The organism is Paraconexibacter sp. (assembly GCF_059438195.1).
In genome coordinates this window covers 1-48,358 of the sequence record NZ_JBLKKY010000034.1, presented here as the reverse complement: position 1 = coordinate 48,358, position 48,358 = coordinate 1, and the positions used below count along the sequence as shown (strand labels likewise).

50 protein-coding genes and 1 pseudogene are annotated in these 48,358 nt (G+C 73.7%); 32 read left to right on the top strand and 19 right to left on the bottom strand.

All coding sequences use genetic code 11. The features are described 5' to 3' along the window. Both ACME2J_RS12870 and ACME2J_RS12865 read right to left on the bottom strand, forming a co-directional pair. Positions 1-472: pseudogene (locus ACME2J_RS12870) on the bottom strand (hypothetical protein); the annotation flags it as partial. After that, positions 469-1,200 (bottom strand): zinc ribbon domain-containing protein, encoded by a 732-nt coding sequence (locus tag ACME2J_RS12865; protein ID WP_495545319.1) that lies wholly within the window; start codon positions 1,198-1,200, stop codon positions 469-471. The pseudogene ACME2J_RS12870 and the gene ACME2J_RS12865, both read right to left, overlap by 4 nt. Positions 1,201-1,412: 212 nt before the next feature. Between ACME2J_RS12865 and ACME2J_RS12860 the strand changes: the two genes are divergently transcribed. From ACME2J_RS12860 to ACME2J_RS12850, 3 genes are all read left to right on the top strand, one after another. Continuing rightward, positions 1,413-1,640 (top strand): hypothetical protein, encoded by a 228-nt coding sequence (locus tag ACME2J_RS12860; protein WP_495545318.1) that lies wholly within the window; start codon positions 1,413-1,415, stop codon positions 1,638-1,640. Between the two features lie 77 nt (positions 1,641-1,717). Then, positions 1,718-2,587 (top strand): glutamate racemase, encoded by an 870-nt coding sequence (murI, locus tag ACME2J_RS12855; protein WP_495545317.1) that lies wholly within the window; start codon positions 1,718-1,720, stop codon positions 2,585-2,587. Continuing rightward, positions 2,584-3,213, top strand: a complete 630-nt coding sequence (locus ACME2J_RS12850) for a non-canonical purine NTP pyrophosphatase (RefSeq protein ID WP_495545316.1) — start codon at positions 2,584-2,586, stop codon at positions 3,211-3,213. Before murI ends, ACME2J_RS12850 begins: the two co-directional genes overlap by 4 nt. Here ACME2J_RS12850 and ACME2J_RS12845 read toward each other — a convergent pair. Next, positions 3,200-3,340 (bottom strand): hypothetical protein, encoded by a 141-nt coding sequence (locus ACME2J_RS12845; RefSeq protein ID WP_495545315.1) that lies wholly within the window; start codon positions 3,338-3,340, stop codon positions 3,200-3,202. The two genes, ACME2J_RS12850 and ACME2J_RS12845, sit on opposite strands and share 14 nt — an antisense overlap. A gap of 53 nt (positions 3,341-3,393) precedes the next feature. Here ACME2J_RS12845 and pyrF point away from each other — a divergent pair, with 53 nt between their 5' ends. From pyrF to ACME2J_RS12745, 20 genes are all read left to right on the top strand, one after another. Then, complete coding sequence (pyrF, locus tag ACME2J_RS12840) at positions 3,394-4,479, top strand: orotidine-5'-phosphate decarboxylase (protein ID WP_495545324.1); 1,086 nt, start codon at positions 3,394-3,396, stop codon at positions 4,477-4,479. 57 nt (positions 4,480-4,536) lie between these two features. After that, positions 4,537-4,866, top strand: coding sequence for a LysM peptidoglycan-binding domain-containing protein (locus ACME2J_RS12835; RefSeq protein ID WP_495545314.1), 330 nt, complete (start codon positions 4,537-4,539; stop codon positions 4,864-4,866). Then, entirely contained in the window at positions 4,863-6,128 is a 1,266-nt protein-coding gene (locus ACME2J_RS12830) for a D-alanyl-D-alanine carboxypeptidase family protein (RefSeq protein ID WP_495545313.1), read from the top strand. The genes ACME2J_RS12835 and ACME2J_RS12830 overlap by 4 nt, the downstream gene beginning before the upstream one ends. Next, entirely contained in the window at positions 6,125-7,087 is a 963-nt protein-coding gene (locus ACME2J_RS12825; protein ID WP_495545312.1) for a 1-phosphofructokinase family hexose kinase, read from the top strand. The genes ACME2J_RS12830 and ACME2J_RS12825 overlap by 4 nt, the downstream gene beginning before the upstream one ends. Positions 7,088-7,260: 173 nt before the next feature. Continuing rightward, positions 7,261-8,511, top strand: coding sequence for a GuaB3 family IMP dehydrogenase-related protein (locus ACME2J_RS12820; RefSeq protein WP_495545311.1), 1,251 nt, complete (start codon positions 7,261-7,263; stop codon positions 8,509-8,511). 85 nt (positions 8,512-8,596) lie between these two features. Next, entirely contained in the window at positions 8,597-10,189 is a 1,593-nt protein-coding gene (gene guaA / locus ACME2J_RS12815; protein WP_495545323.1) for a glutamine-hydrolyzing GMP synthase, read from the top strand. Positions 10,190-10,269: 80 nt separating this feature from the next. Next, entirely contained in the window at positions 10,270-11,109 is an 840-nt protein-coding gene (locus tag ACME2J_RS12810; protein WP_495545310.1) for a hypothetical protein, read from the top strand. 135 nt (positions 11,110-11,244) lie between these two features. Beyond that, complete coding sequence (gene rplM, locus ACME2J_RS12805) at positions 11,245-11,682, top strand: 50S ribosomal protein L13 (RefSeq protein ID WP_495545309.1); 438 nt, start codon at positions 11,245-11,247, stop codon at positions 11,680-11,682. Between the two features lie 266 nt (positions 11,683-11,948). After that, entirely contained in the window at positions 11,949-12,476 is a 528-nt protein-coding gene (gene rpsI, locus ACME2J_RS12800) for a 30S ribosomal protein S9 (protein WP_495545322.1), read from the top strand. Between the two features lie 17 nt (positions 12,477-12,493). Continuing rightward, positions 12,494-13,807, top strand: coding sequence for a phosphoglucosamine mutase (gene glmM / locus ACME2J_RS12795; protein WP_495545308.1), 1,314 nt, complete (start codon positions 12,494-12,496; stop codon positions 13,805-13,807). A 92-nt stretch (positions 13,808-13,899) separates the two neighbouring features. Next, positions 13,900-15,798, top strand: coding sequence for a glutamine--fructose-6-phosphate transaminase (isomerizing) (glmS, locus tag ACME2J_RS12790; protein ID WP_495545307.1), 1,899 nt, complete (start codon positions 13,900-13,902; stop codon positions 15,796-15,798). A 13-nt stretch (positions 15,799-15,811) separates the two neighbouring features. Beyond that, positions 15,812-16,177 carry a holo-ACP synthase gene (locus tag ACME2J_RS12785; protein ID WP_495545306.1) on the top strand — a complete coding sequence of 122 codons (366 nt, stop codon included), beginning with the start codon at positions 15,812-15,814 and terminating at the stop codon, positions 16,175-16,177. Continuing rightward, positions 16,174-17,715, top strand: a complete 1,542-nt coding sequence (locus ACME2J_RS12780) for an NAD(P)H-hydrate dehydratase (protein WP_495545305.1) — start codon at positions 16,174-16,176, stop codon at positions 17,713-17,715. The genes ACME2J_RS12785 and ACME2J_RS12780 overlap by 4 nt, the downstream gene beginning before the upstream one ends. 10 nt (positions 17,716-17,725) lie before the next feature. Further along, positions 17,726-18,193 carry a CBS domain-containing protein gene (locus ACME2J_RS12775; RefSeq protein WP_495545304.1) on the top strand — a complete coding sequence of 156 codons (468 nt, stop codon included), beginning with the start codon at positions 17,726-17,728 and terminating at the stop codon, positions 18,191-18,193. 7 nt (positions 18,194-18,200) lie between these two features. Continuing rightward, positions 18,201-19,322 carry an alanine racemase gene (alr, locus tag ACME2J_RS12770; protein ID WP_495545303.1) on the top strand — a complete coding sequence of 374 codons (1,122 nt, stop codon included), beginning with the start codon at positions 18,201-18,203 and terminating at the stop codon, positions 19,320-19,322. Then, the gene (locus ACME2J_RS12765; protein WP_495545302.1) at positions 19,319-20,725 is read left to right on the top strand and encodes a tRNA nucleotidyltransferase/poly(A) polymerase-related protein; all 1,407 of its coding nucleotides are present in this window, start codon (positions 19,319-19,321) and stop codon (positions 20,723-20,725) included. The genes alr and ACME2J_RS12765 overlap by 4 nt, the downstream gene beginning before the upstream one ends. Before the next feature lie 10 nt (positions 20,726-20,735). Then, entirely contained in the window at positions 20,736-21,158 is a 423-nt protein-coding gene (locus ACME2J_RS12760) for an HIT family protein (protein WP_495545301.1), read from the top strand. Continuing rightward, positions 21,155-21,937: an enoyl-CoA hydratase/isomerase family protein gene (locus tag ACME2J_RS12755; protein ID WP_495545300.1), complete on the top strand. Its 783-nt coding sequence runs from the start codon at positions 21,155-21,157 to the stop codon at positions 21,935-21,937. The genes ACME2J_RS12760 and ACME2J_RS12755 overlap by 4 nt, the downstream gene beginning before the upstream one ends. A 12-nt stretch (positions 21,938-21,949) precedes the next feature. Then, on the top strand, positions 21,950-22,786 hold the full coding sequence (locus ACME2J_RS12750) for an alpha/beta fold hydrolase (RefSeq protein WP_495545299.1): 837 nt from the start codon (positions 21,950-21,952) through the stop codon (positions 22,784-22,786). Beyond that, positions 22,687-23,382: a hypothetical protein gene (locus tag ACME2J_RS12745; protein WP_495545298.1), complete on the top strand. Its 696-nt coding sequence runs from the start codon at positions 22,687-22,689 to the stop codon at positions 23,380-23,382. Before ACME2J_RS12750 ends, ACME2J_RS12745 begins: the two co-directional genes overlap by 100 nt. On the opposite strand, the gene ACME2J_RS12740 is transcribed toward ACME2J_RS12745, so the two are convergent. Genes ACME2J_RS12740 through ACME2J_RS12730 form a run of 3 tightly spaced genes read right to left on the bottom strand, consistent with a single transcriptional unit; the run spans position 23,379 to position 25,923 of the window. Beyond that, positions 23,379-24,143, bottom strand: a complete 765-nt coding sequence (locus ACME2J_RS12740; protein ID WP_495545297.1) for an ABC transporter permease — start codon at positions 24,141-24,143, stop codon at positions 23,379-23,381. The two genes, ACME2J_RS12745 and ACME2J_RS12740, sit on opposite strands and share 4 nt — an antisense overlap. Beyond that, positions 24,140-24,907, bottom strand: coding sequence for an ABC transporter permease (locus ACME2J_RS12735; RefSeq protein ID WP_495545296.1), 768 nt, complete (start codon positions 24,905-24,907; stop codon positions 24,140-24,142). The genes ACME2J_RS12740 and ACME2J_RS12735 overlap by 4 nt, the downstream gene beginning before the upstream one ends. Then, on the bottom strand, positions 24,904-25,923 hold the full coding sequence (locus ACME2J_RS12730) for an ATP-binding cassette domain-containing protein (RefSeq protein ID WP_495545295.1): 1,020 nt from the start codon (positions 25,921-25,923) through the stop codon (positions 24,904-24,906). The genes ACME2J_RS12735 and ACME2J_RS12730 overlap by 4 nt, the downstream gene beginning before the upstream one ends. Before the next feature lie 84 nt (positions 25,924-26,007). Here ACME2J_RS12730 and ACME2J_RS12725 point away from each other — a divergent pair, with 84 nt between their 5' ends. Beyond that, positions 26,008-26,685 carry a hypothetical protein gene (locus ACME2J_RS12725; RefSeq protein ID WP_495545294.1) on the top strand — a complete coding sequence of 226 codons (678 nt, stop codon included), beginning with the start codon at positions 26,008-26,010 and terminating at the stop codon, positions 26,683-26,685. 203 nt (positions 26,686-26,888) lie between these two features. Here the strand turns inward: ACME2J_RS12725 and ACME2J_RS12720 are convergent, their stop codons facing one another. Beyond that, a complete protein-coding gene (locus tag ACME2J_RS12720) occupies positions 26,889-27,611 on the bottom strand; it encodes a plastocyanin/azurin family copper-binding protein (protein WP_495545293.1) in 723 nt (240 codons plus the stop codon). Positions 27,612-27,715: 104 nt separating this feature from the next. Between ACME2J_RS12720 and ACME2J_RS12715 the strand changes: the two genes are divergently transcribed. Together ACME2J_RS12715 and ACME2J_RS12710 are read left to right on the top strand one after the other, a co-directional pair. Then, positions 27,716-27,982 carry a hypothetical protein gene (locus ACME2J_RS12715; RefSeq protein ID WP_495545292.1) on the top strand — a complete coding sequence of 89 codons (267 nt, stop codon included), beginning with the start codon at positions 27,716-27,718 and terminating at the stop codon, positions 27,980-27,982. Positions 27,983-27,993: 11 nt separating this feature from the next. Then, positions 27,994-28,428: a hypothetical protein gene (locus ACME2J_RS12710; RefSeq protein ID WP_495545291.1), complete on the top strand. Its 435-nt coding sequence runs from the start codon at positions 27,994-27,996 to the stop codon at positions 28,426-28,428. A gap of 251 nt (positions 28,429-28,679) precedes the next feature. Here ACME2J_RS12710 and ACME2J_RS12705 read toward each other — a convergent pair whose 3' ends face one another. The 5 genes from ACME2J_RS12705 to ACME2J_RS12685 all read right to left on the bottom strand — a co-directional run bounded on the left by ACME2J_RS12705 (position 28,680) and on the right by ACME2J_RS12685 (position 33,695). Then, entirely contained in the window at positions 28,680-29,300 is a 621-nt protein-coding gene (locus ACME2J_RS12705; RefSeq protein WP_495545290.1) for a cytochrome c oxidase subunit 3, read from the bottom strand. A 46-nt stretch (positions 29,301-29,346) separates the two neighbouring features. After that, positions 29,347-30,177: a hypothetical protein gene (locus tag ACME2J_RS12700; protein ID WP_495545289.1), complete on the bottom strand. Its 831-nt coding sequence runs from the start codon at positions 30,175-30,177 to the stop codon at positions 29,347-29,349. 3 nt (positions 30,178-30,180) lie between these two features. Continuing rightward, complete coding sequence (ctaD, locus tag ACME2J_RS12695) at positions 30,181-32,085, bottom strand: cytochrome c oxidase subunit I (RefSeq protein ID WP_495545288.1); 1,905 nt, start codon at positions 32,083-32,085, stop codon at positions 30,181-30,183. Between the two features lie 13 nt (positions 32,086-32,098). Beyond that, a complete protein-coding gene (gene coxB / locus ACME2J_RS12690; RefSeq protein WP_495545287.1) occupies positions 32,099-33,181 on the bottom strand; it encodes a cytochrome c oxidase subunit II in 1,083 nt (360 codons plus the stop codon). Positions 33,182-33,317: 136 nt separating this feature from the next. Beyond that, positions 33,318-33,695, bottom strand: a complete 378-nt coding sequence (locus ACME2J_RS12685) for a helix-turn-helix transcriptional regulator (RefSeq protein ID WP_495545286.1) — start codon at positions 33,693-33,695, stop codon at positions 33,318-33,320. 170 nt (positions 33,696-33,865) lie between these two features. Between ACME2J_RS12685 and ACME2J_RS12680 the strand changes: the two genes are divergently transcribed. Further along, entirely contained in the window at positions 33,866-34,279 is a 414-nt protein-coding gene (locus tag ACME2J_RS12680) for a CBS domain-containing protein (RefSeq protein ID WP_495545285.1), read from the top strand. 305 nt (positions 34,280-34,584) lie between these two features. Here the strand turns inward: ACME2J_RS12680 and ACME2J_RS12675 are convergent, their stop codons facing one another. From ACME2J_RS12675 to ACME2J_RS12655, 5 genes are all read right to left on the bottom strand, one after another. After that, positions 34,585-34,812, bottom strand: a complete 228-nt coding sequence (locus ACME2J_RS12675; protein ID WP_495545284.1) for a hypothetical protein — start codon at positions 34,810-34,812, stop codon at positions 34,585-34,587. A 152-nt stretch (positions 34,813-34,964) separates the two neighbouring features. Continuing rightward, positions 34,965-35,876 carry a heme o synthase gene (locus ACME2J_RS12670; protein WP_495545283.1) on the bottom strand — a complete coding sequence of 304 codons (912 nt, stop codon included), beginning with the start codon at positions 35,874-35,876 and terminating at the stop codon, positions 34,965-34,967. Positions 35,877-35,954: 78 nt separating this feature from the next. Further along, complete coding sequence (gene ctaD, locus ACME2J_RS12665; RefSeq protein WP_495545282.1) at positions 35,955-37,679, bottom strand: cytochrome c oxidase subunit I; 1,725 nt, start codon at positions 37,677-37,679, stop codon at positions 35,955-35,957. A gap of 23 nt (positions 37,680-37,702) precedes the next feature. Then, positions 37,703-38,698 carry a cytochrome c oxidase subunit II gene (gene coxB / locus ACME2J_RS12660; protein ID WP_495545321.1) on the bottom strand — a complete coding sequence of 332 codons (996 nt, stop codon included), beginning with the start codon at positions 38,696-38,698 and terminating at the stop codon, positions 37,703-37,705. 61 nt (positions 38,699-38,759) lie between these two features. Continuing rightward, entirely contained in the window at positions 38,760-39,590 is an 831-nt protein-coding gene (locus tag ACME2J_RS12655; RefSeq protein WP_495545281.1) for an enoyl-CoA hydratase/isomerase family protein, read from the bottom strand. A 34-nt stretch (positions 39,591-39,624) separates the two neighbouring features. On the opposite strand from ACME2J_RS12655, the gene ACME2J_RS12650 reads away from it, so the two are divergent. Further along, positions 39,625-40,356, top strand: coding sequence for a gamma-glutamyl-gamma-aminobutyrate hydrolase family protein (locus ACME2J_RS12650; protein ID WP_495545280.1), 732 nt, complete (start codon positions 39,625-39,627; stop codon positions 40,354-40,356). 15 nt (positions 40,357-40,371) lie between these two features. On the opposite strand, the gene ACME2J_RS12645 is transcribed toward ACME2J_RS12650, so the two are convergent. Then, on the bottom strand, positions 40,372-42,321 hold the full coding sequence (locus tag ACME2J_RS12645; protein WP_495545320.1) for a protein kinase domain-containing protein: 1,950 nt from the start codon (positions 42,319-42,321) through the stop codon (positions 40,372-40,374). 92 nt (positions 42,322-42,413) lie between these two features. On the opposite strand from ACME2J_RS12645, the gene ACME2J_RS12640 reads away from it, so the two are divergent. Genes ACME2J_RS12640 through ACME2J_RS12625 form a run of 4 tightly spaced genes read left to right on the top strand, consistent with a single transcriptional unit; the run spans position 42,414 to position 46,806 of the window. Next, positions 42,414-43,334, top strand: a complete 921-nt coding sequence (locus ACME2J_RS12640; protein WP_495545279.1) for a phosphatase PAP2 family protein — start codon at positions 42,414-42,416, stop codon at positions 43,332-43,334. Further along, the gene (locus tag ACME2J_RS12635) at positions 43,331-44,671 is read left to right on the top strand and encodes a lysylphosphatidylglycerol synthase transmembrane domain-containing protein (RefSeq protein WP_495545278.1); all 1,341 of its coding nucleotides are present in this window, start codon (positions 43,331-43,333) and stop codon (positions 44,669-44,671) included. The genes ACME2J_RS12640 and ACME2J_RS12635 overlap by 4 nt, the downstream gene beginning before the upstream one ends. Before the next feature lie 28 nt (positions 44,672-44,699). Then, positions 44,700-45,725 (top strand): thioredoxin-disulfide reductase, encoded by a 1,026-nt coding sequence (gene trxB, locus ACME2J_RS12630; protein ID WP_495545277.1) that lies wholly within the window; start codon positions 44,700-44,702, stop codon positions 45,723-45,725. Between the two features lie 43 nt (positions 45,726-45,768). Further along, positions 45,769-46,806, top strand: coding sequence for an MBL fold metallo-hydrolase (locus ACME2J_RS12625; protein ID WP_495545276.1), 1,038 nt, complete (start codon positions 45,769-45,771; stop codon positions 46,804-46,806). 9 nt (positions 46,807-46,815) lie between these two features. Here the strand turns inward: ACME2J_RS12625 and ACME2J_RS12620 are convergent, their stop codons facing one another. Then, entirely contained in the window at positions 46,816-48,252 is a 1,437-nt protein-coding gene (locus tag ACME2J_RS12620) for an AMP-binding protein (protein WP_495545275.1), read from the bottom strand. Between the last annotated feature and the right edge of the window lie 106 nt (positions 48,253-48,358).

The following is a 48,358-nucleotide window of genomic DNA, read 5'->3' as shown; positions in this document are numbered from 1 at the left end:
CGGTCGTCGCGGGCGCCGGTGGAGCCGCGGGTGCGGTCGCGGTCGGCGCGGGCGTCGTCGGCGCCGGCGTCCCCGGGGCCGGTGCCGCGGGCGCTCCTGGCGTGGTCGCGCCGGGGGCGGGAGCCGCCGGCGCGGCGGGGATCGAGACCGGGGGCGCCGCCGGCGAGCCCGGCGGCGCGGGGGTCGAGGCGGCGGTCGGCGCCGGCTCGGTGCCGGGCACGTCCTCGTCGGAGTCGGTGAGGGCGGCGAACGCGACGGCGAGCGCGATGCCCGCCACGAGCGCGACGACCGTGACGACCGCGACGGGCGCGCGCCAGTTCGGCGTGCGGGCCAGGCGCGTCCGCGCCGGGGCCCCGCACTCGAGGCACCAGTCCTGGTAGGGGCCGATCGTGGCCGAGCAGCGGGGGCACCGGATCGGGCCGGGCGAGCGGGTGCCCTCGGGGTCGACGGCGGGGGGGAGCGGCGTGCTCACGACGTCGAGCCGGGCGGGAGGTCCTCCGCGGCGTCGCCGCCGGCCGCCGGAGCCGTCGTCGTCCCATCCTGGGAGGAGGAGCCCGGCTCGACGACCGGGATCGCCCGCGTCTGCTGGGTCGCCGGGTCCGGGGCGCTCGCCGGCGCCGGCGGGGACGCCGCTCCGGGGGCCGGCGCCGTCGCGATCGCCGCGCCGCCGGCGTCGCCGACCTCGGCGACCGCCTGCGGCCCGCGGAGGCCGGCGCCGCACGCCGGGCAGAACCGCGCGTCGCTTCCGTGGATCGCCGAGCAGCGGGGGCACGCGGCGATGCCGGGCTCGCGGAGCTCGTGGAACGGGCGCTCGTCCTGGAGGGCGCGCTCGAGCGCGCGGAGCTCCTGGTCGACCGCGGCGAGCGCCTGCAGCTTCTGGGCGACGAGGTGGTCGCCCTGGCGCCCGAAGCGGTGGAGGTCGAAGACGAGGCCGCCGAGGTCGCGGAAGCCGAGCTCGCGCACCCGGCGCAGATAGCGCAGCCGACGACGGAGACGACCCCGCTCGCGGAAGCCCGGCTGCTCGGCGGCCTGGCCCTCGGTCAGGTCGACGCCGGCGGGACCCGTGGCGGGGGCGGCCTCGGGGATGCGCGGCGGCGCGGAGGAGCCCGGACGGAGCCGGCCGGCCGCGGCGGGGAGGCGGCGGAGGCGGGCGCCGAGGGCCCGGGCGGGGGCGCGCAGACGTGTGAGCGGTCCGGTCATGCGAAGCGGCGCCGTGGAGACGGCGCCGAGCGCCGACTATACCCACGGGAGCTCCCGGCGATGCCTCCCCCGGGCGACCCGTGCGCTCCGTCTCCGGCGTTCCTCCGGCCGATCTCCACACGGGCGTCTTTCGCTGTCACACGCCCTCGCGTTCACTCGACGCCTCGCCGCAGACACGGCGTCACGCACATCGATCCGAAGGGACGCACGACATGGTCTACCGCCAGATGGGGCTCGCCCACGCCCGCCTCCACCACCTCCGCACGCGACTCGCCGACCCCGCCGGGCAGGGGACGGTCGAGTACGTCGCGCTCATCCTCCTCGTCGCGGGCGTCCTCGCGGCGGTCGTCGCCGCGGGCCGCAAGGGCGGGGACCACGGGATCGCCGCGAAGATCGTGAAGGAGCTGAAGGACGCGATCGACAGCGTCGGGAAGCCGTGACCGGCGTCGCGCCCCGCGCGGGACTGCGCCGTCCGCTCGCGGGCGGACGGCGCAGGGGGCGCGTACACTCGCCGGCGGTGACCGAGCCCCGCGCCGCCCCCGCCCCCCGCGACCGACCGATCGGCGTCTTCGACTCGGGGGTCGGTGGCCTCACGGTGCTCCACGAGCTGCTCGTCGCCCTCCCCTCGGAGGACTTCGTGTACCTCGGCGACACGGCGCGGTTCCCCTACGGCGACCGCGATCCCGCCGAGCTCGAGCGGTTCGCGCTCGAGATCGCCGAGGAGCTCGTCCGCCACCGCGTCAAGCTGCTCGTCGTCGCCTGCAACTCGGCCACCGCCGCCGCCGGGGCGGCACTGCGGGCGCGGATGCTCGAGACGACGCTCGGCGTCGACGTCCTCGGCGTCGTCCGTCCGGAGGCGCTCCAGGCCGTCGCGTCCACGCGGAGCGGCCGGATCGGCGTCCTCGGCACCCGCGCGACGATCGCCTCGCGCGCCTACGAGCAGGCGATCACGTCGGCCGATCCCCACGTCACCGTGACGTCCGTCGCCTGCCCGCAGCTCGCGCCCCTCATCCAGGCCGGCGACGAGATCTTCGGCGAGCGGCTCGTCCGCGTCGTCCGCGAGGCCTGCGCGCCGCTCCGCGAGGCTGCCGTCGACACGGTCGTGCTCGGCTGCACGCACTACCCGCTCGTCCGCCCGATGCTGCAGCGCGCGCTCGGCCGCGACGTCCGCATCGTCAGCTCGGGGGCGGCGCTCGCACGCCAGGTCGAGCACGCGCTCCGGTCCCGTGACCTCCACACGCTGCGCGAGGGCGAGGGGGACTACCGCTTCCTCGCGACCGGCGATCCGGAGGCGTTCCGCGCCCTCGCGACGCGCTTCCTCCAGCTCCCGCTCGGGCCGGTCGCCCACGTCGACCTCGAGGGCGCCCCGACCCTCCTCGAGCGGTGACCGTGCGCCTCGTCCTCGCGACGCGCAACGAGCACAAGGTCCGCGAGTTCGGGGGTCTCCTCGCGCCGCACGAGATCCTCGTCCTCCCCGACGAGGTCGTCCTGCCGCCCGAGACGGGCGCGACGTTCGCCGAGAACGCGCTCGGCAAGGCCCGTGCGGCTGCGGCCGCCCTCGGCGTCCCGGCGATCGCCGACGACTCGGGCATCGAGGCGGCGGCGCTCGGCGGCGCCCCCGGCGTCCGCTCGGCCCGCTACGCCGGGGAGCACGCGACGGACGAGGAGAACCTCCGCAAGCTCCTGCGCGAGGCGCCGGCCGGCAGCGCTCTCGCGTACGTGTGCGCGATCGCGTACGTGGCGCCCGGCGGCGTCGAGCACGTCGTCGAGGAGCGCTGCACGGGCACGCTCGACCCCGACGTCCGCGGCGACGGCGGCTTCGGCTACGACCCCGCGTTCGTCCCCGACGACGCCATCGCCCGCGATCCCGCGCGACCGGACGGACGTCCGCGGACGATGGCCGAGCTGAGCGCGTCGGAGAAGGCGTCGATCAGCCACCGCGGCCGCGCGGCGCGCGCGCTCGTGGACTGGCTCGCGGCAGGCGGCGGCAGCCGCGACCTCAGCGCAGGTTGACCGCGGCGGCGAGGCCGACGGCGCCGGTGACGGCGGCGTACCCCTGGTAGCCCGAGACGAGGAGGAGCACGACGGTGACGGCGCAGACGCCGACGGTGACGAGCCACGCGATGCGGTCCAGAGGCACGCGCGGATGCTCGCAGAGGACCCGGCGCGAGCGCCTCTCGATGCCCCGCAAGCCTGTCCGAGAGCGCTGCTAGCGTCGCCCGCCGTCCTGCCCGCCGCCGAGGAGGTCGCAATGAGAAGCACGTCGCCGAGGGCGGAGCTCTGACCGCTCCTCCCGTCGAGCCGTTCGGGGATCGACTCGCGGAGCGGGTGGCCGCGCGCGAGTCGCAGATCGTCCTCGGCCTCGATCCCGATCCGCTGCGCCTGTGGCCGCAGGCGCACCAGGTCGATCCGGCGGGCGGCGGGATGGCCTCGCGCGCTGCGGCGGCCGTCCTCGGGGAGTGCGGTCCGGCGGACGCTCCCGCGGTCCGGGCCGCCGCGGCCGTCGCGGCGCACGGCGCGGCCGTCATCGAGGCCGTCGGGGCCTCCGTCGTGGCGGTGAAGCCCCAGCTCGCGTGCTTCGAGCGGCTCGGCGCCCCGGGCCGCGCCGCGCTCGGGGCCGTCGCGGCGGCCGCCCGCGAGAGCGGGCTCCTCGTCCTCGCCGACGGCAAGCGCGGCGACATCGACGTCTCCGCCACCGCCTACGGGCAGGCCCTCGTCGGCACGACGGAGACGCCGTTCGGGCCGGTCGACGGCCTCGGCGCCGACGCGGTGACCGCGGCGCCCTACATGGGCGTCGACACCGTCCGGTCGCTCCTCGACGTCGCCCGGCCTGCCGGGGCCGGCCTCTTCGTCCTCGTGCGCACCTCGAACCCCGGCGCCGCCGACGTCGAGGACCTCGTCCTCTCCGGCGGCGGGAGGCTGTGGGAGCACGTCGCGGGACTCGTCGACGGGCTGGGGCGCGGGGCCGGCGCCCCGAGCGCGCGCAGCGGGCTCGCCGACGTCGGCGCCGTCGTCGGGGCGACCGCCCCCGAGCACGTCGCGCGCATGCGCGAGCTCATGCCCGCCGCGGTCTTCCTCCTCCCCGGCATCGGCGCGCAGGGCGGGCGCGTCGAGGACCTCGCACCCGTCTTCGCGCCCGGCCGCGCCGCCGGGCTCGTGAGCGCCTCCCGGTCGATCGTCGACGCCGCCGCCCGCGCCGGGGCTCCCCCGGGTGCCGCCGCGGACGCGGCGCGGGCCGAGGCCGAGCGCCTGCGGGCCGCCGCGTGGGAGCTCGTCTGAGCGCCGCCGTGCCGCTGCCGAGCCGGAACTGCGACGTTCGACCTATCCTTTCGACCCGTGCCGCACCGGAGCCCCGCCCGCTATCTCGCGCCGCTCGCCCTCGTCCTCGCGTTCATCGCGGTGCTCTCGACGATCCAGTCGACGACGGCGGACGACGACGAGCCGACGGTGACGCAGGCACCGGTGCGGACGACGACGCAGGAGAAGGGCGACGAGGAGAAGAGCGACGAGGACGAGGAGCCCAAGACCTACGAGGTCGAGTCGGGCGACGTCCTCTCGGCGATCGCGGAGGAGACCGGCGTCTCGCTCCAGCGGCTCCTCGAGCTCAACCCCGACCTCGACCCGCAGTCCCTGCGCGCCGGGCAGAAGATCAAGCTCCGCCCGTGAGGACGCGTCCGCTCGCCCGGGCGCTCGCCGCGGTCCTCGCCACCGCGGCGGCCGGCGCCCCTCTCGCCGCGCCCGCCTCCGCGCAGGACGGCTCCTCCTCGGAGCCGCCGAGCATCTCCGCGGAGGCGGCGATCCTCGTCGAGCCCTCGACCGGGGACATCGTCTACGAGCGCGAGGCCGACGAGCGCCGGGCGATCGCCTCGGCGACGAAGATGATGACCGCGCTCGTCGCGCTCGAGGAGGCGGACCTCGACGACGTCCTCGTCGCCGCCGACTACCGGCCGGCTCCCGTCGAGTCGCAGATCGGCCTCCGTCCCGGCGAGCGGATGAGCGTCCGCGACCTCGTCCGGGGCCTCCTCATCGCCTCCGGGAACGACGCGGCGGTGACGCTCGCCGTCCGGATCGGCGGATCGCGCGCGAAGTTCGTCGAGATGATGAACCGCAAGGCGGAGGAGATCGGTCTCGAGGACACGCGCTTCTCCACGCCGGTCGGCCTCGACTCGGAGGGCAACTACTCGACCGCGTCGGACCTCGCGAAGCTCGCTCTCGTCCTGCGGCAGGACGCCTTCGCCCGCGAGACGATGAACCGTCCCGACGCGACGCTGCGCACCGGCAGCCGCGTCCGCCGGATCGAGAACCGCAACCTCCTCGTCCGCCGCCACGACTTCGCCGACGGCGTGAAGACGGGCCGCACGATCCGCGCGGGCTACGTGCTCGTCGGCTCGGGCACGCGCGACGGCGTCAACCTCGTCAGCGTCGTCCTCGGCGAGCCGACGGAGGAGGCGCGCGTCAAGGACTCCGCGGCCCTCCTGCGCTACGGCTTCTCGCGCTATCGCGTGACGCGCGCCCTCGCGACCGGCGAGTCGTTCGGCCGCGCGACGCTCCGCTTCCGCGACGACGAGTCCGTCGAGCTCGTCGCGTCGCGCGATTCCGCGCGGATCACCCGCCGCGACGAGCGCCTGCGCACGCGCGTCGTCGGCGCGCCGGACGTCCTCGACGGCCCGCTCCCGGCGCGCACGCGGGTCGGCACCATCGAGGTGCGCTATCGCGATCGCGTCGTGGACCGCGTCCCGCTCGTCACCGTGAGCGAGGTCGCCGAGGCGACGGCCACCGACCGTCTCGAGGACTTCGTGAGTCGTCCCGCGACGCAGATCCTCATCGCGGCGCTCGTCGTCTGTAGCCTCCTTCTCGTGCTCCTGCGCCGGCGTCTCGCGGGTCGGCGCCGCGGAGCGACGACGGAGGAGGGAACCGAGATCGCATGATCATCACCGTCACGCTCAACGCGGCGATCGACAAGTCGCTCAGCGTGCCGAGCTTCCGGCTCGGCCGTCGTCATCGCACCGTGGAGCAGACGACGATGGCGGGCGGCAAGGGGGTCAACGTCGCGCGGACGCTCAAGACGCTCGGGCAGCCGGTCATCGCGACCGGGCTCGCGGGCGGGCCGACGGGCACGCGGATCGTCGAGCAGCTCACCGCCGAGGGCATCCTCAACGACTTCGTGCGGATCCGCGAGGAGTCGAGGACGAACACCGCGGTCCACGACCCGACGAACGGCGTCATGACGGAGATCAACGAGCGGGGGCCGGCCGTGAGCCCCGCGGAGCTCGAGATCTTCAGCGACAAGCTCCTCTACCTCGCGCGCGGCGCCGACATCGTCGTCCTCGCCGGCTCGCTCCCCCGGGGCGTCGAGGCCGACGTCTACGCGGGCTTCATCCGCGAGCTGCGCCGGCTCGAGGTCGAGGTCTACGTCGACACCGACGGAGACCCGCTCCGCCACGCGGTGCGGGCCGAGCCCGACGTCATCTCCCCGAACGTCCTCGAGGCGGAGGAGCTCGTCGGCCACGAGTTCAACGACGACGAGGACCGCGTCATCGCCGTGCGCGAGATGCTCCAGCTCGGGGCGCGCGAGGCGATCATGACGGCCCCCGACGGGTGCGTCGCCGCGCTCCTCGACGCGACCGGGGAGCGGCGCATCACCCGCGTGCACGTCGAGCCGCGCGAGGCGGTCGCGACGGTCGGCTCCGGCGACGCCTTCCTCGCCGGGTTCGTCGCCGCCCGCTACGGCGGCAGCGAGATGCACGAGTGCCTCCGGTTCGGCGTCGCGTGCGGCGCCGAGTCGACGACGCGCCTCGGCGCCGGTCTCATCGAGCCACGCGAGGTCGAGAGGCTCTTCGCCGACGTCGAGGTCGAGGATCTCCCCGCGTCGGCGGAGGTCTCCTGACGAGGGAGCGCCCGCGCGGCCGTCCGGGTCCGCGCCGGTGGGGTCGGCGTCCTGGCCCGGTGCTATCGTGCCCTGGGCCAGTGAGTTGCCGCCTCACAGCACGTCTCACCGCATCTTCGACCCCGCCTGCGCGGGGTCTTTTCGTCAGCCCTCGCCCCTAGGATCGCCCCCTTATGGACATCGAGATCGGACGCGGGAAGAAGGCCCGCCGCGCCTACGGATTCGACGACATCGCGATCGTGCCCTCCCGGCGCACGCGCGACCCCGACGACGTCGACATCAGCTGGAAGCTCGGGCCCTACCGCTTCGAGATCCCCCTCCTCGCCTCGGCGATGGACGGCGTCGTCTCCCCGCGGACGGCCGGCATCATCGGCAAGCTCGGCGGCCTCGCCGTCCTCAACCTCGAGGGCATCTTCACCCGCTACGAGGACGCCGAGGACCAGCTCGAGCGCATCTCGAAGCTGCCGAAGGAGGTCGCCACCCGCGAGATGCAGGCGATCTACCAGGAGCCGATCAAGCCCGAGCTCATCGCCCAGCGCATCCGCGAGATCAAGGAGCAGGGCGTCGTGACGGCGGCCTCGCTCACCCCGCAGCGCGTCGCCAAGTACTACGAGATCGCCCTCGAGGCGGGGCTCGACGTCCTCGTCATCCAGGGCACCGTGGTCTCTGCCGAGCACGTCTCGAAGACGACCGAGCCCCTCAACCTCAAGGAGTTCATCCGCGAGGTCGAGGTGCCGGTCATCGTCGGCGGCTGCGCGAGCTACCACACGGGTCTCCATCTCATGCGGACGGGCGCGGCGGGCGTGCTCGTCGGCGTCGGCCCCGGCGCCGCGTGCACGACGCGCGGGGTCCTCGGGCTCGGCGTCCCCCAGGCGACCGCGATCGCCGACGTCGCGGGGGCCCGCTCCCAGCACGTCCTCGAGACCGGCGAGTACGTGCAGGTCATCGCCGACGGCGGCATGCGGACCGGCGGCGACATCTCGAAGGCGATCGCCTGCGGCGCCGACGCCGTCATGATCGGCTCGCCCCTCGCCCGGGCGCACGAGGCCCCCGGCCGGGGCTTCCACTGGGGCATGGCGACGTTCCACCCGACGCTGCCCCGAGGCGCCCGCGTGCAGACGGTCCAGAACGGCACCATCGAGGAGATCCTCGTCGGTCCGGCCCACGAGAACGACGGCACGTTCAACCTCATGGGCGCGCTGCGCACGTCGATGGCGACGTGCGGGCACCAGGACCTCGCGGAGTTCAACCGCGCGGAGGTCCTCGTCGCTCCCGCGCTCATGACCGAGGGCAAGCTCCTCCAGAGCGCCCAGCAGGTCGGCATGGGGTCGCGCGGCGCCGCCGCCGTCGCACACGGTCCCGGCGACGGGCAGGGCGCGTCCGGCGGCGACAAGACCCCGACCCTCGCGGGGTCCGGCTCCTAGGCCGGCCCCGCTCCCCGGCCCGAGGCGGCGGTCAGCGCACGTGACATCCGACAGCATCACCACCGAGGCGACGGCGGCGACGGAGATCGCCGACGAGTCGGCGCCCGTCGACGTCCCGCGTCCGGTCGACGAGGTCGTCGTCCTCGACTACGGGGGCCAGTACTCGCAGCTCATCGCCCGTCGCGTCCGCGAGTGCGGCGTGTTCTCCGAGCTCCTCCCGCACCACGTGGGGGCGAAGGAGGTCGCGCGGCGCAAGCCGAAGGGGCTCATCCTCTCCGGAGGCCCCGCGTCCGTGTACGCGCCGAACGCGCCGAACCTCGAGAAGGAGCTCCTCGAGCTCGGCATCCCGGTGCTCGGCATCTGCTACGGGATGCAGCTCCTCGCCTCGGCGCTCGGCGGCTCGGTCGAGAGCGCCGAAGTCGGCGAGTACGGGCGCAGCGAGCTCACCGTGGGGGAGCAGGGCCGGCTGCTCGCCGGCACGCCCGACACCCAGCCGTGCTGGATGAGCCACCGCGACACGGTCTACGCGCCGCCTCCGGGCTTCACCGGGCTCGCCTCGTCGACGGCGTCCCCCGTCGCGGCGTTCGAGTCGACCGAGCGCGACATCTACGGCATCCAGTTCCATCCCGAGGTCGTCCACACGCCCTTCGGGCAGGACATCCTGAAGAACTTCCTCGCGGACATCTGCGGGTGCGACCTCACCTGGTCGGCGGCCTCGATCGTCGAGGAGCAGATCGCCCGGATCCGCGACCAGGTCGGGGACAGCAAGGTCATCTGCGGGCTCTCCGGCGGCGTGGACTCGTCCGTCGCGGCGCTCCTCGTCCACCGCGCCGTCGGCGACCAGCTCACCTGCGTCTTCGTCGATCACGGCCTCATGCGCAAGAACGAGGGCGAGCAGGTCATCAAGACGTTCCGCGACTACTTCCAGGTGCCGCTCGTCGCGGTCGACGCGGAGGACCGCTTCCTCGACAAGCTCCGCGGGGTGAGCGATCCCGAGAAGAAGCGCAAGATCATCGGGACCGAGTTCATCCGCGTCTTCGAGGACGAGGCGGCCGCGCTGGTGAAGGACGACCCCGACGGCGAGGGGCCCAAGTTCCTCGTCCAGGGGACGCTCTACTCCGACGTCATCGAGTCGGGCGGCGGCACCGGCGCCTCGACGATCAAGAGCCACCACAACGTGGGCGGGCTCCCGGAGGACCTGGAGTTCGAGCTCGTCGAGCCGCTGCGGGCGCTGTTCAAGGACGAGGTGCGCGCGGTCGGCACGGAGCTCGGGCTTCCCGAGCGCCTCGTGTGGCGCCAGCCGTTCCCCGGTCCGGGGCTCGCGATCCGCGTCGTCGGCGGCGAGGCGACGAAGGAGCGGCTCGACCTGCTCCGCGACGCGGACTACATCCTCCAGGACGAGATCCGCAAGGCGGGGCTCTACCGCGACCTCTGGCAGTCGTTCTGCGTCCTGCCCGACGTCCGCACGGTCGGCGTGCAGGGCGACGAGCGGACCTACGGCTACGTCGTCGTCATCCGCGCCGTCACGAGCGACGACGCGATGACCGCCGACTGGGCCCGGCTGCCCTACGACCTCCTCGAGACGATCGCCGCGCGCATGATCGGCGAGCTGCGCGAGGTGAACCGGGTCGTGCTCGACATCACGAGCAAGCCGCCCGGCACCATCGAGTGGGAGTAGGCCCGGCCGGGGAAGGACCGGGCCTCCGTCTACGTCGAATGACCGACTCAAGTCCGGGCGGCCGCTGCCGATGAGCACGCATGACCTGGCGGCGCGGAGTCTGGGTTCTCGGGGTGTACGCGACGCTCACCGTGCTCGTCGCCTGGGGACTCGCGAGCCTCCTCACGTCCGGGCCTGCCTCGGAATCCGCCGTTCCCGCCGCTGACCGCGCCGCGACCGTCCGCCTCCCGTCGGCCCCCGCACGGGCCGCGCGCACGTCGCCGCCCCGCCTCGCGGCGCGCACCGTCACGACGGCGGCGGGGCGCGCGAGCAGCGCGACGGCAGCGTCGCCCGGCGCCTCCGGCCGCGATGCGCGGGGCGATGCGGCCGGCGGGCGCACGCCCGCAGAGGGGTCCGGGACGCCGCGGCGCACGACGCCGCGACCGCAGGGCTCCGGACCGGCCGAGGATCCGGCGCCGACCACCGCGCCGATGCCGTCGCCGGCGCCCGCGCCGTCACCCGCTCCCGCGGCGCCGGTGACGGGCGCCTCGCCCGTCGTCGCACCGAGCACGACGGTCCGCGCCGTCCACGCCGACGCCGCCGGGGACGGCGGACGGCGTCTCCTCTTCGATCTCGAGGTGCGCCGAGGCGGCGAGGACGGGGTGACGCGCGTCGTCCTTCCCGTGGCGATGACGCCGCCGCGCGACGCGAGCGCCCTGCGCTTCGACATCGCCCTCGACCTCGACGGCGAGCGGATGGCCCGCATCGCCGTCGCGTCGGCGGCAGGCGCGTCCGGCGCCGTGACGACGGCGCCCGCGCCCGGCGGGGTGTCCGTCGTCGTCCCGGTCCGGGCGAGCGGCGTCCACACCCCGGTCGCAGCCGCCTCACCGCCCTTCGCGACGGCTCCGTCGACGATCGCGCTCCCCGTCGACCGCGGCTGAGGAGGGCGCCGGCCGGCGGACGCCCGGTGCCTCGGCCCCGACCGCCTTCCGATGCGACGGCGGACCGCGCCGACCGAAGCGATCCCCTATGCTTCTCCGTCGCCTCGCGCCCTGCCGCGTGGCCTTCCCACGCCTATGAAGACCTACGTCGCCAACGCCGCCACTCGAGACCGCAACTGGGTCGTCGTCGACGCCTCCGGGCAGACGCTCGGCCGGCTCGCCACCCAGATCGCGAACGCCCTTCGCGGCAAGGGCAAGCCCGACTACACCCCGCATGTCGACACCGGCGACTTCGTCGTCGTCATCAACGCGGAGAAGGTCGTCGTCACCGGGAACAAGCGCTCCGAGAAGCGCTACTACCGGCACTCCGGCTATCCGGGCGGCCTCCGGTCGCGGACGTTCAACGAGATGATCGACCGCCAGCCGGAGGAGGTCATCCGCAAGGCGGTGAAGGGCATGCTGCCGAAGAACCGCCTCGCCCGGAAGCAGCTGACGAAGCTCAAGGTCTACGCCGGGCCCGACCATCCTCACCAGGCGCAGAAGCCGCAGCCGATGGAGCTCACCTCCCGATGACCGACGAGAACACCCCGAACGACGAGCCGACCCCGGAGGAGACCGGCGCGACGCCGGAGCCCTCTCCCGAGGAGCCCTCCGTCGAGCAGCCCGCCGCCGAGCAGCCCGCGGAGCAGCCCGCCGCCGAGCAGCCCGCGGAGCAGCCCGCCGCGGAGCAGCCGCCGGCCGTCGAGGCCGCCGGCGAGCCCGAGGAGGAGCCCGCCGAGGCCCAGACCCCTCGGGAGAAGCCCGCGATCCCGGGCATGGACCTCGAGGTCGACATCGTCATGGAGGGGTCCGACCCCCTCGGCGCCGAGGAAGCCGACCTCTACGCCGAGCACGTCGGCGCCGAGGAGGTCACCTCGGACGAGGACGGCGAGGACGTCGTCTCCGACGAGCCCATCACGGCCGCCATCGAGCTCGTCGAGGGTGCCCGCTACCGCGCGACCGGCAAGCGCAAGACCGCCGTCGCCCGCGTGATGATCACGCCCGGCACCGGGACCTACACCGTCAACGGGAAGGACCTCGACGTCTTCTTCCCCCGCGAGACGCTGCAGCGCAACATCCGCCAGCCGCTCGAGACCGTCGGCTACGAGACGCGGATGGACGTCGTCGCGCGCCTCCACGGGGGCGGCGTGAGCGCCCAGGCCGGCGCACTGCGTCACGGCATCTCGCGTGCGCTCCTCGAGGCGGACCCGAACCTTCGCGGCGAGCTCAAGCGCCGTGGCTTCCTCACGCGCGATGCGCGCGCGAAGGAGCGCAAGAAGGCCGGCCTCAAGAAGGCGCGCAAGCGGCCGCAGTTCAGCAAGCGCTAGCCGACCCGACGCACACGATGGCCCGGAGGCACTTCGGGACCGACGGCGTCCGCGGGGTCGCGGGCGAGGTCCTCACCGCGGATCTCGCCCTCGCGCTCGGCCGCGCGGTCACGCTCGAGGCGGCCGCCGACCGCCCGCAGGTCCTCGTCATCCGCGACACGCGGGAGTCGGGCGAGATGCTCGAGGCCGCGCTCGCGGCCGGCGTGACCGCGGCGGGGGGCGACGTCCTCCTCGGCGGCGTCCTCCCGACCCCGGCCGCCCCGCTCCTCATCTCGCGGTACGGCTTCGACGTCGCAGCGGTCATCAGCGCCTCGCACAACCCGTTCCGCGACAACGGCATCAAGTTCTTCGGCGCGACGGGGACGAAGCTCTCCGACGAGACGGAGCTCGCGATCGAGCGGCGTCTCGCCGAGGCGCCGGTGCCCGCGGCCATCGGCCGCGTGCGCGCTCTCCACGCGACGCTCGAGGACTACCTGCGCGGACTCCACGAGCGGTTCGCCGGTCTCGACCTCGCGGGCCTGGACGTCCTCCTCGACTGCGCGAACGGGGCGACCTACCGCGCGGCGCCCGAGATCTTCCGCCGGCTCGGCGCGACCGTGACGGCGGTCGCCGCGGCGCCCGACGGCCGCAACATCAACGCGGGCTGCGGCTCGACGCACGTGGAGTCCCTGGCCGAGCAGGTCGCCGCCGGCGGCCACGACGTCGGGTTCGCCTTCGACGGCGACGGCGACCGCGTGCTCGCGGTCGACCGCACGGGACGGGTCGTCGACGGCGACGAGCTCATCGCGCTCGCGGCGCTCCACCTCCACCGTGCGGAGCGTCTCCCCGGCAGCGGCGTGGCGGTCACCGTCATGACGAACTACGGCTTCCACACGGCGATGCGCGAGGCCGGCGTCGAGGTCGCGGTGACGAAGGTCGGCGACCGCTACGTCCTCGAGGAGCTCCAGGCCCGCGCCTGGTCGCTCGGCGGCGAGCAGTCCGGTCACATCATCGACATGGGCTTCGTCCCCTCCGGCGACGGGATCGCGAGCGCGCTCCTCACCCTCGAGTCGCTCGGGGGCGCCGACCTCGCCGACCGCGACGCGATGGAGAAGCTGCCCCAGAGGCTCGTCAACGTCCCCGTCGCCGACCGTGACGCCGCGATGGCCTCCGAGGAGCTCGTCGGGGCGATCGCGACCGAGGACGACGCGCTGCAGGGCCGCGGGCGCGTCCTCGTGCGCCCCTCGGGGACCGAGCAGCTCGTGCGCGTCATGGTCGAGGCGCCGACGGCCGAGGAGACGGACGCCGTCTGCGAGCGTCTCGTCGAGGTCGTGCGGCGCGCCGCAGGCTGACCCTGGCCTGCAGGGGCGCCCTCTACACTTCCCTGTCTCCCCGGCGGGGCCCCGCGCTCCGCCGACCGCCCGTCGGAAGGACACGCAAGCGCATGTGCGGCATCGTCGGCTACGTCGGATCGCGTGAGGCCCAGAAGCTCCTGCTCGAGGGTCTCCGCAAGCTCGAGTACCGCGGATACGACTCCGCCGGCGTCTCCGTGCTCGCCGGGAGGGACATCGACTCGGTGCGGGCCGTCGGGAACCTCGACAACCTCGAGCGCGCGATCGCCGCCGAGCACGTCGGCGAGGAGGTCTCCGCGGACTCCGCGCCGCTCGGGGGCGGCACGCACGTCGCGACGGCGACGGCTCCCGCGCCGGCGACCGGGATCGGGCACACCCGGTGGGCGACGCACGGGCGCGTCAACGAGGAGAACGCGCACCCCCACTTCGACACGACCGACCGCGTCCACGTCGTCGTCAACGGCATCGTCGAGAACTACATGGCGCTCAAGGACGGCCTCGCCGCGGCCGGAGCGCGCTTCACCTCGGAGACGGACGCGGAGGTCATCGCGCACCTCGTCTCCTCCCACATGTCCGAGGGCTCGCTCACCGACGCCGTCCGCGCCGCCTACTCCGAGCTCGAGGGGCACTACGCCTTCGTCGCGATGGCCGCCGACGAGCCGGGGACGCTCGTCGGGGCGCGCAAGGAGTGCCCGCTCATCGTCGGCCGCGGCGAGGACGAGGCCTTCTTCGCGTCGGCGATCCCCGCGTTCCTGCGCCACACCCGCCGGGTCCAGTACATCGAGGACGGGGAGATCGTCGTCCTGCGCCCGGAGGGGGCGACGTTCATCGGCCCCGACGGCGCCGAGGTCGAGCGTGAGGTGACGACGGTCGACTGGGACGAGGACACCGCCGAGAAGGGCGGCTACGAGACGTTCATGCTCAAGGAGATCCACGAGCAGGCCGACGTCCTCGCCGAGACGATCGCCGACCGGACGCTCCGTGAGGACGGCGTCGACCTCGCCGAGCCGGACGCCCTCGACGAGGCGATCCTCGCCGACGTCGACCGGATCGTCATCGTCGCGTGCGGCACCTCGTTCAACGCGGGACTCATCGGCCGCTACGCCATCGAGGAGTGGGCGCGCGTCCCCGTCGAGATGGACATCGCCTCGGAGTTCCGCTACCGCAACCCGATCTTCCGTCCCAACGACCTCGTCATCGGGATCACCCAGTCCGGGGAGACGGCCGACACCCTCGCCGCGATGCGCCTCGCACGCGAGAACGGCGCGAACGTCCTCGCGATCACGAACGTCATGGGGAGCCAGGCGACGCGGGACGCCGACGGCGTCCTCTACACCCGTGCGGGGCTCGAGGTCTCGGTCGCCGCGACGAAGACGTTCGTCTGCCAGGTCGCCGTCCTCTACCTCCTCGCGCTCCGTCTCGCCGAGCTGCGCGGCGCGCTGCCGACCGCAGAGCTGCGCCGGCTCACCGCCGAGATCAAGCAGCTGCCGCACATGGTGAAGGAGATCCTCGACGGCACCGACGTCGAGGAGATCGCCGAGGCGCACTACACCCGCGACTTCTTCCTCTACCTCGGCCGTCACGCCGGACGCGCGGTCGCGCTCGAGGGCGCGCTCAAGCTGAAGGAGATCAGCTACATCGCGACCGACGCCTACGCGGCGGGCGAGATGAAGCACGGTCCGATCGCCCTCCTCGACGAGTCGACGCCCGTCGTTTGCATCGCGACCGACTCGCCGATCCTCGACAAGATGATCTCCAACATGCAGGAGGTCCGGGCGCGCGGCGCCCACGTCATCGCGGTCGCCGGCGCGCGCAACGGCGACATCGCCGCCCACGCGGAGTCGGTCATCCCGGTGCCGGACTGCGACTGGATCCTGCAGCCCCTCCTCGCGGTCATCCCGCTCCAGATGCTCGCCTACCGGATCGCCCGGCTGCGGGGCCTCAACGTCGACCAGCCGCGCAACCTCGCGAAGACCGTCACCGTGGAGTGAGGCCCGGCACGCCATGGCCGTCGGCATCGACCTCGTCGAGATCTCCCGCGTCGAGGAGGCGCTCGCCCGGACCCCCGGCCTCGCCGAGCGGCTCTTCACCGACGCGGAACGCGCCTACGCGGCGGGCCGCGCCCGGCCGGGACAGCACCTCGCCGCGCGCTTCGCCGCGAAGGAGGCGGTCGCGAAGGCCCTGCGCCTCGAGGCCGGGTGGTCGATGCGCGAGGTCGAGGTCGTCTCCGACGGAGGGCCGCCGGAGATCCGCCTCCACGGGGACGTCGCCGCACGCGCCGCCGCCGCCGGGGTCGAGCACATCGCCGTGAGCCTCACCCACGCCCGTGAGACCGCGGGCGCCGTCGCGATGACCGAGGGCGGCGGATGAGCGCCGCGTGGTTCCCGGGCGCCGCGCCCCTGCCCGACGCCGACCGGATGCGCGCCACCGACCGGTGGGCGATCGAGGAGCGCGGCATCGCGGGGCTGACGCTCATGGAGCGCGCGGGGGAGGGGCTGGCCGGCGTCGTCGAGAGCGTCGCCCCGGAGGGCCCCGTCGTCGTCGTCTGCGGCAAGGGCAACAACGGCGGCGACGGCTACGTCGTCGCGCGTCTCCTCCGCGAGCGCGGCCGCCTCGTGAAGGTCGTCGCGCTCGCCCCGGTGGACGAGCTGCGGGGGGATGCGCGGGTCAACGCGGAGCGGCTCCCCGGCCTCGGCCCCGTGCCGTGGTCGGGCGACGCGCTCGCCGAGGCCGCCGTCGTCGTCGATGCGATCCTCGGCACCGGGGTCACCGGGGCGCCGCGCGGCGTCGCGGGCGAGGCGGTCGACGCGATGCGGCGCGCGGCGGATGCCGGCGTGCCGGTCGTCGCCTGCGACGTCCCGAGCGGCGTCGACGCGAGCACCGGCGAGGTCGCCGCGGTCGCCGTCCGCGCGGTCGCGACGGCGACGTTCGCCGCCGCCAAGCCCGGTCTCCACGTCCACCCCGGCAAGGCGCACGCCGGTGAGGTCCACGTGGTCGACATCGGGATCCCGGCCGGCGCGCCCGTTCCCGAGGCCGACGTCGCGCTCCTCACCGAGGGGGTGCTCGACCTCCTCCCGTCGCGCGACGCCGAGAGCACGAAGTTCTCGAGCGGGCACGTTCTCGTCGCCGGGGGGTCGCGCGGGCTGACGGGCGCCCCGTGCCTCGCGGCATGGGCGGCGACGCGCGCCGGCGCGGGGTACGTGACCGCGTGCGTCCCCGCGAGCCTCGAGCACGTCGTCGAGACGCGGCTCCTCGAGGTGATGAGCGTCGGGCTCCCCGACGTGGACGGCGCGCTGCGCGCCGAGGGGGCCGACGTCGTCGCCGAGCGCGCGGAGCAGCGCGGCGGGGCGCTCGTCCTCGGCCCGGGCCTCGGTCGCAGCGAGGGAGCGACCGCGTTCGCACGCGACCTCGCCCGGCGCGCGGCGGTGCCGCTCGTCGTCGACGCCGACGGGCTCAATGCGCACGCGGGTCGGATCGAGAGCTTCGCGGAGCGTCCCGCCGGGACGGTCCTCACGCCCCACGCGGGCGAGCTCTCGCGTCTCCTCGGCGTCGACTCCGACGCGATCAAGGCGGCCCGTCTCGCACACGCCCGGGACGCAGCGCGGCAGGCCGGCGCCGTCGTCGTCCTCAAGGGCGACGACACCCTCGTCGCCGCTCCCGACGGCCGCGTCGCCGTGAGCCCCGGAGGAGCGCCTGCGCTCGCCACCGCGGGCACCGGAGACGTCCTCGCCGGGACGATCGGCGCGTTCCTCAGCCAGGGGCTCGACGCGTTCGCCGCTGCCTCCGCCGGCGTCCTCGCGCACGTGCGTGCGGGCGTGCGGGCGACCACCGCCGTCGGGGGGCCGGACGGCGTCACGGCGTCGGACGTCATCGCCGCGCTCCCGTGGGGCAGGCGCCGCGAGCGGTAGATTGCCCGCCATGGCCGAGCAGACCGTCGCCGACATCATGGACCGCGACCCGGTGACGATCACCCCCGAGGTGGACGTCCACACCGCCGTGCAGCTCATGCGCGAGAACGAGCTTCCGGGCCTCCCGGTCATCAACGACGGCGGCCGCTGCGTCGGCATCGTCACCGAGGCGGACCTCATCATCGCCTCCGAGCAGGGAGACCTCCATCTCCCGCACTACGTCGAGCTGCTCGGGGGCGTCGTGTTCCTCGAGCCGCTCAAGGGGTTCGAGGACCGCATCCGCAAGGCGTTCGCGTCGAAGGTGAAGGACCTCATGACGAAGGACCCCGACACCGTGAACGTCGACGCGACCGTGCGCGAGGCCGCGAAGCTCATCGTCCGCACGGGCCACAACCGGCTGCCCGTCGTCGAGCACGGGCGGTTCGTCGGCATCGTCACCCGCGTCGACGTCCTCGACGCGCTCGCGAACGAGGCGTAGCACGCGCGTGGTCCGCGCCGAGGCGACGGTCGACGTCCGCGCGATCGCCGCGAACGTCGCGACCCTCCGCGCGGCGCTCACCGGCGGGGCGGAGCTGTGTGCGGTCGTCAAGGCCGACGGCTACGGCCACGGCGCGACACGCGCGGCCCGCGCGGCGGTCGAGGGCGGCGCCCACTGGCTCGCGGTCGTGAGCGCCGAGGAGGCGAGAGAGCTCCGCGAAGCGGGATTCCACGACATCCCGATCCTCGTCATGGGCGCCCTCTCCCGGGATGAGCTGGCGGTCGCGCTCGCCGCGGACGCCGACGTCATCGCCTGGACCCCCGAGCTCGTCGACGCGGTCGCCGACCTCGCGCCCGGCGGCGCCCCCGGCCGCGTCCACGTCAAGCTCGACACCGGGATGGGGCGGCTCGGCACGCGCGACCCGGCGGTCGCGACGGCCGTCGTCGGGCGGGCTGCGGCGGCGGAGGGGGTCGAGCTCGTCGGCGTGATGACGCACTTCGCGACCGCCGACGAGGAGGGGGACGAGTTCATGCCGGCGCAGCTCGCGCGCTTCCGCGCGTGGGCGGAGCCGCTGCGCGAGCGGCATCCGGGGCTGCTCCTCCATGCGGCGAACAGCGCGGCGACGCTGCGCGAGCCGGCGAGCCATCTCGACATGGTGCGCTGCGGCGTCGCGATCTACGGGCTCGATCCCTTCGGGCGCGATCCGCGCGAGCGCGGTCTCGTCCCCGCGCTCGCGCTGCGTTCCTACGTCGCCACGGTGAAGCCGTGCGCGGCCGGCGAGAGCACGGGATACGGCCGTCGCTTCGTCGCGGCCCGCGACACCGTCCTCGCGACGGTGCCGGTCGGCTACGGGGACGGGTGGCGGCGCGGCCTCTCGGACAAGGCCGACGTCCTCGTGCGCGGCCGCCGGTGGCCGCTCGTGGGCACGGTCAGCATGGACAACGTCACGATCGACCTCGGGCCCGACGGGGGAGGGGTGCAGGTCGGCGACGACGCCACGCTGCTCGGCGCCGACGGCGACGAGGAGATCCTCGCCGAGGAGATCGCGAGCGCGCTCGGGACGATCAACTACGAGGTGACGTGCGGCCTCCTGCCGCGCGTCCCCCGGCGCGAGGCGGGAGAGGTGTGAGCGCCGCGCTCGACGCGGCCCGGGCCGCCCTGCGCGACGAGCGCGTGTGGCTCGTGGGAGGAGCCGTGCGCGACCGGCTCCTGCACCGGCCGACCGAGGACGTCGACCTCGTCGTCGAGGGCGACGTGCGCGCCGCGGCGCGCCAGCTCGGCGTCTCCAGCGGCGGTCCCGCGTTCCCCCTCTCGGAGGCCTTCGGCGCCTGGAGGGTCATCGGGCCCGGCCGCGCGTGGCAGGTCGACCTCTCCCCGCTGCACGGCGGGGTCATCGAGGAGGACCTCGCACGTCGCGACTTCACGATCAACGCGATCGCCGAGCCGCTCGCCGGCGGGGCGCTCGTCGACCCGCACGGCGGGGCGGCGGACGCCGCGCACCTGCGCCTGCGCATGGTGAGCGCCGAGGCGTTCGACGACGACCCGCTGCGGGTCATCCGGCTCGCCCGGCTCGCGTGCGAGCTGGGCCTGCACGCCGAGCCCGCGACGTTCCGCGCCGCGCAGGCGTGCGCCCCGCGGATCGCGGACGTCGCGCCCGAGCGCGTGTTCGCCGAGCTGCGGCGGATCCTCGCCGCCGACGCCGCCGTGTCCGGGCTCGGCCTCGCCGACGAGCTCGGCGTGACCCGGCACGTCGTCCCCGAGCTCGAGAGGCTCCGCGGGGTGCGCCAGCGCGCCGGCGACGACGAGGACGAGGACGTCCACGGCCACACGCTCGCCGTCCTCGAGGAGACGATCGCGCTCGAGCGCGACCCCGCCGTCCACATCGGGACCGAGCACGCCGCCCGGATCCGCGCCTTCCTCGCCGAGCCGCTCGCCGACGAGATGACGCGTGGGACGGCGCTGCGTCTCGGCGCGCTCCTCCACGACGTCGCCAAGCCGCAGACCCGCACCGTCGAGGACGGGGTCGTGCGCTTCCCCGGCCACGACGAGCGCGGCGCCGGGATCGCGCGGGAGGTCCTCACGCGGCTGAGGACGAGCGAGCGTCTGCGCGCCCACGTCTCGGCGCTCGCCCGGCACCACCTGCGCCTCGGCGAGCTCGCCCGACACGCACCGCTCAGCGCGCGCGAGCTGCACGCCTACCTCGCTGCGACGGAGCCCGTCGCGCTCGACGTCACGCTCCTCGGCGTCGCCGACCGGCTCGCGGTGCGAGGCCGGGCGCCGGAGGACTCGGTCGCCGCGCTGCTCGGGCTCGCGCGGGACCTCCTGCCGGCCGTGGTCGACTGGCAGCTCGCCGATCGTCCCGCGCCCCTCGTCCGCGGCGACGTCCTCGCGGACGCGCTCGGCATCCGCCGCGGACCGGTGCTCGGGGATCTCCTCGCCGAGATCGAGGCGGCACGCTACGCGGGCGAGATCGACTCCGCCGACGGCGCGATCGAGCATGCACGGCGCTGGCTCGCCGCCCGCTCCGGATAGCCTGCGCGGCATGGCTGCCGACCCCGACTGCATCTTCTGCAAGATCCTCGCCGGCGAGCTGCCGTCCGCGAGGGTCGCCGAGACGGAGCGCGCGATCGCGTTCATGGACATCAACCCCGGGACCCGGGGCCACGTGCTCGTCATCCCGCGCGAGCACAGCCGGGACCTCCTCGAGATCCCGTCCGAGGACCTCGCCGCCTGCGCGGACCTCGCCCAGGAGATCGGCCGACGGGCGATGGACCGCCTCGGCGCCGACGGCGTGAACGTCCTCAACGCCTGCGGCGCCGCGGCGTGGCAGACGGTGTTCCACTTCCACCTCCACGTCGTCCCCCGCTACGCGGACGACCCGGAGAAGGACGACCTCCGGCTGCCGTGGACGCCCGCCCCGGGCGACATGGAGGACATCCAGGCGGCCGCGCGGGAGCTCTCGTGAGCGCCTCCGGGCCGGTGCGCCTCGACCGCGACGGAGCGCTCGCGACGCTCACGTTCGACTCCCCGCCGCTCAACCTGTTCGACCGCGCGATGATCGACGGGTTCGGCGATGCGGTCGGCCGGCTCGCCGCCGACCCGCCCCGCGGGCTCCTCCTCCGCGCGGAGGGCAAGGTCGTCTCCGGCGGTGTCGACGTCCACGTCTTCGAGGGCCTCACCCCCGAGCAGGGAACGGCGCTCTGGGAGGAGCTCCTCGTCCCCGTCCAGCAGCTCGAGGAGCTGCCGTGCCCGACCGTGTTCGCGGCGCACGGCCTCTGCCTCACCGCCGCGTTCGAGATCAGCCTCGCCTGCGACATCCTCCTCGCCGCCGAGTCGGCGCGCTTCGGCCTCGTCGAGATCGTCGTCGGGCTCACCCCGAGCATGGGCGGGCCCCAGCGACTCACCGAGCGCGCCGGGCCCGCGCGCGCCAAGGAGCTCATCTACACCGGCGAGCTCTTCGCCGCCGCGACCCTCGAGCGGTGGAACGTCGTCAACCGCGTCCTCCCCGACGAGGGGTTCGCCGACGCGGCACGCGCGTTCGGGGAGCGGATCGCGAACGGACCGACGCGGGCCCACGCGGCGACGAAGAGGATCGTCGCGACGGCGGCCAACGAGGGCGCGCGCGCCGCCGACGCGGTGACGCCCGAGGTGAGCGGCGTCCTCTTCGGCACCGAGGACCTCAAGGGCGCCGTCCGATCGTTCCTCGACGAGGGGCCCGGCAAGGCGACGTACACGGGTCGCTGACCCGAGGCTGCGATGCCGATCGCGCAGAGCGCCGGGGCGCGGATCGCCTACACCGACAGCGCGCCCCGCGGGGCGACGGCCGCGGAGACCCTCGTGCTCGTCATGGGCCTGGGCGGGACCGGTGCGGCCTGGTGGCGACTCGTGCCGCACGTCGAGCCCCACGTCCGGGTCCTCGCGATCGACAACCGGGGGACGGGCGCGAGCAGCCGCCTGCGCGGGCCGCTGCGGATCTCCGACATGGTCGCCGACGTCCTCGCCGTCCTCGACGACGCCGGCGTCGAGCGGGCGCACGTCTTCGGGACGTCGATGGGCGGGATCGTCGCCCAGCACCTCGCGCTCGGCCACCGCGACCGCGTCGCGTCGCTCGTGCTCGGGAGCACGACGGCGTGCGCGCGCTCCGGCGCACCGCCGTGGCGGCTCCTCTCGTCCAGCCTGCTGCGCCCGCTCGTCGGCGTCGAGCGCTCGTGGCAGCTCGTCGTCCGCGCGCTCTACGCCGAGCGGACGCCCCGCGAGCATCCGGGCAGGGTCGAGGAGGACTGCGTGCTGCGGACCCAGGACGCGACCCCGACCGCGACGATCGGAGCGCAGCTCGGGGCGATCGCGCTCCACGACGTCCGCTCGCGGCTCGGCGAGCTCGCGGGTCTCGGGGTGACCGTCCTGCACGGGGACGAGGACCGGCTCATCGCGCCGGCACGCGGTCGCGCGCTTGCACTGGCGATCCCCGGCGCGCGGTTCGTCATGATTCCCGGATGCGGTCATCTCATGACGACCGACGCCGAGCTGCCGACGGCACGGGCCGTCCTCGATCACCTCGCGCGTCACGGCGCCTGTCGCGCGCAGGCGGCCTGACCGCCGCCGTCGTCCTCGCCGCCGGAGCGGTCGCGCTCGCGCAGAGCACGCTCGGCGAGCGCGTCGTCGTCACCGACGACCGCGACGACGCGGCGAACGAGCAGATCGACATCACCCGCGTCCAGCTCGAGCGGGCGAAGGACGGGCGCCTGCGCGGCGCGGTCACCGCCGCCGCCGACTGGGAGGCGTCGGACCTCGAGGCGACCGGGCGCGACCCCGGGCCGCCCGGCTCGATCTGCCTGCGCCTCTACGACATCGCCGGCTCCGCCGGGGAGAAGGTCCCGGACCATCTCGTCTGCGTCACGAGCCGGGACGGCGATCGCCTCCGCGGCCACGTCCTCGAAGAGCGCCCGAACGACTTCCCGCGCCGCGTCGCGACGGCGACGGTCACCCGGCCGAGCGACCGCTCGGTCGTCGTCAAGTTCTCGCAGAGCTCGGTCGGACGTCCGGCGACCCTGCGGTTCTCGGCCGAGTCCACCCGGGCGGGATGCGCGAGGGTCTCGTGCGTCGACGCGGGACCCGACCTCCCGAGCACCGGCCGTCTGAAGCTCCGCGAGCTCGAGGCGACGACGAACCCGCCGCGTGAAGCCGGCTAGTCGCTGAAGCGCTGGAGGCCGCGCACGGCGAGGCCTCCCATGACGGTGAGCATGCCGGCGAGCGCGAGGTAGGCGGGCCAGGTGTCGCCCCACGTCACGTCGCCGACGAACCCCTGCCGGACGCCCTCGAGGACGAGGGTCACGGGGTTGAGCGTCGCGATCACCTCGAGCCAGCCGGCGAGGAGCTCCTTCGGCGCGTAGCTCGTCGTGAAGAGGACGGCGATGAAGCTGCCGACCTGCATGAGCGGAGCCGCCTGCTGCGAGCGGAAGCGCAGGGCGAGGATCGTGCCCCAGCACGCCATGACGCACGCGATGCCCATGATGAGCGGGATGGCGACGACGAGCTCGAGGAATCCCGGGAAGTCGACGTCGAGGCTGACGGCGATGATGAAGAGGAACGTCGCCGGCAGGAGCGCTCGCAGGCCGGCGCTCGCGACGATGCCGATGAGCAGCGTGACGCGCGGGGCGGGGCAGAGGAGGAGGCGGTCGAACCACCCCTGCTCGATGTCGCGGGCGAGGTTCACGCCCGTCGCCGCCCCGGTGAAGCCCGCGCCCTGGAGGAACCCGACGGCGACGATGAACGTCATGAAGTTCTCCGCCGTGAACCCCTCGAGGTTCGCCGCCCGGCCGAAGACGGCGGAGAGGCCGACCATGAAGATCGACGGGGCGAGGACGCCGGGGATCGCCGCGCCGGGGACGCGGAGGATCTCGTTCAGCGCGCGGCGGACGAGCGCACGCACGACGAGGGCGTTCTCCCTCATGCGTCACGCAGCCTTCCGCGGAGGGCGAGGATCGAGAGCGCGATGCCCGCCGCCGCGACGCCGCCCGCGGCGGCGAGCCCCTCGAGGACGGGCCCGGCGCTCGCCGACGAGATGATCGGGTCGCGGAGCCCCTCGGCGATGAAGCTCAAGGGGTTGTAGCGCGCGACGCTGTCGGCCGGGCTGGACAGGAGGTCCTCCGGGAAGAACGCGGTGCTCACGAAGAGGACGACGAAGACGAGCGGGAAGACGCCCTGGACCGTCGCCGCGCTGCGTGCGCGCAGCGCGAGCGTCGTGCCGATCGCGCCGAATCCGACGCCCGCGACCATGCCGGTCACGAGGAGGAGGACGACGCCCCAGACGCCCCCCTTGATCGACGCGCCGAACACGAGTCCGAGGACGACGAAGTACGTCACCTGGAGAGCGCCGAGCACGGCGGCGGCGAGGAGCCGCCCCATGACGATCGCCGACCGGGGGATGGGGGAGGCGACGAGCCGATCGAAGAAGCCGCCCTCGATCTCGAGGGCCATCGCGATGCCCGCGGCGACGCCTCCGAGGAGCAGCGACTGCGTCATCGCCGCGGCGAGCTGGAAGTCGAGGAACCCGTCGACGACCGGGAAGCCGGGGAGGTTCGTCGTCCGGTTGAGGCCGCCGACGTTGACCGCGAGGAAGAGGGAGGGGAAGAGGACGAGCGGGGCGAGGAACTGCGGTCGGCGGAAGCTGTTGGCGAGCGCCCGCCGTGCGAGCGCGACCGTCGCGCGGGTCACGACGGGCCGGCGGGCGTCGCGGTCGGTCCCGGGCCGGGGGGCGTCGCCTCGTCCGGGGCGTCCGCCGACGCGCCCTCGGCGCCCTCGAGGTGCCGGCCCGTCTTCTCGACGAAGACGTCGTCGAGCGTCGGCTGGACGACCTCGAGAGCGGCGACCTCGATCCCGGCCTCGTCGAGGGCGCGGACGACGGGGGCGAGCGCGGTCGCTCCGCCGTCGACGGCGAAGGAGAGGTCGGCGTTCTCCGTCGAGGGACGCTCGTCGCCGAAGCGCGCGAGAAGCTCGCGGGCGCGCGGCAGCGCGGCCGGGTCCGCGAGCGAGACGTTGAGCCGCGGCCGGTCGATCTCCGCCTTGAGCGAGGCGGGCGTGCCCTCGGCGACGAGCTTGCCCGCGTTGATGATCCCGACGCGGTCGGCGAGCTGGTCGGCCTCCTCGAGGTACTGCGTGGTGAGGAAGACCGTCGTGCCCTCTCCCTTGAGGCGGCGGACCTCCTCCCACAGCGTGAGTCGCGAGACGGGGTCCAGGCCGGTCGTCGGCTCGTCGAGGAAGAGGACCTCGGGCTGGTGGACGAGGGCCATCGCGAGGTCGAGCCGGCGGCGCATCCCGCCCGAGTAGGTGCCGACGCGGCGGTCCCGCGCCTGCTCGAGCCCGACGCGGGCGATGAGCTCCTCGGCGCGTCCCGCGACGTCCCGGCGGGGGATCCCGTGCAAGGTCGCTTGCAGCTCGACGAGCTCGCGACCCGTCATGAGGAGGTCGAGCGAGGCCTCCTGGAGGGCGACGCCGATCCGTCGCCGCACCTTCGCGGGCTCCCGCGCGACGTCGTGGCCCGCGACCGTCGCGCGGCCCCCCGTGGGGCGCAGGAGGGTGACGAGCATCCGCACGGTCGTCGTCTTCCCCGCGCCGTTCGGGCCGAGGAAGCCGTAGACCTCGCCCGCCTCGACCGCGAGGTCGACACCGGCGACGGCCTTCAGGCCGCCGCGGTACTCGCGTTCCAGTCCGCTCGTCTCGATCGCCGCCATGAAGCCGGAGAGTCTATTGCGCGCGCAACTTCTGATCGGTGAGGCCCCGCACCTTCCGAGGAAGAGTCGTGTTCAATGGTCGTGATGAAGCTCAAGCGATCGACGAAGACGACGTTCGCGGCCATCGGCTGCGTGCTCGCCCTCCCGGCAGCGGCCTTCGGCACGCTCACCGAGGTCGGCGTGATCGACTCCGACGCCACGACGCCGCCTCCGAAGCCGTCCTGCCCCGAGCGGCCGTGCCTCGCGATCTCCAAGACGACCGGCTTCCAGGCGAAGGTCGGCGACACCCGCGGCGTGCACGTCATCCCCAAGGACGGCCGCATCGTCGCCTGGGCGGTGACGCTCGGCGAACCCGGAGCGGAGCAGGTCGAGTTCTTCGACGAGAACCTCGGAGGCCCCTCGGAGGCGCAGATCACGATCCTGCGCCCGGGCAACAAGCTCTACCACCGCAACATCAAGGTGGGGCCGCCGAAGAAGCTCAAGAAGTACTTCGGGCAGACCGTCCAGTTCCCGCTCGAGGAGACCATCAAGGTCGAGAAGGGCTGGGTCGTCGGGCTCACGGTGCCGACCTGGGCGCCCGCGCTCGCGGTCAACCAGCCGTCGACGACCTCGTGGAGGGCGAGCCGCCGGAAGGGGCAGTGCGACGACTTCGACCGCCAGACGGCGCAGGACGAGAGCAAGGAGATGAAGATCTCCCGCTTCTACTGCCTCTACCAGACCGCCCGGGTCATGTACTCGGCGACGCTCGTCTCGACTCCGTAGGCGGTTCGCCCCCGGCGTCGCCCCGCCCAGGCGCGGGCGACGTCGGCGGTAGGGTCGGGTCATGAACCCGCTGAAGTCCGAGGCCGCCGCCTTCCGGTTCCTCCTCGGGACCGTCGCCGTCGCCGCGGCGGTCGTCCTCGTCGTCCTCGTCGTGCGCGCCGTCACCTGACGCCGCCCGAGAGGGCGGCGCCCGGCGGCGGGCGTCAGCCCTCTTCGACGGTGAGGACGCCTTCCATGCCGGCCTCGCGGTGCCCCGGCACGGAGCAGTAGTACGTGTACTCGCCGGGCTCGAACGTGGCGGTGAACGAGGCCGTCTCGCCCGTGACGACCGGGGTCTCGCCCTTGCCGTCGATGACGAGGTTGTGCGGGACCTGCGACTCGTTCGGCATGACGATCTCGAGCTCGCCGGGCGGGGCCTGCGCCGTCGCGTTCACGTAGAGGAGCCCGCCGCCGGGATCGGCGGGGATCGTCAGGACGCCGTCGTCGGCGACGGCCGGCTCGTCGGAGGCCGCGGACTGGACGGCGGTCGCGAGGATGCCCTCGTCCTCGCCGGGCCGCGCGACGGCCTCCGCGACGTACGCGGCGACGTCCTCGGCCTCCTCACCCTCGACGAGCTTCGCGGGCATCACGGAGCCGCGGCGCGGATAGAGGATCTGCTCCTCGACGACGCCCTCGATGCCCTCGCGGCCGAAGCCGTCGGTGAGCGGCCGGACGAAGGCCTGGTCGAGGTTCGGGCCGGTCACTCCCTTCGTCTCGGCGCGCTCGAGGATGTGGCACGACCCGCACCGCTCGACGAAGAGCTGCTTGCCGGCGACGAGGTCGGGGTTGTCGCTGGCATCGCAGCCTGCGGCGGCGAGCGCGGCGACGACGGCGGTGGTGGCGAGCCCGAGGCGGCGCACCGGTCGCTGAGGAAGGACCCTTGGCATCACGAGCCCAACCCTATCCGCACCGGGAGGACGGAATCCACCCTGCTCGGCGGCCGTTCTCCCGTGGCGTGGTCGCGCCCGCTCGCGCGGTAGAGTGCCGGGGGATGAGCCAGCGTTACCGCATGCGGACGCCCACGACCGGGCGTGAGATCTTCCTCGAGGCCGAGCCCGACGTCGTCTACCGCGACCGCGAGACGGGCGAGGAGCTCCAGGTCGTCGGCAAGGTCCTCCCGGTCGCGCCGAGCGAGAGCCGGCTGCCGTGGGCGGTCGAGCACCTCCGCTTCTGCCCGTGGTGCGACCAGCTCGCTCAGAGGGACCTCAACGACTGCCCGACGTGCGGCCGCCGCATGCCGCCCGTCGCCACGACCTGACGACCGCGCGCATGATGCCGCGCCGGCTCACCGCCCTCCTTCTCGCGCTGGCCGCGACGGGCGGCCTCGCGGCCTGCGGCGGCGGTGAAGAGGTCGGCGACGTCGTCCCCAGCGACACCCCGGAGCTCCTCCCGCCGGGGGAGGGCTCGACGGAGGTCCCCGACGGCGACGGCGACGTCGACTCGACGGCGACCACCTCGACGACCGACACGACGGAGGCGACGGACGACGCCGCGGCGCCGACCCCGGCCCCGAGCACGGGGAACGCCGGGGGAGACACCGGCGCGCCCGCGCCCGCGCCCGCCCCGGCGCCCGCCCCGGCGCCCGCGCCCGAGAGCGGGGGGACGGCGGCGCCCGATCCGAACGCCCAGGCCGCCCCGGACGGCGGTCAGACCGGCGGCTTCAGCGACTTCTGCGCCCAGAACCCCGGCGCCTGCGGCGAGTAGCCGCGCTCCGCGCCGCGGCGTCCGATCACCGCCGATCTGCGCCGCGTCCGGCTCGTCGGCGCCGTCTCGACCCCCGAGCCTCCGCCGCCTGCGTGCCGCCGTCCTCGCCCGCGCAGACGTGAGAGGGCGCCCGTGCGGGCGCCCTTCCGCGCAGACGTGAGAGGGCGCCCGTGCGGGCGCTCTTCCGCGCAGACGAGAGAGGGCGCCCATGTGGGCGCCCTCTCTCGCTGACGGCCTGTCGTCCAGCGTCGCTAGATGACGTAGATCGTGGTGAAGACGACGATCCACATGACGTCGACGAAGTGCCAGTAGATCCCTGGTATCTCGACACCGCGATGGTCCTCGGCGCTGAAGTGGCCTCTGAACGCCCTCAGGGTGACGATGAAGAGGAGGATGAGGCCGATGAGGACGTGGGCGCCGTGCAGGCCGGTGAGGCCGTAGAAGATCGAGCCCTGCGCGTGGTCGTGCGGCGCGAAGCCGAGGTGGATGTACTCGTTGACCTGGACGAAGAGGAACGTCGCGCCGAGGAGGAACGTCGTCAGCATCCCGAGCTTGAACGCGCGGCGGTTGCCTGCCTTCAGCGCCGTCTCCGCCCAGTGGAGAGTGAGGGAGGAGGAGAGCAGGATCGCCGTGTTGACGCCGGCGATCGCGACCGGCAGCTCCGTGCCGTCGGCGGGCCACGGGTTGTCCTGCACGATCCGGATGAAGAAGTAGGCGGCGAAGAAGCCGCCGAAGATCATCAGCTCGCTGATGATGAAGAGCAGCATGCCGAGCATCCCCGGCTCGACGCGGCTCGAGCGGTTCGCGGGCGGCGGCCCGTGGTGATGATCGTCGTGGCCGTGCCCGTGGGCGGGGATCGCGGCGGCTTCCATCGTGGTCGGTCTCTTCCCTCGGTCGCTCGGCGGTCGGTGCTCGGGGTCAGGCGGCGGTGGTCGTCTTCTCGGTCGCCTCGACGTGCTCGACGGGGAGGCCGCTCGCCTTGCGCACGCGCTCGACGAGGTCGGCCCGCAGCCATCCGGACTTCGTCGCCGGCAGCGTCGAGATGACGACGTCGTCGATGTGGAAGAACTGGAGCGCGTTCATCGTCGCGGTGTAGGGATCGGGGTCCCCGATCATGCCCGCGCAGCGCAGGTCGGCGGAGCGCACGCGGTCGACGAGCTGCGAGAGGCGCGCCTGCGCGCGGCGCACCGCGACGCCCTCGCCGCCGTCCTGGGGGACGACCGCGATGAAGATCCGGTCCTGGCCGTCGGACATCTTGCCCTTGAGATGGTCGACGAGCTCGTCGCGGCTCGCCGTCCGGTTCGCGACGACGAGCGTCACGCGGAACGGGCGCCCCTCCTTGGCGAGGTCGACGACGACGTGCTCGACGGGAAGCCCGGACGCCTCCTCGATGCGCTCGATGAGGCCGCGCCGCATCCAGCCGGACGTCGGCTCGGGGTGCGTCGAGATGACGATCTCGTCGGGGTCGTACTCGGCGATCGCGTCCATCGTCGCGGTGTAGGGATCGGGATCGCCGACCTCGCCGACCGAGTCGATGCCGCGCTGGCGGAGATAGGCCCGCGCGAGGTCGACGCGCACCTGCGCCGCGTCGTAGACCGCGTCGTCGTAGATGACGTTGCCGTGCCTGGGCTGCGTCCGCGGCACGCAGAAGACCGCGCGCGCGTCGCCGTCCTCCAGCCGTGGCATGACGGTCTCGACGAGCTTCGACCCGCCGAGGGTCTCGTTGGCGACGATGAGGATGGTCTTCATGACTTACTCCTTGCTCGGCTGGGCGACGGACCCCGCTGGGGTGGGGGTCACCTCGGCCCCGTCCTCGACGATGCCGTGGACGGCCCCCGGGACGCCGTACTCGTAGGGGCCGCCGACGACGGTCGGCACGCGGTCGAAGTTGAAGATCGGCGGCGGGCTCGAGACCTGCCACTCGAGGGTGAGCGAGCGCCACGGGTTCGCGGCCGCCCGCGGACCGCCGCGCCACGAGGCGACCATGTTGTAGACGAAGATGAGGGTCGAGAGGCCGAGCGCGAACGACGCGATCGAGATCGCGAGGTTCCAGCCGGCGTACTGCTCGGCGTAGTCGGCGACGCGCCGCGGCATCCCGTCGACGCCGATGAGGTGCATCGGCGCGAAGGTCGCGTTGAAGAAGACGAACGTCGTCCAGAAGTGGAGCTTGCCGAGGCGCTCGTCGTACATCCGCCCCGTCATCTTCGGGAACCAGTAGTAGACGCCGGCGAAGATCGTGAAGAGCGACCCGCCGAAGAGGACGTAGTGGATGTGGGCGACGATGAAGTACGTGTCGCTCACGTGGATCGTGAGCGGGATCATCGCGAGCATCACCCCGGAGATCCCTCCGAGCGTGAACATCGTGAGGAACCCGAGCGCGAAGAGCATCGGCGTGTCGAGGGTGAGGACGCCCCGCCACATCGTCGCGAGCCAGCTGAAGATCTTGATGCCGGTCGGCACGGCGATGATCGCCGTCGTCACCATCATCGGGATGCGGATCCAGTCCTGCATGCCGCTCACGAACATGTGGTGCGCCCACACGGTGAAGCCGAGGACGACGATCGCGAGCAGGGAGAAGGCCATCATGCGGTAGCCGAAGATCGGCTTTCGCGCCTTCACCGCCAGGACCTCGCTGATGATCCCGAAGCCCGGGAGCATCATGATGTACACCGCGGGGTGGGAGTAGAACCAGAAGACGTGCTGGTACATGAGCACGTCGCCACCTTGCGCCGCGTTGAAGAAGTTGAAGCCGAGGGCTCTGTCGAGCAGGATGAAGAACTGCGACGCGGCGATGAACGGCGTCGCGATGACGACGAGGAGCGACGTCGAGAAGTTCGCCCACACGAGGAGCGGCATCCGGAAGAAGCTCATCCCGGGCGCTCTCATCGTGATGATCGTCACGAGGAAGTTGAGGGCTGTCGCGATGGATGACGCCCCCGCGAACTGCACCCCGATCGTGAAGAAGATCTGGCCGATCGGCGCGGTGTCCGAGAGCGGCGCGTAGGCCGTCCAGCCCGTCGCGAAGGAGCCGCCGGGGGCGAAGAACGAGCCCATCATCATCACGCCCGCGACCGGCAGGAGCCAGAACGACAGGGCGTTGAGCCGCGGGAACGCCATGTCCGGCGCGCCGATCATGAGCGGCAGGACGTAGTTCGCCATGCCCGCGAAGACGGGGATGATGAAGAGGAAGATGAGGATCGACGCGTGGACGCTGAAGAGGCCGTTGAAGGTCCCCGGATCCACGAACTGGCTTCCCGGCTGAGCGAGCTCGGCGCGCATGAGCATCGCCATGAGCCCGCCGACGAGGAGGAAGAAGAACGAGGTCACCGTGTACTGGATGCCGATGACCTTGTGGTCGGTGTTCGGCCGGAAGTAGTCCTTCCAGGACCGCGCGCCGTGGTCGGAGTGGTCGTCCGGCCGCGCCGGCCGGCCGGCCGCCCAGTACAGCCAGTAGTCGAAGCAGCCGAGACCGCCGAGGAAGAAGAGCGGCGTCGCGATGAGAGCGACCTGGAGGACCGACTCGCCGTCGAGGAGCGGGTCGTAGTCGAGCAGCGCGCGGGCGCCGATGCTGAGGCCGTAGGAGAAGGCGATGCCGAGCAGCGTGTAGAACGCCGCGCGGTACCAGCTGGGCCGGCGCAGGGTCATGGGAACGGTCATGAGCGGTCGGTCCTCACTCTTCCGTGGCGTTCTGCAGGTAGGTCACGAGCGCCTCGAGCTCGTCGGGACTGAGCACGCCCTCGTACGGTGGCATGGCCCCTGACGGGAAGCCCTCGGTCGTCTCCGCGGCGGGATCGACGATGGACTGGCGGATCTCGTCGGCGCTCTGGCCGGGGAGGACCTCGTCGAGGTTCGGGCCGACGGCGCCGCCGGTGCCCGCGTCCGCGAGCTGGTGGCAGTTGCCGCAGGCGACCGACTCCCCGTTGCCCTCGATGAAGAGGGCCTTGCCCTCGGAGTCGTCGCCGTCGCCGCCGGCCTCCGTGGCGCCGCCGCCGCCGGCGCCGCCCTCCTTGGCGCGAGCGACCTCGCGCTCCATCCAGGCGGCGAACTCGGTCGATGGCAGGACGTGGGCGTTCTGCCGCATGAACGCGTGCCCGAGGCCGCAGAGCTCCGCGCAGACGACGGGGAAGACGCCGGTCTTCGTCGGCGTGACCCGGTAGCCGGTCGTGACGCCGGGGACCGCGTCGATCTTCATCCGCCACTCCGGCACCCAGAAGTCGTGGATGACGTCCTTGGAGACGACGTCGAAGCGGACGCTCTTGCCCTCCTCGACGTAGAGCTGGTTCGTCGTGAACTCGGTGCCGTCCGGCGCCGTGTAGTCGAACGTCCACGTGAACTGCTCGCCGGTGACGCCGACGCGCGCCTCGGCGTCCGCGGGCGCGTCCTCGATGTCGCCGAGGACGATCGCGGCGTACGTGCAGAGCGAGACGAGGAGGATCGCCGGGAGAGCCGTCCAGATGACCTCGAGGCGCGTGTTCCCGTGGATCGGCGGGCCGTCGAGCTCCTCCTCGCCCGGCTTCTTGCGCCACTCGATGACGCTGAAGAGGACGACCACCGTGACGAGCACGAAGAACGGCACCGATGCGATGACGAGGACGTCCCACAACGTGTCGATGTCCTCGGCTTGCGTGGATCCCTGTGCGGGGAACCAGTCAATGGTCAGCCCGGCGGCGATGCCCAAGGCCGTGGCGATCGCGCCGATGACGACCATCTGCACGATGGCCGACCGGCGCGGCTTGCGCGTCTCCTCACCCATTGGGGCGATCCTATTCCGGCGAGGGGACGCGACGCAACGCGTGCTCCGCGGATGTGCTGGTCGTCGGTCCTGGCGGGCGCCGGCCGCGGGGCCGTCGTCGGCGCGCGTGACCGCCGCGCCGGCGGCGAGGGAGGCGTCAGGCGGCCGCGGGCGATGCGGCGGCGCCGAAGCGCTGGGCCGCCCGGTAGTCCGACGGCGCGAGGCCGTGATGGCGGCGGAACGCCTTCGCGAACTGCGCGGGCTGGCGGTAGCCGACCTGGTTGGCGACCTCACGCACGGTGAGCGCGCGGCTGCGCAGCAGCTCGGCGGCGCGCTCCATCCGGACGCCCGTGAGGTGGTCGCGGAACGTCGTGCGACCGATCTCGTTGTAGGCCCTCTGGAGCTGGCGTCGCGACGAGGCGACCCTGCGGGCGATCTCGTCGAGCGAGAGCTCGCTCGCGAACTCGATCTCGACGATGGCGCACGCCTCCTGGAAGAGGTTCGTGCGATGGCGGACGGTGGCCGGTCGATGCATGACGGACGTTCCTACGTCGAGGGCGAGCGGATGGATGCCGATGCGCCATCCATGATGGCGCATCGACGCTCGTGCGTGTCGTCGGCGCGCTCGTCCGCGTCTTGACCGCCGGGAGGCGGGGCGGCTATCGTGCGCTTGCAACGTTCGCAACAAACTCGGAGGTCGAACGGATGCAGGTACGCGACGGAATGACGACGCTCGTCCTCACGGTCGGGCAAGGGCACAGCCTCCGCGAGGCGGCCCGGCTCATGACCGAGAGGCAGGTAGGTGCTGCCGTCGTGCTCGACCCGGACGCGCCCGGGCCGGGCATCATCACGGAGCGCGACATCCTGCAGTCGATCGGCCGGGGCCAGGACCCCGACGTCGAGCTCGTCGGCGATCACCTCACTCCGTCGATCGTCTTCGCGGCCCCGACCTGGTCGCTCGAGCGCGCCGCCGTCGAGATGGTGGAGGGAGGGTTCCGGCATCTCATCGTCACCGACGACGGCGAGATCCAGGGCGTCCTCAGCGTGCGTGACGTGGTGAGGACGTGGACGCGCGACGGCGCGAGCTGCGACGTCCCGGGGACGGCGAAGGTGGCCTGACCGGAAGACGTGCGGCCGGCGCTCGCCGGCCGCGGGGGAGAGGAAGACGACGGCGCCCACGGGCGCCGTCGTCGGTTCTCGGGCCGTCCGGGCGCCTCGTCGCGGCGTGAGTGTGGATCCACCAGGCCCAGCGCCGGGTGGATCCACACTCACGCGGAGGAGCGGGCGCGAAGGGTCTCAGCGGCGAAGGGTCTCAGCGGCGCGGATCGTCGCCCGTGCGTGGGGCGGGAGGGCCGGGACGGTGCATCGCACGGACCGGCCCCGGAGCGCCGCGCACGGGCGGCGAGACGCCCCGCTGAGGGGCGTCAGTGGTGCTCGGCGGGAAGCTGGTCGATCTCGCGCCGGGCGTCCTGCACCCACACCCAGCCCGTGACGAGCATGAGGATGCCGCCGGCGACGGTGAGGACCCACGACGTGGTGAGCCCGAGGAGCGCGACGGTGATGCCGATGGTCATGAGGATCGGCTGGAAGCTGCCGCCGGGGAGGTGGATCTCCTCGCCGACGGGCGGGACGTTCTCCTCGCGCTCGCTCATGCGACGTAGATGTAGGCGGCGACGAAGGTCATACCGAACATGAAGAAGCAGACGGCGGCGGTGATGAGGCCGCCGCGGACGTTCTTGCGGGCGAGGTTGCGATCCATGACGTGTTGAGTTCTACCCGATCGGGAGTCGAGGCGGCGCCTGCCCTACAGCTTCGCGTCGAGGACCATCGCGCCGAAGAGCAGCGCGAGGTAGAGGAGCGAGAAGAGGTAGAGGCGCAGCGCGGATGGACGGTCGGCACGGCGCATCAGCCGGACCGCGTAGCCGATGAACAGGGCTCCGAGTCCGAGGGACCCGGCGAGGTACACCGCGCCCATCCCGCCGGCGCAGAACGGGAGCTGGGTGACGGCGTAGAGGAGGACGGCGTAGAGGAGGATCTGACGGCGCGTCTCCGCCTCGCCGCGGACGGTGGGGAGCATCGGGACGCCGACCTTCGCGTACTCCTCCTTCATGAGGAGGCTGAGCGCCCAGAAGTGCGGAGGCGTCCAGAAGAAGACGATCGCGAAGAGGTAGAGCGCCGTCCCGCTGAGCGAGCCCTCGACGGCCGCCCAGCCGACGAGCGGCGGGAACGCCCCCGCGGCACCGCCGATGACGATGTTCTGGGGCGTGCGGCGCTTGAGCCACACGGTGTAGACGAAGACGTACCCGAGGAACCCGGCGAACGAGAGCGACGCCGCGAGCGGGTTGATCGTCAGCGTCATCAGGACGAGCGACGCGGCGGCGAGGGAGATGCCGAACGTGAGCGCCGCTCGCGGGGAGACGCGGCCGGACGGGATGGGACGGTCCGCGGTGCGTCCCATCTGCGCGTCGATGTCCCGGTCGTACCAGTGGTTGACCGCGCCGGCGCCGCCGGCCGAGAGGTAGCCGCCCAGGCAGGTCAGGAGGATGAGGCCGATCGACGGCGACCCCGCCACGAGCATCGCCGCGACGGTCGTGAAGAGGAGGAGCGACTGGACCTTCGGCTTCGTCAGCGCGACGTAGTCGGCGACGAGCTGGCGGGCCGCGCTCGGGGCGACGATGTCCGCAGCGGGGACGCTGCTGGCGCGGGAGGCCTCCATCGAGGATGCGAGCCTAACGGGAGCGGCGGGCGCGCGTCGCGGGCCGCGTCAGGGAGACGCGGCCCGCGGGCGAGGGCCTCACGTCCCCGCGGGCGCCTCGGCGACGGCGGTGGCGGGGGGCGCCGGCTCGGTGTCCATCTCCTGCTGCTGGCGGAGCACCTGGCGGCGGATGTCCTTCATCGGCTCGACGGAGCGGACGCGGGGGACGGTGTCGAAGTTGTTCACCGGCGGCGGCGACTGCGTGAACCACTCGAGCGTGTTCGCCTTCCACGGGTCCGGCCCCGCGATCGCGCCCTTCTTCAGTGACCGCGCGACGTTGAGGATGGTCACGAGCACGCCGGTCGCGAGGATGAACGAGCCGATCGTCGAGATGAGGTTGTAGAGCTCGAGGTTCCCGACGTCGGGGTACTCGTAGATGCGGCGCGGCATGCCGTCGAGGCCGATCGAGTGCTGGATGAGGAAGGTGACGTGGAAGCCGATGAGCATCAGCCAGAACGAGATCTTCCCGATCCCCTCGGAGAGCATCCGGCCCGTCATCTTCGGGAACCAGTAGTAGAGACCGGCGAACACGCCGAGCACCGCGCCGCCCATGAGCACGTAGTGGAAGTGCGCGACGACGAAGTACGTGTCGTGCAGCTGCCAGTCGACGGGGAAGATCGCGACGAAGATGCCGGTGATCCCGCCGATGAGGAACGTGAAGAGGAAGCCGATCGCGAACAGCATCGCGACGGTGAACTCGATCGTGCCGCGCCAGAGCGTCGCGATCCAGTTGAAGATCTTCACGCCCGTCGGGATCGCGATGAGGAACGAGCTGAGCATGAAGAAGACGAGGACGATCGTCGGGCTCGGCGTCGAGAACATGTGGTGCGCCCACACGAGCAGCGAGAGGAACGCGATGACGATGGTGGACGCCGCGACGGCCTTGTAGCCGAAGATCGGCTTGCGCGCGAAGACCGGGAGGACCTCGGAGATCATCCCGAACGCGGGCAGGACCATGATGTAGACCTCGGGATGCCCGAAGAACCAGAAGAGGTGCTGCCAGAGGAGCGGCGAGCCTCCCTCCGAGGCGATGTAGAAGCTCGTCCCGAAGTGCCGGTCGGTGAGCAGCAGCGTCACGGCGCCCGCGATGACCGGGAGGGCGAGGATGAGCAGCACCGAGTAGATGAGGATCGACCAGACGAACAGCGGGAGTCGGCCCCAGCCCATGCCGGGCGCCCGCATGTTCGCGATCGTCACGTAGAAGTTGATGGCTCCCACGAGCGAGCCGATGCCGGTGAGGTGGACGAGGAAGATCCAGGCGTCGACGCCGCCGTTCGGCAGGTACTGCGACGAGCTGAGCGGCGTGTAGCAGGTCCATCCGCACTCGGGCGGCGAGAAGAAGATCGACGCGTAGAAGACGAGGCCGCCGGCGGCGAGGAGCCAGAACGAGAGGGCGTTGAGCTTCGGGAACGCCATGTCGCGCGCGCCGATCATGAGCGGCACGAAGTAGTTGCCGAAGCCGGCCATCACGGGGACGACGAACAGGAAGATCATCGTCGTCCCGTGCATCGTGAAGAGCTGGTTGTAGACCTCCGGCGAGAGGAGGGTGTTGTTCGCCTGCGCGAGCTGCAGGCGGATCATCAGCGCCTCGACCCCGCCCATCACGAAGAAGACGAAGGTGAGGACCAGGTACATGATCCCGATCTTCTTGTGATCGGTCGTCGTGACCCAGGAGGTCCAGCCCGTCGGCTCGGGCCTCACGGATCGCGCGGCGATCTGGGGCACCGCGGCGGTGGCGGTCGAGGTGGCGTGCGTCGTGGCCATAAGAGGTGAGGGTCCTTCTCGGGTCAGGGCGTGGGGGTCGTCTGCGCGGCGCCGTCCTGGTCGCCGGACTCGGGCTCGGGCGCGGTCTCGTCACCGGTCGCGGGGAGGTCGCGCTCGTCGCCGCCGACCGGGTCGGTGTTCGTCTCGCCCGCCGTCTCGCTCTCGAGCGCGCGGCGCTGCTTGGCTGCGGCGGCGTTCGCGTCGCTGATCGCCTCCTTCTGCTGGGCGATCCACTGCGCGTACTCCTGCGCGGGCACCGCGCGGACCTGCGCGGTCATCTCGGCGTGGTTGCGGCCGCAGAGCTCGGCGCACTGGCCGCGGTAGACGCCGGGCTCGGGGATCTTGAACCAGGTGTAGTTCGTGTAGCCGGGAACGGCGTCGAACTTGCCGCCGAGCTGCGGGATCCACCAGGAGTGGGCGACGTCCTGGGCCTCGATGTCGAGGGTGACGGTGGTGCCGACCGGGACGACCATCTCGTGGTAGGAGAAGACGTCGTTGAGGACGTTGCCGTCCCCGTCGTCGTAGGTGTAGCGCCAGACGTACTGCTGGCCGTTCACCTTGATGTTGAGGCTCTTGCCGTCGGGCGGCAGGCGCTTGCCGTCCGCGGGAGCCGTCGTGGAGGCGAACTGGATGCCCTCCGGGTCGGAGTTCTCCGGGTTGCGGATGCCGCCGAGCTGGGTGAACGTGACGACCGCGAGGACGACGAGGATGAGGGCCGCGCCGACGGTCCAGCCGATCTCGAGACGCGTGTTGCCGTGGATCTGCGCAGCGACGGCGCCCTTCCGTGCCCGGTACTTGACGACCGAGTAGGCGAGGGTGCCGGCGACGACGACGAAGATGACGATGGCGATCGCGAGGACGACCTTGTAGAGCGTGTCGATCTTGTCGGCGTTCGGCGAGCCGCCGTCCTCCGGGGTGAGGAAGTCGGCGGAGGCCGTCCCCGTCATGAGCAGGCTGAGCCCGACGGCGGCGGTGAGCGCGAGGAGGAGGCTGCGGCGCTTGTTGGAGAAGACGTTCATATGGCGCAAGGCGGCGGGGATTCTAGTCACGATTGGACGGGATCAGAGGTCAGCGGGCGCCTCAGCGCCCCTGGAAGGCGGGCGGACGCTTCTGGGCGAAGGAGAGCACGCCCTCGACGAAGTCGGCGCTGCCCGCCATCTCCTGCTGGATGTCGGCCTCGAGCGCGAGCTGGGCCGTCATGTGGTGCATCTGGGAGGCGTTGAGCTGGCGCTTGGCGCCGGCGTACGAGCGAGTGGGCCCGTTCGCGAGGCGCTCGAGGAGCTTCTCGGCCTCGGCGCGGAAGACGTCGTCGGGGTGGACGCGGTTGATGAGGCCCCACTCGAGGGCCTGTGCGGCCGGCACCTTCTCGCCGAGCATCGCCATCTCGGCGGCGCGTGCGACGCCGACGCGTGCGGGCACGAAGAGGGAGGAGCCGCCGTCGGGCACGAGCCCGATGTTCACGAAGGCGAGGAGGAAGTACGCGGACTCGGCGGCGACGACGAGGTCGCCCGCCAGCGCGATGCCGAGCCCGACGCCCACGGCGGGGCCGTTGACGGCGGTGAGCACCGGCTTCTCCATCGTGCGCAGGAGCTCGATGATCGGGTGATAGCGCTCGTGCAGGACGCGGCGGAGGTCCGGCTTGCCGTCCTCGGTCACCGGCGGCGCCTCGCCCTCGTTCTCGAAGGACGTGAGGTCGGCGCCCGACGAGAACGCCCGGCCGGCGCCCGTCAGCATCACCGCGCGGATCTCGTCGTCGTCGGCGATCGCCGTCAGCGCGGCGACGAGGTCCGCGCTGAGGGTCGCGTTGAACGCGTTCATGACGTCGGGGCGGCCGAGCTCGACGATGACGGCCGTCCCGGCGCGGGTGACGGAGACGGTCCGCAGATCGAGCCCCAGCACGTTCTCGCTCATGACGCGGCACCCTATCTCCGCGTACGCTCAGGCGGTGTCCCGACCCGTCATCGGCCTTCCCGCGGAGGTGGAGACCGTCCGTCACGGTCCGTGGGAGGAGCCCGTCGCGTTCCTGCCCACGGCCTACGCCGAGGCCGTCCAGCGGGCGGACGGCGTCGCGGTCATGCTCGTCCCGGACCCCGGGCGGGAGGACGACGCCGACGAGGTCCTCGACCTCGTCGACGGGCTCGTCCTCACCGGCGGCACCGACGTCGACCCGGGCAGCTACGGGGCCGAGGCGGGGCCCGCGACGGTGAGGACGACACCCGCCCGCGACGCGTTCGAGATCGCGCTCGCGCGAGCCGCCCTCGACCGCGACCTCCCCGTCCTCGCGATCTGCCGGGGGATGCAGATCCTCAACGTCGCGGTGGGCGGCACGCTCCACCAGCATCTCCCTGATCTCGTCGGGACCGAGGAGCACCGGCGCATCCCGGGCCGCTGGCCGGGCAACGAACACGAGGTCGAGCTCGACCCCGCGAGCCACGCGGCGCGGCTCGCGGGCGAGGCGCGCCACCGCGTCCTCAGCCATCACCACCAGGGCGTGGACCGGCTCGGGGAGGGGGTCGTCGTGACGGGGCGCTCGCCGTTCGACGGGCTCGTCGAGGCGATCGAGATCCCCTCGCGCCGCCTCGCGGTCGGCGTCCAGTGGCATCCGGAGGCCGATCCCGCGAGCGAGGTCGTCGGGCGCTTCGTCTCCGAGGTCGCGGCGGCGCGCTCGGTGCGCTGAGCGTCCGGCCGGCCCTCAGCGCACCGGGATCCGCGTCACCGCGCCGTCGGGGGCGGAGGCGACCCAGACCGCCCGGTCGCCGGCGGCGATCGCGACCGGCGCGCGGCCGACGTCCCCGATCCCGTCCTCGGCGACCTCGGCGCTCTCGGCGTCGATGCGGGTCAGCGTCGCGTCGAGCTCGTTGGTCACCCAGACCGATCCCTCGAGCGTGGCGACGCCGCGCGGGCCGTCGCCGACGGCGATCGCCGACGTCTCGTACGGCGCCTCGAGGTCGATGCGGACGACGGTGTCGTCCCCGGCGCTCGCGACCCACGCCGCGCCGGCTCCCACGGCGATGCCCCGCGGGGCCGCGCCGGCGGCGACGGTCGTCGCCTCGCGCGTCTCGGCGTCGATCCTCGTGACCGCGGGCGCACCGCGGGAGACGACCCACACGGCGTCCTCGCCCACGTCGAGATCCTGGACCCCGCCGTCGACGGCGATCGTCTCGACGGCGAGCGTCTCCGGGTCGACGCGCGCGATCGCTCCAGAGGCGCCGTCGTCGGCGTTCCGGACCGCGACCCAGACCGCGCCCGCTCCGGTCCGCACCCGCACCGGGGAGCCGGGCGGCAGCTCGACCGCGTCGCCGCGTCGCTCACCGGTCCGGGGGTCGAGCCGCAGGAGCGACCCCGTCTCCTTCGTCACCCAGGCGCTGTCGAACCCCGACGCGACGGAGAGCGCTCCGGACCCGACGTCGGGGCGCGCGATCGTCCGCCCGGTCGCGGCGTCGAGGATCGTCATGCGGTCGTCGGGGTGGGAGACGACGAGGACCCGTCCCCCGTCGGCGGCGACGTCGTTGGGCCGCGAGCCGACCCGGAACGCCCCGGTGGGGTCCTCGGCGGGCCCCGGGGCCGTGTCGGCGACGGTCACCGGCCCGTCGGGGAGCGGCTCGTCGTCGCCGCCTCCGAGCAGCAGCGCGACGACGACGCCGAGGACGGCGATCGGCGCGAGGACCGCGAGGAGGACGAGCGGGCGCGGGGGACCGGAGCGGGCGTCGTCCGCCGGCGCGGCGGGCGGCGGGGCCGCGGTGTCGTGCGGCGCACGCGGCCCGGACGCCGCGGGGGCCGAAGGCGGCGCCGGGGCCCGGGCGGGCTCGGCGACCGAGGCGGGCGGCGTGACGTCGGGCCGCGCGAGCTCCGCTGCCGCGTCGTCCACTTCCTCCTGCGCCGAGCGCAGCGGCGCGGCCGCCCCGGTGGCGACGACCCGGCCGGGGGCCGACGCGAGAGCCGTGCCGCCGCGCGTGGCCGCGAGCGCGGCCCGGCCGAGGTCTCCCGCCGACGGGAACCGATCGCGGGGGTCCTCGGCGAGGGCGCGCTCGACGACGGCGGCGAGCGCGGGGGGCGGGTCCTCTCCGAGCATCAGCCCGAGGAGCGCCCCGAGCGCGTGGACGTCGGTGCGCGCGTCGATGCGCTCGCCGCGCACCTCCTCCGGGGCGGGGGTGGACGACTCGTCGGCCGCGGCGCCGATCGCGGGTCCGAAGCCGGTGAGCACGACGTGCCCGCTGTCGTCGACGAGCACCACCTCGCCGGTGAGGCAGCCGTGCACGACCCCGGCGGCGTGTGCGGCGTCGAGGGCGGCGGCGACCTGGCGCGTGACCTGCGCGGCGCGCTCGGGCGACAGGCTGCCGTCGCGGGCGACGACGGCCGAGACCAACGTCCCCTCCGGGAAGCGGATGCCCGCGTGGAGAAGGCCGTCCTCCTCACCCCAGACGACGAGCTCGGCGATGTTCGGGTGCGCGGTCGCGGCGACCGCCTCGACCGACGCGAGGATCTCGCGCCGGGTCGGCTCGTCGACCGACGCCGCCTCGACGGTCGTCAACGCGACCCTCCGGCCGGTCCCCTCCTCGCGCGCGAGGTGGATGACCCCCCGGTCCCCGCGTGCGAGGACGCCGAGGATCTCGAGGCCGGCGAACGAGGTCCCACTCTGCATCTCGGGCACGCCACGGTTTCTACCCGAGCGGGCGGCGCACCGCGGACGGCCTCCCCGCGCGCGGGCGAGGCGACCTTCTAGACTGCCGCGCCGTGCGCACCGCCAGCGCCATGCGGGCGTGCGCGTGGGGGGTGCTCGCGGTCGGGGTCGCCGCGCCCCTCGTGCGCCGTCGCCTCCGCCTGCCTCCGCCGGTCGTCACAGCGACCGCCGCCGCCGCCCCCGTCGCGCTGTGCGTCGCCGTGCGCCGGTCGCGGACCCGCGACGTCGCGGCCTGTGCGCTCCAGATGTGGGCGTACCTCGCGACCTACGAGATGCCGAACGACGACCCGGAGCGGCTCCGCGAGCGCGTCCGCGTCGACTACCCCGTCCGCGTCGACCGCGTGCTGGGGCTCGGCGAGCTCCCCGGCGCGCGGCTCCAGAGGGCGCTCGGCTCCGACGGCGCCGTCCGGCCCCCGGAGCAGGTGCTCGTCTGGGCGCACTGGCTCTGGTTCCTCGTCCCGCACGGGACCGTGCTCTACATCCTGCTCCGCGAGCGCGAGCGGTTCCCGCGGGCCGCGGCGATGACCTACGCGGTCTTCGACCTCGGGCTGATCGGCTACTGGGCCGTCCCGACGGCTCCTCCGTGGTACGCGGCGCAGGTGGGCCGGGCACCGGAGATGCGCCGCATGATGGTCGAGCACGGAGAGGTCTTCTGGAAGGAGCGTTGGGAGCCGATGTACGGTGTCCTCGGCGGAAATCCCCTCGCTGCCATGCCCTCGCTGCACTTCGCGACATCCGTCATGGCCGCTCATCTCCTCAGCGAGAGCGGGCGACCCCAGGCCGCGCTCGGCTGGGGGTACGCGGGGACGCTCGGCTTCGCGCTCGTCTATCTCGGTGAGCACTACGTCGTCGACCTCCTCGTCGGGCTCGGGCTCGCCGAGGGCGTCCGCCGCGCCGCTCCCCGGGCGGCGCCCGTCGCGCGCGCGCTGGCGCGCGCCGTCTCCCGGCTCGAAGCGAGGGCCCACGCGGCATGAGCGAGGACCGTCGCCCGGGGGACGACCGCGCGGCCGAGACGCGCGGACGACCCCAGGGGGCGGCGCCGGGATGTGAGGAGGGCACGGACCAGGAGCGGGCCCCGCGGCCGGAGCTCGACGGGCCGCCCGTGCGGTCGGGGCACCACCACGCGCACCACTACGAGCGCCTGGCGGACGCCCCCCGCGTCGTCGCCGAGCTCGCGGGGGAGGCGCTCTCGACGCAGGACGTCGAGGACGACGACGAGGAGATGCCGCGCGTCCAGGTGACGCGCCGCATGCTCATCTTCGGCGCGGCGTTCATCCTCGGCACCGTCGCCTTCTTCTACTTCGTCCTCCCGCAGCTCAGCGGCCTCGAGGACACGTGGAACCGGATCGAGGACGGCGACCCGTGGTGGCTCGCGGCGGCGTTCCTCTTCAGCGTCCTCTCGTTCGCCGGCTACGTCGGCCTCTTCCAAGGCATCTACGTCTCCGGCCCCGCGAAGGAGCGGATCGGCTACCGCGAGAGCTACCAGATCACGATGGCGAGCCTCGCGGCGACCCGTCTCTTCGCTGCGGGCGGGGCCGGGGGGATCGCGCTCACCGCGTGGGCGCTGCGGCGCAGCGGGATGTCCCGCCGCGAGGTCGCCGACCGGTCGATCGCGTTCCTCACCCTCACCTACATGGCCTACATGCTGGCGCTCGTGCTCTGCGGGTACGGGCTGAGGTGGGGGATCCTCGAGGGGGATTCGCCGTTCGGCGTCACGGTGATCCCCGCGATCTTCGGGCTCTCCGCCATCGCCATCGGCCTCCTCATGACCGCGGTCCCGCAGGACTTCGAGCGGCGCTTCGAGCGCTGGTCCGGCCGCGAGGGGCGCATCGCCCGCATCGCCGTGCGCCTCTCGACGGTCCCGGCGGCGATCTCGACCGGCGTGCGCATCGCGGTCCGCCACATCGCGGCGCGAGACCCTGCGCTCGTCGGGGTCATCGCCTACTGGGGCTTCAACATCGCGATCCTGTGGGCGTGCTTCCACGCCTTCGGCGAGGCGCCGCCGTGGGCGGTCATCGTCATGGGGTACTTCGTCGGCATGCTCGGCAACCTGCTTCCGCTGCCGGGCGGCGTGGGCGGCGTCGACGGCGGGATGATCGGCGCGTTCGCCGCGTTCGGGGTCGACGTCGAGCTCGCGCTCGTCGCCGTGCTCACCTATCGCGTCTTCGCGTTCTGGCTGCCCACGGTTCCGGGCATCGTCGCCTACTTCCAGCTGCGCAGGACGGTCGCGCGCTGGCGCGAGGAGCGCGGGGCGGGCCGCCAGGAGGCCGCCGCGGTCCCCGCGTCGGCGAGGACGTACTATACGAAGTGAAGTGACAAGGGACCCGAACCGGAGCGACATGGCCGACATCGAGAACGTCATCATCATCGGCAGCGGACCCGCGGGCTACACGGCCGCGCTGTACACCGCGAGGGCCGACCTCGAGCCGCTCGTCGTCGAGGGATTCATGTGGGGTGGGCTCCTGCAGCAGACCACGGACGTCGAGAACTACCCCGGCTTCCGCGACGGCATCCAGGGCCCCGAGCTCATGCAGACGATGCGCGACCAGGCCGAGCGCTTCGGCGCGCGCTTCATCACCGACCAGGCCGAGGCGGTCCAGCTCGCCGAGGAGCCGGGTGGCGTCCACGTCGTCACGGTCGGCGGCGAGGAGCACCGGGCCCGCACGGTCATCCTCGCGATGGGCGCCGAGCACAAGAAGCTCGGCGTGCCGGGCGAGGAGGAGCTCTCCGGGGCCGGCGTCTCCTACTGCGCGACGTGCGATGCGGCGTTCTTCAAGGACCGCGACATCGTCGTCGTCGGCGGCGGCGACTCGGCCATGGAGGAGGCGATCTTCCTCGCGAAGTTCGGGACGAAGGTCGTCGTCGTCCACCGTCGCGACGAGTTCAGGGCGTCGGCGATCATGGTCGACCGCGCCCACGAGGTCGAGAACATCGAGTGGATGACGCCGTACACGGTCGACGCGTTCCTCGAGGGCGACGGCCCGTTCGAGCGGATCGCGCGCCTGCGGCACGCCGAGACCGGCGAGACGACGGACGTCCCGATGGGGGGCGCGTTCATCGCGATCGGGCACGAGCCGCAGTCCGAGATCGTCCACGGGCAGATCGACGTCGACGACGACGGCTACGTCCGCGTCGACGGGCGCTCGACGCGGACGAACCGGCCGGGCGTCTTCGCCGCCGGTGACCTCGTCGACCACACCTACCGGCAGGCGATCACGGCGGCCGGCAGCGGCTGCCAGGCCGCGCTCGACGCGGAGTGGTACCTGCGCGACACGCCGGCGGTCCCGACTCCCGCCAGCCTCGAGGGCAGCGGCGACCTCGCCGAGTCGCAGTGGAGCGCGCACGGGACCGGTCCCGCGGCCTGACGGCCCGTCGCGAAGACGGGCCACGGCGGGTACTGTCGGGCCCGTGACCGCGCCCGGCACGGAGATCAGGGTCGAGGCGCTCGACGCCGTCGACGAGGCGTGGGCGACGTGGCCCCGGGGTGACCGTCCCGGCGCCCTGCGCGCCGCCGCGGCCGCGGTGCGGGCCCGCCTGCGCGAGGACGCGCCGGTCGAGGCGGTGCGCACGGTCGACCTCGCGACCGTCCCGATCGCCCCCGAGGACGCGCTCGGCGGCGTCGTGCGACCCCTGGCCGGGGCGGCACGCGCCACGCACCGCCTGCTCGTCGTCTCCTACGAGGACCTCGACGGGGTCCGCCGCATCCTCGTCTGGGAGCCCCGCGTCGCCGACGAGCACGCTCCCGGGACCCGGGAGCGCGACTCCGTCGAGTCGGCTCTCGCCCTGCTCGGCCTGCGCGTCGACGACGTCGACGTCGTCGGCGTCAGCCATCTCCACGGCCTCGATCCGCGTCTGCTCCTCGGCACGACGATGCCCGTCGGGCCCGACCGGGCCGTGCGCCCGCCGCTCCTCCCCGACGCGGACGTCCTCGTCGGCCGCGCGGAGATCGACGCCGTGCGCGCCCTCCATCCGCTGCAGGAGGCCGCCTACCGGGGCGCGCTCCACGGCGTCCGCGACGACCGCCTCGTGCCGCTCGAGGGCTCGATCGTCCTCGGGCGCGGCGTGGCGATCGTGGCGACCCCCGGCCACACGGACGGGCACCGCTCGCTCGTCCTGCGCACCGCGGGAGGGATCTGGGTCGCGTCCGGCGCCGCGCACGCGGCCGACGCCTGGCACCCGCACCTCTCGCGCTGCCCGTCGGTGCGGCGTGCGGTCGCCGCGGCCGCGCCGGAGGTGCTCGCCGGCCGCAGCGCCGAGGACGCCGTCGACGCCTACGACGCCATGGTCCTCGAGCGTGCGATCGCCGACGCCCACCGCGACGATCCGCGGTGGCGCTGCGTCCTCCCGACGGTCGAGCTCGAGCCGAGCCGGCGCGACTGGCCGCTGCGCGGGACGTTCGCGCACGGCGGTCTCCATCTCGGCGTCCTCCGCCGGCCGCCGCGGTAGCGCCCTCGGTCAGCCCCCGGCGTCGCGCCGGACGCGACCGAGCGGGTCGCGCGGGAGACGCGGCGTGGTCGTGACGACGGGCGTCCCCAGGCCGGGCGCCACGCCGAGGGCCGCGGCGACGCGCTCCGCGGCGGCGTCGAGATCGACGGTCGCGCCGTCGGCGGGTTCGATCTGCGCGTGCGGGGTGCCGTCCGTGGCGCCGGTGACGAGGACCGCCGCGACGGCGTCGTCCTCGAGCACCGCGTCCTCGAGCTCGGCGGCGAGCACCGGCCCGCCGCTCGTCGCGAAGCGCGGGTCCGTCCGGCGACCGAGCACGACGAGGTCGCCGTCGGGCGCGCGCCGGCCGAGATCGCCCGCCGTCGCCGCCGGATGCGCCGCGAGGGGCGAGGTGACGTGGATGACGCCCACGCCGCCGGCCGGCGCGCCGTGGCCGCCGTCCTCGGCGCGCAGCTCGACGTCCACGCCCGCGAGGGGAAGGCCCGCCGAGCCGGCTCGCGGCGGCGCGCCGGTCGGGTCGGTCGCGGCGACGGGCCCGGTCTCGGCGGAGGCGTAGAGGACGGTGAGCGACTCCTCGCCGATGAGGTCGCGGCCCCGGGCGGCCCAGCGCGGTGCGAGGCGCCCGCCCGCGACGAGGACGCGGTCGAGGCTCGTGGTGTCGGAGAGCTCGAGGGTCTCGGGGTCGAGTCGCGTCACCGCGTCGAGGAGGGCCGGGGTCACGACGGCCGTGCGCGGCTCGTGGTCGCCCACCGCCTCGAGCCACGCCGACGGGCTCGGGTCCGGCACGACGACGAGGACGCCGCCGGCGAGGAGCGCGACGTTGGCGCTGAGGAGCGCCGGCGGCAGCCACACCGGGCCGGCCATGAGGTGCCGGCCGGTCGGCCCCTGCCCGGCGCGCGTCGCGAGGTCCCCGACGAGGAGGGAGAGCGTCGCGCGCTCGGACGGGGTGTCGGCGATGTCGACGTGCCGGGGGGCGTCGGAGGTGGCGCCGGCGCTCGCGGCGACGCCGTGCGGGGCGGTCGTCACGCCGCTGTGCGGAGGCTCGGTCGCCGGCGCGCCGGCGAGGAGAGCCTCGTAGGCGTCCCCGAGCACGATCGCCCCGCCGGCGGCGGCCGGGTCGTCGGTGAGGAGGACCTCGACCCCGGTCGCCGCGAGCTGCGCGCTGAGCGCGGGCGGGGGCGAGGGGACGAGCGGGACGGGGACGGCTCCGTGCGCGGCGAGGGCGAGGAGCATCTCGGGGAGCTCCGCGCGCGGGGCGTCGAGGTGGAGGCCGACGCGCGTGCCCCGGCACACCCCGTGGCGGTCGGCGAGCGCGAGGGCGAGGCGGCCGGCGCGCTCGGCCGACTCCGCGCGCGTGAGGGTCCGGCCGGTGCCGTGCTCGACGACGAGGACGTCGTCGGGCCTCAGCTCGGCGAGGTGCTCGAGGGTGCCGGGGCGCGGTGCGGCCATGCGGCCGCACGCTAGCGGCGCGGGCCCCGGTCAGGCGGCGCGGCGCGGCGGGGGCGACGACGTGGCCGGGCGGCGGGCCGCCGGGGTCGTGGGCGCACGGGGCGCC

Coding starts and splice junctions, on each gene's coding strand:
- ACME2J_RS12635 (WP_495545278.1), top strand. CDS start 43,331: ATGAGCGAGGACCGTCGCCCGGGGGACGACCGCGCGGCCGAGACGCGC.
- ctaD (WP_495545288.1), bottom strand. CDS start 32,085: ATGACCGTTCCCATGACCCTGCGCCGGCCCAGCTGGTACCGCGCGGCG.
- coxB (WP_495545287.1), bottom strand. CDS start 33,181: ATGGGTGAGGAGACGCGCAAGCCGCGCCGGTCGGCCATCGTGCAGATG.
- ACME2J_RS12675 (WP_495545284.1), bottom strand. CDS start 34,812: ATGAGCGAGCGCGAGGAGAACGTCCCGCCCGTCGGCGAGGAGATCCAC.
- ACME2J_RS12740 (WP_495545297.1), bottom strand. CDS start 24,143: ATGAGGGAGAACGCCCTCGTCGTGCGTGCGCTCGTCCGCCGCGCGCTG.
- ACME2J_RS12750 (WP_495545299.1), top strand. CDS start 21,950: ATGCCGATCGCGCAGAGCGCCGGGGCGCGGATCGCCTACACCGACAGC.
- ACME2J_RS12860 (WP_495545318.1), top strand. CDS start 1,413: ATGGTCTACCGCCAGATGGGGCTCGCCCACGCCCGCCTCCACCACCTC.
- coxB (WP_495545321.1), bottom strand. CDS start 38,698: ATGAACGTCTTCTCCAACAAGCGCCGCAGCCTCCTCCTCGCGCTCACC.
- ACME2J_RS12710 (WP_495545291.1), top strand. CDS start 27,994: ATGATGCCGCGCCGGCTCACCGCCCTCCTTCTCGCGCTGGCCGCGACG.
- rplM (WP_495545309.1), top strand. CDS start 11,245: ATGAAGACCTACGTCGCCAACGCCGCCACTCGAGACCGCAACTGGGTC.
- ACME2J_RS12715 (WP_495545292.1), top strand. CDS start 27,716: ATGAGCCAGCGTTACCGCATGCGGACGCCCACGACCGGGCGTGAGATC.
- ACME2J_RS12820 (WP_495545311.1), top strand. CDS start 7,261: ATGGACATCGAGATCGGACGCGGGAAGAAGGCCCGCCGCGCCTACGGA.
- ACME2J_RS12780 (WP_495545305.1), top strand. CDS start 16,174: ATGAGCGCCGCGTGGTTCCCGGGCGCCGCGCCCCTGCCCGACGCCGAC.
- glmS (WP_495545307.1), top strand. CDS start 13,900: ATGTGCGGCATCGTCGGCTACGTCGGATCGCGTGAGGCCCAGAAGCTC.
- rpsI (WP_495545322.1), top strand. CDS start 11,949: ATGGAGGGGTCCGACCCCCTCGGCGCCGAGGAAGCCGACCTCTACGCC.
- ACME2J_RS12810 (WP_495545310.1), top strand. CDS start 10,270: ATGACCTGGCGGCGCGGAGTCTGGGTTCTCGGGGTGTACGCGACGCTC.
- ACME2J_RS12705 (WP_495545290.1), bottom strand. CDS start 29,300: ATGGAAGCCGCCGCGATCCCCGCCCACGGGCACGGCCACGACGATCAT.
- ACME2J_RS12685 (WP_495545286.1), bottom strand. CDS start 33,695: ATGCATCGACCGGCCACCGTCCGCCATCGCACGAACCTCTTCCAGGAG.
- ACME2J_RS12700 (WP_495545289.1), bottom strand. CDS start 30,177: ATGAAGACCATCCTCATCGTCGCCAACGAGACCCTCGGCGGGTCGAAG.
- ACME2J_RS12745 (WP_495545298.1), top strand. CDS start 22,687: ATGCGGTCATCTCATGACGACCGACGCCGAGCTGCCGACGGCACGGGC.
- ACME2J_RS12775 (WP_495545304.1), top strand. CDS start 17,726: ATGGCCGAGCAGACCGTCGCCGACATCATGGACCGCGACCCGGTGACG.
- trxB (WP_495545277.1), top strand. CDS start 44,700: ATGGCCGACATCGAGAACGTCATCATCATCGGCAGCGGACCCGCGGGC.
- ACME2J_RS12720 (WP_495545293.1), bottom strand. CDS start 27,611: ATGCCAAGGGTCCTTCCTCAGCGACCGGTGCGCCGCCTCGGGCTCGCC.
- ACME2J_RS12760 (WP_495545301.1), top strand. CDS start 20,736: ATGGCTGCCGACCCCGACTGCATCTTCTGCAAGATCCTCGCCGGCGAG.
- ACME2J_RS12680 (WP_495545285.1), top strand. CDS start 33,866: ATGCAGGTACGCGACGGAATGACGACGCTCGTCCTCACGGTCGGGCAA.
- ACME2J_RS12825 (WP_495545312.1), top strand. CDS start 6,125: ATGATCATCACCGTCACGCTCAACGCGGCGATCGACAAGTCGCTCAGC.
- ACME2J_RS12645 (WP_495545320.1), bottom strand. CDS start 42,321: ATGCAGAGTGGGACCTCGTTCGCCGGCCTCGAGATCCTCGGCGTCCTC.
- ACME2J_RS12725 (WP_495545294.1), top strand. CDS start 26,008: ATGAAGCTCAAGCGATCGACGAAGACGACGTTCGCGGCCATCGGCTGC.
- ACME2J_RS12620 (WP_495545275.1), bottom strand. CDS start 48,252: ATGGCCGCACCGCGCCCCGGCACCCTCGAGCACCTCGCCGAGCTGAGG.
- ACME2J_RS12730 (WP_495545295.1), bottom strand. CDS start 25,923: ATGGCGGCGATCGAGACGAGCGGACTGGAACGCGAGTACCGCGGCGGC.
- ACME2J_RS12785 (WP_495545306.1), top strand. CDS start 15,812: ATGGCCGTCGGCATCGACCTCGTCGAGATCTCCCGCGTCGAGGAGGCG.
- ACME2J_RS12655 (WP_495545281.1), bottom strand. CDS start 39,590: ATGAGCGAGAACGTGCTGGGGCTCGATCTGCGGACCGTCTCCGTCACC.
- ACME2J_RS12865 (WP_495545319.1), bottom strand. CDS start 1,200: ATGACCGGACCGCTCACACGTCTGCGCGCCCCCGCCCGGGCCCTCGGC.
- glmM (WP_495545308.1), top strand. CDS start 12,494: ATGGCCCGGAGGCACTTCGGGACCGACGGCGTCCGCGGGGTCGCGGGC.
- ctaD (WP_495545282.1), bottom strand. CDS start 37,679: ATGGCCACGACGCACGCCACCTCGACCGCCACCGCCGCGGTGCCCCAG.
- ACME2J_RS12670 (WP_495545283.1), bottom strand. CDS start 35,876: ATGGAGGCCTCCCGCGCCAGCAGCGTCCCCGCTGCGGACATCGTCGCC.